Source organism: Roseibium sp. SCP14, assembly GCF_040329475.1.
GTDB lineage: Bacteria > Pseudomonadota > Alphaproteobacteria > Rhizobiales > Stappiaceae > Roseibium.
This window is the reverse complement of record NZ_JBDZYH010000003.1, coordinates 225,001-282,671: the sequence shown is the minus strand read 5'-3', so window position 1 is coordinate 282,671 and position 57,671 is coordinate 225,001. Positions and strand designations below refer to the sequence as shown.

Sequence of the window (57,671 nt, the reverse complement as noted above, 5' to 3'; positions counted from 1 at the left end):
GTTCCGTTCGCGGCGATCGATAGTTCGTCTCCGGTTAACGAGATCGTCACTTTGGGCAGCCGAACTTCTTTGAGATAGTTAATCCCACCCGAAAGAAATCCTGCCCTGAACTTCAATCCGTCACACGGGTTCTGTGAAGCAATGAACGATTCAAGTACGGTTTGGGACGACCCAGGACTTGGACATGCCGAGAGACACGAAATAAAAATTAAGATGAACTTAGCAAGTCTTGATTGCATGGCTACTCCTGCAACTAATGTCTCAAACACATTCGCCAATGCCCGACTATCGTTTGTTGAGAGGAATTCTGCAGGCGAACCTTGGACCGGTTTCGACCACCACATCGCGCTGGTAGTCCGGCTTTCCCTCTATACCGAGAAACATCTTGTGATCGACAGGTTCCTGCTGAGGATAGCTGGCCGGACGGAAATGTTCCACTTCTTCCAGGAAAAGGTATAACTCGCCCGGCTTGGCAACCTCCTGCACATCAATCTCAAATTTGCCTTTCCAACAAGCACCTTCGATCTGGCCCGCTCGTGAAGCATCTAGCAACAACCAGGACGAGTCCCGCTCTTCTCGATTTCGGCGCATTCCGGATGCACTGTCAGACGCATTGTAGTCAGGATTCTTCTTATCCCGGTGGCGCAAGTCCACCGGTGTGCGCAGGACCGTTCCGTCCTCTGATGTGCTTTCGCGCCCTACAGTGGCGAAAATTTGCGGGAAATCGGAACCGGTCGCATCCGCCATCGGTTCAATTGAAACCTTGGCGCCTCTCCCCTCAACCGTTACGTCCAGTTCGCCTGTTTTTTCGTTGAACGTCGTCGTTGTTTTGCGCCCAGGCATGACCGTTGCCCAAACCACTGCCGGCTGTGAGACGCGCATGTCAGGCCGGCTCCTGCCGGAATAGCGCACCACGCCAAATCGAATAAATGGTTCACTGAAAACCGAGTGGTTCTCAAGCTCAACGTCCACGTACCACTTTTCCTTATCTGGATCGAAACGCGGTTCGAACAGTACCAGAGCCACATGCATAAACTGTCCAACGCTCTGTTCGTCACCATCCTTAACCGGCAAGACAGGCATCAACGCGTTTTCGATAAGGCTATGCTTTCGCTTGGCCTCATACCAGCCAGTTGTTTCGCCGCTGCGGGCATTTGCCTGCGTGTCAGGCTTGAAGACCTTGTAGGAAAGGAATGCGCGAGGACTGTAGATTTCCTCCTTAACAGGATCAGCTCCCAACCTAGTTACGAATGCACCGCCTGCACCGAGGTCTTCATCGACGAAATCAAGCAGCTGAAATTGACGTTCGCCCTCGTCATCGGGTGTCGGCTTGTAAGTGATCTTGTTTATAGTGTTATCAAATCCCGATTTTGTGGCGACATTGTCCTTGTCGAGATACTTCTGATCCAATTGATTGGGCGGCCACAGGACAATGCCAAGTTTTTCGTCCTGCTCGGCAGAAATCCACGGCCTGTCAAACATCAGACGAATGATGGGCTTTCGTTCCGTATAGCTCGCCCCCTTAACCGGAGGGTGTGTAAGCCATTTGAAGCAATGGACTGGGCCGTTCACGGCCGGCTGAGCGGGCCGCGCGGCGGACGGCAATTGCAACTGAATTTTTTCCGTCGCACCCAAAACCTGCTCGAGTGGAAACGGATCAGCAACGTCGTGTGAGTCCTTTTTTGATGGGTCTGCCTGATCGAGAAAGCGGTCGGATGTGCTCAACGAACCCAATCCGCGAGGCACAGGCCGGATTTCCAATGTCAATTCCCTGCCAAGGCAATCAGTGAATTTGTGGGCCTGCACAACCCGAGTATTTTCAAACTTTTTAGTCTTGTCGAGAAGACTGTGCAAAGCTAGGCGCGTCAGCCCCTTGTCTTCGATATAGTCTGCAGCTGCGTTGCCCTTGCCGGCATCCGGTGGCAAATCGCGCACGGAAAAGAGGATAACGTCAGCCGACGGGAACGTGACTTTGCCTTCCTGGGTGAGTTCAAATCCGAAAGTCTGAGACGCGGTTTTGACGTAGGCACGCCCGTCTATGTCATAAATCAGCGGCCATTGGCCAGAGCGTAACGAAGCCAGATCACGGCGCCGATCGGGATCATCGAAGTCACCGGACCCCGGGTTGACCGATCTGACAACAATGTCGAATCCCGACACACGGTTCAGATCGACGTCAATATAGCCCTCCAGCACGAAGTCCGATTGCTCCGGGATGACAATGGCTTGCGTTAGCAATACTGGCAGGTCCGGGCCAGGCTCCCCGCCTGTTTTTACCTTGGATACGGCTGGCACATCAGACGGACGTCTGTCGAACTCATCGTAACTCGCTCGGTGCAATTGCATTAAGGGCCGTTTTTTTCGGTCACGGACAAGCTGAATGGCGCCAGTTAAATTATTGCTGGCATGAACACCAGAGACAGTGGCCGGTGCAGACAGATCGCGAAGCGGTCGCTCCAACTGTGCCCGCGCGAGGCACTCCGCTACATCCCGTATGTGTTCGGGGTTGACCGTAAACCCGCCTGTGCCAACCAAGTCAATGCTGTGACCAGTCCGATAGGCCGGCTTTTTCGAAAGCGCTTTACTGACGAGATCATCACCAAGTTGCTCTTTCAATCCAACGGTGAAGTTCTTGTTCTTCAACTGCGCGGAAATCGCTACCGACTGAACCAGCGCAGACATGCCCGACAAGGTATCTGCTCCAGTTGCGTACCACAGGTCAAATTCAAAACTCGAACCGTGAGGAAGTTCTATGATGACCTGTATCGCATTGGCTGATCCCGTCAGACTTGTTTGCACCCTACCATCACTCGTGAGCCCCACCCGTCGCTTTGTTACTTTGAGATGCTTCTTTGACAGTCCCGTCCCTTGTGACGCTAATCCGATAGAACCGCGACGAAACGTCAGTACTACTGGCAAGGCTTGCGCCAGCTTTTTCCATGGCTCTTTCTTCACCTCAAATATGTCGACGACAGTATTCTCCTCTGTCAGCCGTTTCCCGGACCCGGCAAACCTTGGCGAGATTACGAGTTTTTGGGCAAACGGGTCTGGATAGTAAGGTTGACGGTCCTCCGTGTCGCTGTCCTCGCGAGTGTAAATTGGCGTCTTGTAGATTGTCTTGGTACGGCGGCGGCCTTGAGAAGCCGCTTGTTCTTCCCGGGCTCTTTCGTTGGACAACGCGCTCGCGATGCGCGGCGCCACGATATCCCCGGCTCGCCTTGGTCTGAGCGGAAGCCAGACACCATTGAATCCTTGTATCGTCTGCGTCTTGATGACCGGGAAGCCCGAGTTTCCCCGCACCTTCTTCCAACTCACGTCGGCAAAGGCACCGACCAGATTTGGGTGACTTCCTTTTTTGTCCGACGAGGGTTTGTCGAATGACCCGTGACGCGCCACGTCTTCCATCGCAAGTTCAGGGGGAAGCACGATACGCGATGTTTCTTGCGGAAACGCCCTTTCGGTATACTGCCTGTCCGTGTCTGCCTTGTCACCGGGAAGCGACTGGACCGAGCGCACGGTGGCAACGCCGTTTTCCTGATAGCCCATCAGGTTGCCTGTCCCGTGCTGCTTCAGCGCTTCGTGCTTCGGCATCAAAACAACGGGCGGGTCAATCGGGCGCTGGCGCAAAAATCTGAAATAGGCCGGTTTGTCACCTTTGAGAAGCGGAAAAGACAGTTTTTGGTCTTCAAGCTCATTCTCGGTTGCTAAATGGGACACCGGAACTGAATTGCCGCCGGAGTATACAGCCCGAAGCTTGAAACGATACGGCCATCCGAACCGCAAATGTGGGGGCATTATTTTTGACACTGCCGTTTGCTCACTTTTTGGCAGCGAAATTTTACGCCCGAACGGCAAGGCGTCCTGAGAGACAGTGAAGCTCGAATTACCCTGTTGCCCACTTCGCGCAAAGCTTGGCGGTTTCATAGCCTCAATCCCAAGCGGTGAGCCAGTCCAGGTGACAACGCTCTCTGAGACCGTCAGATCCACTGGCGTGGTGTTATCGTTCTTTTCAGTCTCACCTTCAATCTTGGGCAACAACTGCTCGGGCATGGACAAATAGCTGGCATCGATTCGCATGCGATGCTCGCCCTTATAATTGCCTGCGACCTCCGGCATCAATTTATCCGCAATCTTGGCAATTGGCGGGACCCCCGACTTTCCATAGTCCACAACACGCAGATTCAAAGCGCGCCAATCCGTGTTTGTCGCATCGCTACTCGCCGGAATACCGACATCAAGCCGGTAGCCCAGTGTCAGGTCATCGGCATAGATCAGATCGCCCTTGTTCCAGCAGACCACGCCCTTGTCGTTCTTCTTTCCATCGCGCCGGGCAAGCGCCTTGGCCTTGTCTCGTTGGATGTCACGGTCAAGAAGCGCCAAACCGGCGGTATGAAACACTTTGCCCTTCAGCTTGCCGTCAATAAATTCCGGCTTTTCAACACTGCTCGGGATCTCCTGTTCGGAAGCGGAGCGAATATCTAGGCTGGTCAAATCCACGCGCGGCGTGCAGTTGCCGTCTTTGCAGTCCAGATGCTCGCCACTGACGAGATATCCAGATACCTGGCTAGCATAGTCCGTGATCGGGCACCCATTCTTGACCGCGTAGACCTCTTCCATCGTCACCGGCCAGAAGGCCGAACTGTTCTCGATAGACGCCGGGTTGGTCTCAATGGTGGTCATCGTGCATGGGGGTTGGAAAGGGTCGCCCTCTTTTGCCACGCAGTTGTCATGCTCAATCGTGGCACTGACATGCACATAACTGAGACTGCCAATCTTCGCCCCGTTGCTGTTATCGTCCGCAAGGTCCTGCAATTCGCTGACTGTCAGGAACACTTCAACATCGATGGCAAGACAATAGAGCCTTGCCAATGCGCCGGTTGAAAGGGCCGCTGCGTAACGTTGGCCAGCTTCGTCTTCAGGTGAATTTTTTTTGGGGAGACGCCCGTCAGCTGCCTCCATCTGAGGCGATGAATAAGCGTGAGCGGCCATTCCGGACTTGAGGCAGTCCGCACGTTTCTGGTCGTTGATTGCGAGCGTTTCAGCCGAAACCGGCAGCTTGGCTATCTTGTTTCGCTCTTCGCAGCGCCCCTTGCCCTGCGCGACTGCATTTTGATACGCTTCCCGACCGCGCCGGAAATTTGCTTTTAGTGAAAAGAAATCATCCGTTCTTTTTATATTTCTCGACTCGCGGATGTCGTTTTCAAAGTCATTCTTATTACTTTGAGCATTAAATGTGCCTTTTGACTTTTGGTCTTGTTCCGCCGCAAAAATATCACTTAACTTTTCAGCTTCCTGATCACCACGTTCTTCAACCAAAAAGTCGATCTGTACATCAATGCCACCCTTGAGTTCGTCTGCCATCCGGCGGACTCTCCCGAACTCCAAGGCGATGGCCAACTCACCTTGGGGTTGGCTGTAAATTCCATCGACTTTGCGGGGCTTCTTGGAGTCAGTGTCGACGGGAATAGAGCCATTGGTGTTTATCTTTGGCAGACGTTTCGGGTCGCGGGGGTCCTTTTCTTCGTCATTTTCTTCGATTTCCTCCGTCAATTCTTCGCCAGCGCGGAAGCTTTTACCTTCGTTGGACCGCTTGAGCACATTTTTGAATGCCTCCCAGGACTCGGCTTCATTGCCGTCGCCTTGAACAAATGTCGATTTCCAGAGCTGTTGTATATCTTCGACCTTGCCCAAACTCTTGTAGGCGCCCATCAACATCGATGCCTGGGCGTTGACCTTCTTGAGCAATGTTTTGTCTGTGCCTATAGATAGACAGATCGACCAATTCCGCTCCCGCAACGCTCCGATCAGATCAGTCGGCCAATGGCTCAGGCACATTGCCGAAGTGGTGTCGTCAATTTCAACCGGCATCGGTGTCAGCAGCACGGTCGCGCTTAGCTTTGCGCCCAGGCTTCCTTCGTCAACCACCATTCCATTTGGTACGATGCGGGTAAACGGCCGCACGGCGACATACCGTTTCTCTACAAGCTGAGGGGTATCTTCCTCCAAGGTTTGCACTGAAACATTCATAGTACAAATCCTCCAAGATCAACGTTTTCATCGAAATACAAAGAATAGTCCGCCCAGTCACAGCTTTGGCAAATTACGTCGGATTCAATCCTGGGTTGAGATTGAGTTGCAGCCATTAGTACTTCGATAGGCTCGTCCGCTGAAGCCAGCCGGATGTGGCGTGGACCAGCGCTGGCAAATCGTGTTGGACCGGATCCCAAACCGTCATCGATCAACGATGCTTCGTGTGGATCACCCTCAAATCCCTTGTTTTCCCGTTTTTCAAACCGGACAGTATGGTCGAAATCGAGCAGCCCGTAGGAAAACGATAACGTAAAGAGGGCCAGCCCATACATGTCGCCTTCGTCAGTTTGGCCAGCGCGGGTATAGAGGGAAGCCGAAAACCCGAAGATCCAGATATTCGCGGATCCACCAGCGTAAAATGTGGCACTGAGTTCAGTCCCTCTTCTGCCATCGACTTTGATCGTCTTGATATAAAAACCTGCCATGATGCGCCCGTAACCGGTGAGCGGACCAACCGCGAAGGGCGCCGCGCCACCGAACTCCAGGGACATTTCGAAGCCCAAGATACCGTTGGCGTCTGCAATCACACCAAAGAAGCCGGAGCCGCCGAATGGAATGTAGGCAATTGTGAAGGGCGAGAATTGGCTGGACAGGGAAGCGCGGAACAGAGCCTGGCTATCTTTTCCTCCATCGAACGGCAGAAGTGCCGAAGCATTTAGCCCGATATTGGAGAAGGCGACGTTGCCAATCATGATGGTTCCAATTGACAACTGGTAACCGGCTTCAATTCCAGGCTTGGACAAGAGTAGACGTATGTAGGCTCCCGATCCCTCGACTGAAAAATAACTACTAAGCTCCTGGATGAACTCCAGAACCGGGCCGATCACGAAGTCGTCGTAGTACAGTTTAAAATTAGACTTGTCCGACAGGTTCGATTCAAATCGTGCGCCGGAGAATTTCAGCGTAACCGCATCAAGCAAATCACCCACCAGTTTGATGTCAAACGGTCCCATGGTGGCGAGCGCCTGAGATCTGATTTTCGGTTTCGAGATGCGGTCCAGACCATTTGGCAACAGATCAATTTCGGTCGCCGCGCCGACTTTCAGTCCTGTGCCGTCGGCAGGTTGGAAAATCCCGAGCGTGGCGTCCTTGACCTCACTTGGAAGCGGGAAATCAAGGCCGAGATCGAAACGGTGTTTGCTCGGAATGATATTTAGGAGATACGCTTCGATTTGCTGGCGAATATTGAAGAGCTCATCCAGATCGATATCGCCTTTGAGGATATTGGCGATCTGATCTTTGATCTGTCTTACTATCTGCAGCGGAGTGGAGGTGCCGTTCACCCACTCCAGCACGAACTGCTTCAGAAAAATTTGGTGCTTTTGGATCGTGAGCGGTTTGCCCGCGGTGACCTCCGCCAGCCAGGCAACGTCGGCGGCAACGCCATCATTATCCTTCGTGAGTGGATCATCTCCCGGGTTTTTATAGCCTCCAATAGATTTTCGAATATCTCTGGGCTCCGCGGGCACAAGTAAGTATTTCGCAGGCACTTTTCCAAAAAGACTATCCCGGCTGCTTTTTAGCGTCGTGTACAACGCAAGAATACTGACATTCGTCGCCAATTTCGCATTCAACAACTTTGTAACCAGAGGATCGCCCGCAACAAGGAGGCGTTGCTCGAATTCTGTTTTCAGGGCCTTGAACGCACGCTCGCCAATTCTTGAGAAATCCAGCGTTTCGTCGAATTTTCCAATCAACGCGGTGAACGGGGTAAGGTTCAATTCTTTGAGGTTTTTTTTGACGCACTCTAAGTATTCAGAATTTACGAGTTCACGCTGACATTTTTTAAGTTCTGATATTGTAACTCTCTGGCTATCAATAGCTTTGATGGCAATACCCAAGTCTCGCTCCAGCGCCTTGGAGCGATCGTTGAAATCCAGTAGGGACAGTACATCAGGATTCACTTCTCCGAGCCAACGGTGAGCCAACTTGACCGCTGTTTCCAAATGTGCAGTCAAGCTGTCTAGCCCGAAGATCAGGTTTTTCAGCACCGTGACCAGAGCTTCCTCAACGGCCTCTTTCGCCGCGATTACTTCCTGTTTGTTGTTGTTTGCTAAGTAGGCCAGAGCAGCAATGGCTGCCAGCAACGTGAGGTTTTCCTCATCCTTGATCAATTCATCCAAGGTTTCCAGCAGCTTGGTCAGCTGTTGCTGCAGCAGCCGCAGCGCCGCACGGCGGGCCGCCACAATGCGCTTTGCTTCCGATATGAGCGCCTTAAATTCCTTCAAGCCGTCAGGATTGATCGTTCCGTCGGCACCGACAGCGGCACCAATGGCGCTGGAAAGTTCTTCAATTCGCCCGTTGAGCCCGGCCAATTCGTTCGCTGTATCGAAAAAGCCACAATAGAGGTCTTCCAAAGCCCCAATGGCAGGTGGGAAGATCGCGTCGATCAAGCCTGGTAATTTGGCGGCATTCTGCAGTTCCGCATTTGTCGGATCATCCAGATCCTCCAGCACTTCATCCACTTTGTCGTTCTTGACCGCCGTCTCCCAAGCCTCTTTGGCGTCGACGACGTTGCTGTGAATTTTCCAAAGAGCCGCTAGAAAATCTTCGAATGGCTGGCCGAAACCGGGTTCGACTAAACCTATTCCGGCTGCGGCGGGCGTCAGCTTTCCATTGCTGTCAGCCTCACATTTTACCCTGCCAGCACCTTTCACTAGACTTTTCTGCAAAGTGCCGATTGGAAACAATCCACCATCTACATTGTTGAGTACCGAAACGGCGAGATCCCTTACTTGCCTTGCTGGCTTTTCGATCTGCTTCACTTGTTCCAGGACAGAGACCCGCTGGCCAGCAACATGACTCAACAGTTTTTCGGCAGCTTCTATCGAGCCGCGCAGATTTCCTTGCTCCGCCGCATTGTCAAATTGGCCCCACAGTTCCTTCGCCTTTTCCGCCCAGGCGACATAGGCAGACACTTCTTCGTAGATGATGACGGCTCGGGTCAGTTTGTCGGCATGTTTTTCGATAAATCTGTCAATGCGTCGCTGAACAATCCATTCGATATCCTGCGTCAGGATATCTCCATACAAGACAATATCTGATTTGAACGTTTGATAGACCTGCTCGGAAATCGGCTTAATTGCTTCAATTTTTTCCTTGAACAGGGTCACCGTTTCGAAAATCACTTTAGAAGAGCTTAGTGGGTTATTCCCCTTAAAGATCTCTTCAATCGCGGGATCGATAATTTTCGTTGCATCGGCGCTCGTAACTGTCAAAGCCTGCCTGATTTTCGTCAGATCGCTCTCGCCAACACCTAAGCCGTAAATTGAGAAACCAGGCAGCGGAAACGACAGAATCGGTTCGTCAGGTTTTCCAAACTGTTGGAAAATCGCTTCACGCAATTCCTTCTTGGCATGCGCTTTCACAACCGCCAGCAACGACTTCGGTGCGTCGTCGATCGGCTTCTTGAGCTGTGCGATCGTTTCCTGGATTGATTCAATGCGTTGTTCGATGGCAATTTCGAAACGCTCAACCGGGTTGGCCGCAGTCCTGCGCAAGGCATCAAGAAAGCGCTGCCCCGTCTCAAAGACAGCGCTCAATTTGCCGATGAGACGAGCATCGTTGATCTCAGCTTCCGCAAGCGTCAGCGCCTCGTCAAAATCATCCAGAGACCGGTCAATTTCGGAGAACAGTTCTCGCAGTGTGATTGGCTGTATATCCGAGCCCGACAATCTGTCTTGCTGCCGCCTTAGAAGTTCCCGGCCAAGTTCGTCCCAGCGATCATTGGTCTCCCGCACTAGCGCAGCCAATGGCTTGAGCACCTGCTGGCGCACCGCCGAAGCGGCTTCGCCTACCGCTTTACCCACCGTTGCAACACCGTATCCGACGGTCGAGATCACTTCAGGCACATTCTTGAAGGTAAGGGTCACAATCAAATCGATGATCTTGCTGAAATCGATCAGGCCCAGCAGCTTGGCGTTGCCGAAGATCATTTTCAGCATGTCACGCGGATCGGGTGGGGGCGTCACGGTATAAGACGCACCGGCTGCTAAAGTAATCGGCGTCTCGGTAGCTTTGCCATTGACGTCCGGATTTTTAGTTCCGAGTGCCAGCGACAGCGCCGGAAGCCGACCACTACGCACCTGATTGAACGTTACTTCCCGAGTGGACGCCATCGGACCTTTTGTCCTGGAAATCAGGCGAAGGGTTCCCTTTGGTCGGTAGACACCGCCTGACTGATCGCCTTCGTTCCCCATGTCCTGATCCACGGGGTCGATCAGATTCAAGAACACTTCTTCCGGCGCTGGATCGCGTCCGGAAAACGGCTGTCTGAGGTTATTAGATCCATTCTCACCTTCTTCAGGCTTGGACTTGGTGCGTTCGGACGGAAAGCCGGCGGCAACATAGTGCCCGTCATATGCCGCCCTAACCGGCTCGGCAGGCTTGCCGGTCAACTGCGCGTTTTGCGACAACCGAATACGAGCGGTTTCAAGGGCCGGATAGAACGGTGGCTGGTCCGCCCCCTGAAGAACCGGGTCAAAAACATACCGGTTGTTGTTGAACCTGATCGACGGGGAGCTTTTCTGGCCATTGTCGTGCTCAAAACTCGGTTCGCCGTTAAGCCGGTCCGTCCGTCCCTCTACGCGAATCGTTAAGGCATCGGTCTGTAGGGAGGCAGAGCCTGTTTTAACCTCATCGGCATAGCGCAGCTTGCGCCCTGCGATAACGAGTGTGCGGCGATGTTTCGTTGGGTCGACCGCAGTGTTGACGTTTTCTTTGTCCGGGCTCTCGATGCCCGGTACCCCCGGTCGTTCGTTGTTGTAGAATTGGGCGAGCGCCTCTTGAGTATCCGGCTCGTTGGCTGCGATATTATCCACGAACAGCAGCGGCAGTGTTGAAAATACATCGTCGATCTCTAAACCAAACCGAACGTCGGCGGATTTTGAAAGCGCAGTCCTTGGCCAGAACACCAGCCCAGGAAACTGTTTGAACATGATGCGACCGGTCGCGTGCTCGCTGATGTCTGCAATGTTCTCACGGCCATACACACTGGTCGGATCGACAATATCCGGCGTGGTTTCGGTGAGCAGACGAACAACGCGGCCCGGAAACCGGCGCCCACTGAAGGGCTGACCAAGTGCAGCAGCAGGCTTCTCGCGGTCGGCGCACCGGATGAACATGCGCTGCCTTAGATAGGCCTTCATCGTTCCCTTTGCCGACTTCGCAAAGATTCTTTCAGTTACCTTGACCAGCGACGCACGGAACCCGAAAGGATAGAGGAAACCTTTGTAGACGACTTCGCAATGGATATCGCGGCCAAGCGAGGTTGTGTGCTGCCAACGTTCGATCGACAGGGCATCAAACAGATTCCGCCCGTCAAAATACTTTGCTGAAGCCGGCGGAGTGAAGCTGGTATCGTGAACAAATGTTCCGCCGAGTGAGGTCAGGGTAAGCTCGCTCGCCGATAATTCGCGGGGCCGGTATATTTCCTGCTCCCGCGAAACGTCGATCAATTCATAGTCGCCATCCGGACGGAACTGACTGGAGTGCTGGGAGGTTTCATCAATGCTTGCAGACCCCGCGCGCGGCATGACCGGAAGACCAAACGCAGATGACAGCAGCACCAATTCGTGCCGGTCGAAGGCATCGAGACTGGTCCGGAAAGTGTAAGGCGCGCCCGCTATCGTGTCATTACGGCGGCGCAGGCGTCGGCAGAGCTCGGCGAACATCGCCGGCAAACTTCTTTCCAGCCGTTCACGCTTCGCAATCTTTTCGTCTCTGTTTACGTCCCCGGGGTCAGGATCCAAGCAAACATCGTTGTCTATTACCTCTGGGTAGCCTGCGGCCTTGGCAAACTCCTTCGGAGACATATCCCCCAATCCGGTTTCAGACCGGTTGATCAACCAAGGTGCAATCGGTCCCCTTGGTGGCGAGGCATATCCGGGTAGCCGGGCCTCCTGCACTTGCGACCCACGCAGGTTGGCACCAAGCCCTTCTTCCATGATCCGCAAGATCGCATCAGGGGCAAGATCGGGTGAATGGACAGCCCGCAAACCGTGTGGCGGGACATCTGACCGGGTGAGCATACTGACCGACCAAAGCGCGGCAGACTGCTCGACAAATCCCGTCGAGTGAGGTGCTGAACCAAGCCCTTGTGCCTTGTCCTTACTGTCTTCTTTCGGCAAGGGAATTTTGCTGAATATCAGAGGATCGACCACGCTTGGTGCCTTGAAAAGCGCTTGCTGTGAAGGCGACAATGTTAATCTCGCCGGTAGTTCGATCGCCGTTTCATTCCAATTTGGTGGCTGACGCAGTGAAGAGGCGATGCGTTCCGCCCGGTAGTGCCATTTACGAGTCGCCGGGTCGTTGGTGGGCGCAAACCTGAGATGATCTAGTTTCGCCGCGCCATGCAAGTTCAGTGTCCGCTTCGACTGCTGATCGAGCCGACCGCCCGGGGGCGGAGCGAACACGCGTTCGGCCCGCGCCACGACCGACAGTTCCATAGCAGCCCAGTTGGTGAGTTCCGCAAATGTAAATGGAATCTCCGTGATGCCGTGCGCGTAGGGATCTTCCGGTTGGCGGTCGTGTTCGGCGCGTATGCTCTTCAGTGAAATGGCCGCATCCCGTGCCTTGACGAGACCATTAGCGCAATTAATACGGAAGGCCAGACGCGAGGGTTCCGAAAGGCGGGCTTCGACCGTCTCCTCATAGGCTTCATTACCGCTCAGGGGATTGCCGCTGGAGTCGGGCTTGCGCGCCAGTGCCGCAAATTCCTGCACGGTCTCGACGAACCATTTTGCGACTTCCTTCCTTGCGTTTTTTTCTCTGTTGGCTTTCTGCACTGGCGTATCCCGTTCCTTGTCTTCGACAGGTACCTTGTGAGGGACAACAAAGCCGTTCGTATTGAGGCTGTCGATGGACGCAAATACAGAGGACACGTCCTTGTCGTGCAATTCGGCCGGTGGCGCTGTGTTTCCTGCTCCGTCTTTGATGCTGAGCAAGACAAATTCCTGGTTTAGCCGCTTATTGCGATCAAAAAGGACTTCTGGCGAGAGCGCGGCAATCCTGCGGTCGCGGTAAAACCCCCGGAACACCTGATAGAGCGGGCATTGGCTCTCGAGATAGTTCTCGATAGCAAGCAAATCTGTCTTGTTTACTTCTTTCGGGTCCAACTTCCGTAGCAAGGCAGCTCTTGCCAAAGCTGCATCATCCACTTTGTTTTCCGAGCTGCGGTTTATCAGGATTTCGAGCTGTGCGTAGACCTCACGAAATGTGTCGGCAATGATCTTGCCGGCGAGGTCTTTGTCATTGTCAGCACGAAGGCCACGCTCGATCTCGGCCACATCCGGGTCCATTGCATAGGGACCGATATAGACCAATTGATCGGGGGCCAGGCTTGCCAAGTAAGGCAGTTTACTCTTCAGCCGGGTTTTGAATTTTTCGGCGTATTCTTTAAATGTTTTGGTCTGTTTGCCCAGATAACTTTCTTCGTCAGGTGCATGTGATCCTTTGTTGAGCCGAACCTTTTCGCGAAACTCCCGGCGCTTCTCTGGGGAGCTAAGCCCGCGCAAATGAGACAGGATTGCCGTAGTATCGGAAACATGGATATGAGCGCCTTCGTGAAGGACAATCCCCTCTTCCCCGAGCCGGCTTAAATCGATATCTGGCCCTGGAGCTAACATCCGGCGGAAAATGGCCTGTTCCATGAGATGTTGCGGGGGAAACTCGACTGTTAGAACTGGTCGCGAGTCAGTGATATCTGGAACCGGTAGCCGCTCGGCATCCTTACTGCTGTCCCAGGCGACCGTGCCTGTTTCAAAGAGAGGATTCAGAGGCCTGCCGGGCTTGGAGTAAATCCCGCAAAGTGGGCCTTCAGGCACGATGCGTGCGCCATCGGCATCGATCACGAGGAAAAGCCTGTCAAAACTAAATTTTATATGAGCCAGATCGCTGTGCCGACTTGCACGCAGTGTCGCCGTGCGCAGATTGATGCGCGACGTCCCGGCAAACACATCACCAATGGTGTCGTCAGAAACAGCGTCTGGTGACTTGAGAGCTAATGCCGTGTTGGAAGGAACGGCCTCTGTGGTCTTGTGATGATCATCAATGTGATGAGGAACAATCTCGGTCGTCTTGTCCTCGCCCTTGGCGCGTCCGCCAAGCCAGACGTAACTTCGCGGAAAATGCTTGGAGGACTGGCTGCGATAAAGGAAAGTAATCTCTGAGGGCGCGAAATCCAGCCGGCTGTAAGAGACATCCGGAAGTGCAACGGCGGCCCCACGCAGCAAACACGTAAGTTCAAACCAGTCGATCGTGCGACCAGTGTCGCCGCCAACCCTAAATTTGCCAGCCCCATGCGAAACCAAATGAACTGGCAACCCTCTGATCGGCTTGAACGGGTCTGCGGTTAGGTTGCCGTTGGTCACCGGAGACTGTTTGCTATCTTTCCCGTCTTCTTTGGCCTTCGTCTCTGCGAGCAAACCATGGGGCATCGGTTCGATGAGGAGCGGCCCTGTTTGACTTTCAATCCAGAAAGGCTCGGCTCGGGCGGTTGTTTCAGCATCCTTACCACCGCGACTGTTTTGTAGATTGCCCAATTCCCCCAGTATTCCGGAGAATGTCAGCTGGTCATTGGTCTTCTGCTGCAAAGGGAATCTGGCCGTTTTTTTGACCTGAACAGCTCGCTTGAGCACACCATGGATCCAGGGAAACGGCCCGGCACGCGGCGGTTCGTTTTCTTGATGATAGTCGTGTACAGATAGTTTCCAATTGCCAGCGATAACAGCTTCGGCCCGTATGAGGTCATCGGGCCGCTGGCGTTTGCTGTTACCTGCCACTCTGCTCGACAGTTCAAGAGCGCGCAATGCAATCGATGCTTGACCGGCAAGTCCAATCAGCCTGACATGCATGTCGCGGCGATGGTGGAAATGCAGATCGAGCTCCTCAATCTGCTTATTTTCTCCTGGGGAAACGCTGCAACGTCCCCTGCTGTCGCAAATGTAAACTGTACCTGCTGGCTTGCCTTTCAGAACCTCTTGAGAGGCACCTGCTTGCGCAGCATCTCTGTCGCGTTCCCAGAGTACCTTGAACGCGTCCGTTCTCAGCTCTGACGTTACGGTTTGGAACAACGGTCTATTTGCGGATTCGAACAACCACGCTGACGTGCGAGAGAACGAAACGTCTATTTTCGTGTCCGAAGAAGTGTCCGTTATCTGTACCAAATTGTTGAATACAAACGGGAGATAGGACCTGAGTTTTCGTGCCGAGACTTTACCGATAAGATCGTCGTTCCGCTTCTGATCCAGAAACAGGCGCAGCAGTCCTGGTCCCAGGCGCAGGAGATCTCCGCTCCAATAAGTGGTTTCCACGCTGACGTGCCAGGCCGGACCGAAGTTGCCCGGCAAGAGCTTTTTCTCGAAAACCAAGTCAACCACGTGCCTGCCCGTAGCGTCGTCTTCGTGCTGCAGGCCACCGAATCTGACCTGACGTAATCGTAAACGCGCACGCTTACCGGAGATTTCTTGCTGCTTCGGGCCAAGCCCACCTGGAAACAACCTAAATTTAGTCTCGGGCCCGAATGCAAGCGCGTTCAAAGTCCATGAAAATGTTTTGATTGCACTGAACGACGCATTGTTTGAACCGGTGTCCCGTTCATAGCAAACGAGAGAAACTATAACTGTCTTACCGTCTTTCGAACGTTCAAAAAACAGACCTTCATCTGTCTCCATTTCCTGCGAAGAGGCGATATTGCTGAGTAAAAGAGGCGATGTGACACTGGCTGCCGCTCCGACTAAGAAAGTTCTTCTTTTTATCGTGTGATGAAAGATTTGATGAACGCAGCACAACGGTTCACCATCAGTCTTCTGATGTTCCTTTTGCTCCGCCATAACCACCCCCCAATGGTTGTCTACAGACAGTGACGCTACCCAACGACAGGTTGAAACAACAACTCGGCGAAATCAACACTGAAAACTGAACTCTCTTGGTGATTGTCTTCTTGTAGGCCTGAAGAAGTTGATTGGGTGGTCCTCTCCAGACAACCTTCGGCAGATTGCAAGACCATCCCCTAAAAGAACTGGCTCGCAGCTACTACTCGACTCCTTTCGCACTGGGACTCCTCGTTAAATCGAAGCGCTAATTGTGTGCCTGACTATTGCAATCCAAAGTATTTTCGCTCAATCTGTGGGCATTGTGGGTATCTAAGACGACTTCTAGATGAAAGTGTCGGAGGACTGTTTTTGCCGTTCAGAACGGTCCTTGGAATTTGAAATTGGTGTTTTAATGACTCCAAACTCTTGAATTCGTGCCAAAAACAAACGAGTTGAGTTGCCGAATTTGGTTTGGCTAGGACGACGTGAGTTCGTCCTTCGAGGTGTGGTGAAGGTTCAAGGCGCAGGGAAGCGTGAATTCAGGCAATTTTCATTGGGCGACCGTGCTGGTCTTGATTTCACTTTCGTTTAGCCGATGTCACATCGAGGCGTTGTTGAGCGAAATGGGCTGTGAAGTCGGCTCTATCAGGCGCGAACTACGGCCACGAAGAAGTGGCTAACACACTGAATACATTGCCTAAGCAAATCAAACATCTGGAGGTGAAAAAGATCCGAATTCGTCGTTCGCCGATCGCTGCACAAGGCAAACAAGTGGGGCACAAAATGTTAGCACGCAAGCTTTTGGTTTTTTGTTCGATCTGGATTGCGTCATTGGCGCTCAACGACAAGAGTTCTGCACAGTGTGCCTGTGGTTCCGATTTCTGTCAAAACGCCCCTTGGGTGGATGCAACACTTGCCCAAAAGAAGAAAACTTATCGAAGGAATACCCTGATCGGCTCGTGAAACTGATCGAATTCGGCAAACAATGCGTCGCACGCATTGAGCGCGCGCCAGATGCTTTCAAGATATGGCCGATTCAAAATGATGTCTCAAAACAAACACTTGCCTGGTCGCAATACAACGAGGACAGGGCCAACAATGACTCAAACATCAAACGTTCCTAGATCTACAATGCGCGGCACGCCTTTTCATGCTGTGGACAGTCGTCCTACGATAAGCAGCAGGGCTATGACGCAGCCGACGATGTCAATACGTCTACCGCAATTCTTTGCAGCAACGGCACCTGCGCAAAATAGTTGAGTAGACACAAAGCACAACTTACTCGAGGTTACGCGGCTTGACAGCTACTTCCCTAATTCAAAAGGCACGAAGTACTTATTTCAACAAAATTAATACGAGTGCCGTCGAATAATAATCTGATCATTGACAAATGGAGGACTTCCGAAATGCAAACGAGCGTTGTTTTATTGTCGGTGAGACAAGTAGTAATCTTGATTTCAGCCATGATTCTGCTTTCAACGGAATCCAACATCGTAAACGCTACTGACGATTTCAGGATCAAGATTGAACGCAAGCACAGCAATGAAGAGTGCACATCGGGCTATTTGGCGGTTAACGGTGAGGTCATCGCCTATACGCTTGAACTTCCATGGCAAAATAATGAACCGCTTATAAGCTCTATACCGCCTGGCACTTATTCCGCCCATCTCAGATATGATAAGAGTGACAAATGGCGATTGCAGCTCGACAATGTTCCCGGACGCGACGGCATCCAATTACACATTGGGAATTACACAGGTGAGATCGAGGGCTGCATACTCGTTGGCAACGGCATCTCTGACGATCTCTGCACATTAAATGGAAGCGCTGATGCATATGCGAAACTGAAAAACGCGTTCTATGGAACGCCAGATCCCAATTCTACTCCGAACAAGAACATCAGTATCGAAATAGTTCGCTAGTCATCAAGCCAAATTGATTGCGGATGTGCCGCGCTCCTATTGCTTTATCGATTTAACCTTTCTCGTAGTACTCAAGCGGACTCTATGTTGCTCGTATTACTAATTAATCCTTCCAAACGAGACGTGGGGCGACGTTCAATCACCTTATCTCCGCTGAAAACGCTAAACCCTTCATCTTCATCGGCGTCCTGGTCTAGCTGAATGAGCCAACATTTTAGTTCTGCAGCTGCCAGTACAAGCTCACAAAACTCTGGCGAAAACCCCTCATCCAAACGCTCAAGAATACAATCTTTTTGCTGCACCTTTGGACGCGCGCCCCAAGGCCAAGCCCATACAACGTAGATAACGATTGTAACCTCAGTTGCATGAACCCTGAATTCAGGATGTTCACCTGCTTCCACTTCTCGGGCCATCGCTTGCAGGAGGTGGTAGTCATTCATTGAAATGTGACTAAGGGAGGTGTCAAGCATCTGAACAATGGGCATTTGCACTAATCTTTTCTATCTATAAGCTACGGAGACAAATCACGACTGAGCTCAGTTCGTAGCTTCAGTCTTCTGTCACCCAAAGGGTTCTTCTCGTTTCAATTGTTTTGCTCCCTGACCACCGGCGCAATCCTCTAAATGGCAGAACGCTTATGGCCCGTTGCTCAGCGTCCTAGGTCAGGTCACTTTTTTTGAGCTCGTTTGCGAGAAAAGTTTAGACGCTCGATTGGCGCTGGCGAACGTACGGCTACCAACCGGCTTGCTACGGAGCATGGACCGAGTGGGCCTTATACGTTAAGCCTTTTGTGAAGAGTCAGAAGAATGATGTAGCCGATGCTGAGGCAATTGCTCAGGCAGCGTTCCGTCCGACGATGCGGTTTGTCGCAGTGAAGAGCGAAGATCATCAGGCGCGTGCGATGCTCTTCCGGACACGCCAAATGCTGATTGGCCAGCGCACGCAGGTGATCAATGCCTTGTGCGGGCACCTGGCCGAATTCGGTGTAATCACACCAAAGGGGCGTGTGCATCTCAAGGCACTGGCTGAGGCGTTGGCCTGCGATGACGCCGGCACGCCAGAGCTGGTACGTGAATTGGGACAGCAATATCTCGAACAGGTGGTCACTCTGGACACCCATATTGCCAGGCTCGAGGAAAAAACGCGGGCAGCCTCGAAGTCATCAAAGACATTGAGGCGTCTGCAGACCGCACCAGGTGTTGGACCGGTAACCGCACTGGCGATTGAGGCCTTCGCTCCAGACATGTCAGGCTTTAAATGCGGGCGCGATTTCTCCGCGTGGGTTGGCCTCGTGCCGCGGCAGCATTCCTCTGGCGGCAAATCACGGCTGGGGCGAACATCGAAGATGGGCCAGCGTGACATTCGAAAGCTATTGATTATCGGGGCAATGGCGGTGGTTCGTGCGACCTTGCGGCACGGCGCGGCAAAAGATGCTTGGCTCGCCAGAATGCTGGAGCGCAAACCTCGAATGCTGGTCGCTATCGCTTTGGCCAACAAGATGGCCCGGTCAATTTGGGCAATGATGACGAAAAACGAAGACTATCGGAATTCGGTGGCGGCGGTAGAGATTGCGTAAACAGCTAACTTACGCTGAAGCTACCGGAATGTGAGGAGTTCAGAGAACTGTAAGGGCAATGGATCGACCAGATCTAGACCGGGGAAACCATCCGCATGCACAGAGCACGAAGCTCGCGTTAGTGAAATGGACCTGATCTGCGCATCGCCATACCGGCCCGCGGCCAAGTAAACGGTTGCGGCACAAGGAGGCCTGATACATGACCGCAACCGATCACATACCTGAGCCGTTCAAAATCTTCTTGCACACCAGGCGCATCCATACATGCATGGCCGACCTTTTGTCCATGCGGAATCTAGCGTTGAAGCTTTCGCAGTTTCCATTCCCCCAAGGTGAACCTGGCTCAATGTAGACCGTCCTGGCACCAACGGCCGCGATCCAGTTTCGCACGGCATGGGCAACGAACTCTGAGCCAAAGCACGTCGGGAATACGTGCTGCAGATGGGTTATGGCCGCCAGGCAACCCTCACATATGGTTGCAGTACTCGTCCAATTGAACATGCCTGAGGAGACACAAAAAAATCTCCAATTCTTGGCGACTAGCAATTACCCTGAAGCGGCAGATGAAGCACTTGTTTCACGGTGCGAACCGGTTAGCTCACAAGGTTGATTGACCATTTACCGAATAATAGTAGGCATAAAAAAGCAATTCGGGTCGCTAACAAATTCCTGTTAGACCTCGTCATGTATGCAACTTCCAGCTGCTATTACTCTTTCTTTTTATTGAATAAAGACCCAAACAACAATCCAATCACCATTGAGACCAAAACTGCGGTAAAAAGCGCAAAACCGCGCGCAAAATCAAGCGAGGATGCAGTCCAAACCAACGCTTCATCATCGCCAGCAAGATCAAGCAACTGGCGATCGCGCTCTGCTCTCGGCAACTGGTCCCACTTTTCACGCTCAATCAACAATTTTGCAGGTTCTGCATAATGCCAACCTGCGATATGAAATTGAGGTTGCCCCCCGGGCCCGGCAGACGTCGCAGTGAACAGAAAACCAAAAATAAATGAAGATACCAACGCACAGACCAAGATAAGCGGCGTCAACTTTGGCATTACTTTTGGCATGAAGAGCCCGAACGTAAATGCCACTAAAACGAGAATTACGCCCATCGGCCCTGCAAGGGCCACACACATCTCCAAAGCAAAGGAAGAAAGTTCTTGAATTAAGTCCCTCACCAACGACTCCTCTTATTCATCCACCCAAGTAATGTCGAATGTTTCAGGGTGCTCAAAACCAAAAACCGAGGTGAGATCCAGATCCATTGGTGCGGACCGTCGACCGGTCTTCCTATCAACCGCCCATATCACCCAATTTGCGCTCGATAACATGTGGTGAGCTACATGACTTGGCTTCTGAAATCGACGTGAAAACTCGGGGGGACAACCCAACGTGTCGAGCATCTTGTTGCGATACCGAATCTCCAGTTGATCAACAGCAACTCCATCTAGAAAGGTCCTTACCGTGACGCTTATAAGTTGCTTTCTCGTTGAAGGGACATAGTCGTTCAAGCCTTGCGCGTAAGTCCGACTAAAGTCATCGGCAGGTGGTGTACCAAGCATATCCAATCCAGCTGGTTGGACGGCTGCCTTAGACCATCCGCGGTCGAAATCAAAAATGCCGAGATTAACGGCCGCCATTCGATCTATCGTGTCTTGAGTACCAAAGTAACCGACTTGGGAAGCGTCTTTACTGGCTGAAAGCAATTGCCCGCTCACAGAAGAAGTGAGTGCAACCCCCGAACTGAGCGTCGCTGTGATATCCGCAATTGCATCGTGTTGGACGATACCGACGTATCTTGATGCAGCTCGAAACCCGTCAACAGGATTGATTTTCGCATCAACTGCGTTGTTGTCTTCCGCGAGAGCCTCAAAACGCGGCAACACAACCGTCGCCCCAGTCTCCAGATCGTTCAAATCGAGAATTTCCGGGTTCAACTCTGCAACAAGACCAAGATTAATTTTGTCGGCTGAAAATCCAAATGCCAAAAGTTTGTCAGAGACGGTCTCGCCCGCACCTATGCTGACCTCATAAGGGACAATGGCAATGCCCTCATCCAGAACATTGGGCACAGGAACATTGAGCAAAGCGGCAGTCATATACGGAGTGACAAATCCAGCCGTCTGCACTTCAGCGCGTTTGCACCAGTCGTACTCAGAAGAACCAAATACTTGTGCAGATGCCGACGAAGTGAGCAGCAATGTTACCGCTACGATAGAAAATGAAGCTTTTCGCACAACTTACTCCCGACCAAAGTGCAGTCATGCAGGCTGATTAAACCAATCCGCGCGTGCGCCACTGCACATCAAACTCCCCCAAGTTTGAACCACCTCATTGGAGTAACAAAAATTATATTCAACTATCGATAAACCATTCTCTAAGCTCCAATATTTAAAGGCGTCTACTGAGATTGTAAAGTTGAATCGCTATTCCTCTAGTAGCAGGAATCTGATTTTCAAATTGGAATCAATAGCACGCTGAGCGCCATTATACTGTCTCGACTTGAATTAGAGTTGTCTGCGATGTGAAGTGCTACGCTACGTCCCCAAGGGAAGGGATAGAGTTTTACGACCAAAACCAGGAACGACGGAAGATTATAGAACTGCTGGTAGAAACAGTAGAGTATAAATAAACGGCAAGAACCAACTTGTGAGAGTCCCCGATTAATAAAAACAGCGGAATGTAATTTTTGTTCAAGCCATGATTGAATCAGGCATGTTTTAATCTCGTCGCCTCAACAACCTCATCCCAACCGGGTAGTGATCGCTCACCCCCCTGCCCGTTTCCGGATCAAATCGGCGCGGCTCTATGAACCCTTTGTTTTCGGGATCGGTCATGATCTGTTCCGAGCTAACGATCAGCGTGCTGAAACTTCCAAGGTCAGCGAACCAGTCCTTGGTTGATGGTCGCGAAGGGCTCAGTTCCTCGGATACCAAAATCATGTCGAGGAACGACCACGTATTCCAATTGTCGAGAATGCGATCTACAAATCTGCTGGATCCGGGTGCACGGCAACCACTTTTGATAACGGGTGAAGCATACCAACCATTTCGAACCATCAGCCGCGTGAATGCATCGCTGGGCGCTTCAACACAATTGATGTTGAAGTCACCAGCAGCAACCACAAGGCTGTTCTCGGGCAAATCTTTGACAAGCTTGTTCAGCTCTTGAAATGCAATGATCCTGCAGTTGAATGGACTACGACCAGATGGAAAATGCACCCCAAAAACATGTAGCGTTTCGCCATCCGGAAGCTGAAAACCAGCTTGCACAATGTCACGGGTTTTGCCGCATTCGTTTTCGTATCTGCCAAATTCGATGACGTGAGCACTTGGCGTACCAACGATCGGAAGTTTGCTCAGGATTCCCACATCGATCCCACGGCTGTCGGGCTCGTCGCTTGAATCCAACTGAACAATGTTGAGGCCCTCTGTTGCTAACTCGCGAGAAACGAGATCCTCAAGCACCTGTTTGTTTTCTGTTTCTGCGATAACAATAATATCCGGCGTGGCAGGTAATGCTTTCAATACATCAGCATACCGTTTCAGCTTTGTATGATATGTCCCCTCGTTCCAATCGAGGGTTTTGCACTGTTCTACATAGAACCCAGCGGTTCCATTGAACTCCTCGCACTTCTGATCATGACCAGGTTGCATGGAGTTTTTGACGCTCAGCGGCAGGTAGGTGTCGTCGCGTGGATTCCCCGGATCGTCCGAAGTATCGAAAAGGTTTTCCGCATTAAAGGCAACAATGTTGATTGTTTCTTCCGCCGCGACACTCGAACAAAAATTGACACCAATTAACAATGCAAGAGAGATAAAACGAAACCGCATTGCACCCTCCGAGATCTAAAACATGCTCTCAAATGAAGCTCAAAAATAAGTTGCTTATCTCAAGCACACAACTTTAAACACGATTTTCACGGTAACCAAGGCAATTAGAGCCCCTTCGGTTTCGGCAGAAGTATTTCAAGGAAACCGTTATTGCCGCGAGGGTGCCTGGTGAATGATTTCGATGACTGGAGCAGGCAGTACAACGATCAAGTATCGCCCTATAGCTGAATTGGATCTCGTCAGACGAACTCACTGCAACACACCAACATGCGTTAGTCATTGCGAGACCAAAAAAAGTCCTTTCTATAAAAGCCAACTCGCTCTTGGTCTTAGGCTTGGGAACGAGGACCTATGGGAACAGACTTGCATGACACTGTAGACCTTACAGGACCTCAGGAGATTTGGATTTTATTATAGATCAAACTGTGCCCAGATGGGACGATGGTCTGAAATGTGGTAACGAACGAAGGCATCAAATTCCTTGGGTGTTTCTTGCTGCCAAAGATCGCGGAAAACTGCGCCGTCGAAGTCAAATACGCCTTGCCGGATAAAAGCGTCACCCGTCTCAGCAGGAAAGAAGGCGAGTTGATCGTAGTACTTACCACCTGTGATGACAGTGCCAATGACCGACTGATGTTCAGGAATCCGAAGCCCTCGCTTGACCAGTGCATCATAGATTTTGTCGCCGGGTTTCACTGCCGGCAAATTGAGATCGCCTATGACAACCGTGTTGCCAGAATAAGCGTCGCCGCGCTTCATACGTAAATCCGCCCACCGTCCAAGCGCGTAAGTTTCAAGTGCGCGGCGGTTCTCTGATTTTTTGCTACTCGAACCGAAATATAGATGTGCATTTACAACAGTAAATACGCCGCCCGACACCTCGAAAGCTACGGCAAAGGGGTTCCGATCGAAGCCTCTGAATTTTTGTTCGATACCAGGAAGCTTGATATGGCGATGAGAACCTGGTGGTACAGCGATTTCTCCAGCCAACTCCAAGCGATCTACGCGCGTTTTGTCATAAACAAAGACCATACGCTCATTGTTGCCCGCCATATCAGAAAATACCGCATCGTAGCTTTCTGGTAGTGAATTCATGACCCAGCGAAAGTCTATGAGATTTTCTTTTATCTCTTGAACAGCGATAACATCAAACCAGCTGAGTATTTCCGAAATTATCTCGATATCCCCTGTATCGCGCCTTTGCTTTTCATCTCCCAAATTTGCGATATTCCAGCTTCCAAGCAGAAACTTTCCATCTTGTTTTGGCGGAATGGCGCGACCTTCTTTGGTATCCCGCCAGATCCTTAGAGCGTTAACCTCTGTTTCAGAGTTGAATTGATACTGAAAATTTGGTTTTGGAAATGGTGGCATTTTTGTCCTCAGGGAATGGCAAATAGTTGCGGCCAACAACGTGCGATCATTTGCGTCAACCGACATTCTGATAAAAGCTTGATGTCCTTTTCTGGTCACAGGCCCTTCGATACGGAGGGTCCTGTTTACCTACAAACATCCGATCCATACCATTTTAGATTGAAAAATGAGCAAGTCTCATCAACTATGAGTGTGATAAACTGGCATTGCTACTAATGGGACGCATTCCAGACGTGGTGTTATGAATAGGCACCTCTCTCTATGTCCGCGACGATTAGACGGAGATTGATATGTTTATTGCTTTTGAACTGCTCGACGGATCACAGAAAACTATTCCACACTACAGCGTACTGCGCATTCGTCCGACTGTATTTAACTATGAGCCGGACAATGCGGTGATGATCCAATTTGATAACCGGCAAAACTTTAGTCGCGAACCTCTTGACGACCTGGTGGAGAGATTTCATCGACAAGCGCCAATGGCCAGATTGACAATGTTAAACGGTGCTCCCGTTTGGGTATCGGTACATCGCGTTTTAGATGTGAATCCCCCCAATACTGTTATCCATAACCCTAGAGCCAAAGCCATTGTGAATTTCAGAACCGATATTAACGGAAGTATTCCGCTGGATGGAGTGTTTTCATCTGTGTTGGAAACAGTCGGTGAAACCGAGGCAATCCTAAATAGTGCTTTGTAATTGAGAAGCAGTACTTAACCTTCGCGATGCTGTTTGGTGTGTTTATGGCCATCGGGAACGCCGCCTTGCTGATTGTGCGAATGGCTTTTTTCATAACCTCTTCAATGCAGACATTTTGTATGATAGTTCGGTATCAATCCCTAAATGTTGCAGGTCGCAGCAGGCTAACTTTATCACGCTACACGGCAAAGCAAATCCAAAGCGCGTAAATTAGGTCAGGATAGCATTCGCCCCGATTGCATTGAGTAGTCTCGTCGCCTCCGCGCGTAAATATAGTCGATCAACCATAGCCAAAGGCCGACTATGGCTAAGTGCTTTTCGAATAGGATGGAGGCGTTCCATCGATACTTCAAAGTGCTTCTTCGACGAAAAGTGTTGCTGGAAGACCGTATTCCAGTTGGCTTTTATGATCACTATGTGGGCAAGGTCCATGAAGTCCGAATAGTAGATTAAGTCAAACGGATCTCTACGATCGTCACAATCCTTCTCCCGCCGTTCTCGCCATCTTTTTCGCATATCACCCGGCACACATTCATCTATCCAGTTCTCTCCGAAAAACCGTCGCAGATTTCGTTCAATAAACTGTCGCAACGTGTTTTCAACATAGGTCAAAACAAGATTGTAAACTGGGTCCAACTGGACAGTAGAGTCTCCACTTTCCGGTGTAATTGGCTCCAGGACTGTAAGCTCGAAATCGAATCCAGCGGACGCCAATACGGCAGAGTAGGCTTCGTTTGGGAATGCAATTAATTCAGGATTCAAGCCGGCCTCGACCGAGGCATCATCGCGATCGCTACAGACCTCAAATGGCACTGGGGTTCCCAGATCCTCATCAATGATCTCACCCGCCTCTTCCGAAAAGGGGGTGGCGCCTGCGGCAACGTGATGCAACCTTGCAATTCGCGTAAAGCCAACAACAGATAGCGCTAGCTTATCGCTGATCGCCCACGGTTCTCGCATCGCGGACATTCTCGCGTTCAAGGAAGCGTGCCAATTTTCGATTCTTTCAATATGGCCTTTGAACGGACTGATATTCAGAGCGGCGCGTTCGGTGAACTCAGCTAAGAGTTTTGCGTCTGGCAAAATTGCGTTTCTGGGGAACTGCGTTAGCAGTCTAACTTCTTTGTTCCAGCGGCGGGTAGCGTTAAGAATTGCAGGATCTACGCCAGCCCGTGAATAAGCACTGAGTTTTTCGGAGACATCCGCCCATTGCTGCGAGTTCGCAAGGAGATTTATCGATTTCGCAGCTTTATTGATTTGAGACAAGAAATTTCTCATTTCATTCGCGCGGGTAATCATAGCGAATTGCGATTTCTGTAGTTCTCCTATTTGTTTAATTGCGGGGCTTTCATGCAACGCTACCAAATCGCGGAACAACACAGAGTCTGGAGTTTTTTTCACCATTCTTCTTTTCTCCAATTCGCCGTTGTTTTTTTGGCAACGAGCTGTTTCCAACCGAAGTAACCAGTAGAATTGCTACACATTCGCAATTCAAGACTGTAATTCTCAACATTGCACGTCCTTAGCAGGCCGGTCACAGACATACAATGCAGAAGGGTTTCGATGGCAAATGAGTAGCGGGCATGGCGTTGACTTCCCGCCAAACAACACTACCCCTGGTCTAGTGCAAAGTTCAGCATTCAGTAAAATCTCCAAAGAAATGGCGGCCGTGCTCGCGCGCCGACGATTTGACATCGCGGGTGAACGGCCGTTTCTTTTTGATAAACTAAACCTTGAAGACACGTGTATGATCGCCCATCAAAACGCTTTCGAGTATTTAAAAGACCACGTAGACGCCCTTGCCGCTGGCGAACAGGTGTTTGGACCTAACCAAGCACTGCAAAAATTCGGCTCTCAATTCCACCCCAAAATAGATGCTTCCTCTCGGCTACCTCGCGGGCGCGCTAAGTCATGTTACGCCAACGCGACTGCCTATGCTCTCACTCACAACGATCTATTCTATTCAGAGGGATATGCCCTTGACCCCGCGCTCCCACTACCTTTTCAACATGCCTGGCTAGTGGATGAAATGGGCGACGTAGTTGACCCAACTTGGAAAGATGCAGAGCAGCATGTCTATTTCGGCATTGCGTTCAAACCAGACTTCCTGATCGAAATGCTGAAGCACAGTGAGAACGAGTGCGGATTACTCGTGAACCGGAGGCTTATGCGAGAGCATTTTGGTTCCCCTGATCTTCTGAGCGCCGGTGTGCTGTCAAAGTCTGAATTGCCTATCGCCGGTTCTTCGTGCCTCTTGAGTTGAGATCTCAGGTCTCCTCCAATTTAGTATTGAAACCATCATTCCGTTCCAGTGGACTTGAAGCACCGAAAGCTGGAGTTTCCCGACTTCAAACACGGTGATGTGCGGGTTCCGCACAACGTGCCGTTTGGAAAGTCAACTTCAGGGAGAGGTGGACGGTAGGCTTTCGTTGCAATTTAAGGGAAAGATCGGATCTGGGACCGCTTTCAGACCCTCCGGTTCTGAAGGTGGAATAAAATGGTTGCCATGAATTCGGGCGTTCTCCTTGACCGCATCCGTCCTATGGCGGATCGCCTATTACACACGCTGGAAAGTTCCGACTAAATTTCCAGCCTATGCACCTATGAGAAGTGCTCCGAGTTGACACACAAAGAACGCAGTTGAAGGCGATTGCTCACATCAATCAGATAGTCGACGCTGACTTTAGGATCCAATCTTCTTCTGTTTGAGCCAAATCTCACAGCCAATAATGTTCCGTATTTTTGACAATATCGGATTTTGTTAACTTTTTATCCGGAAAGATCCGGAAAAACGGGCTCAGCCAAATAAAGGAGCCTGAAATGACCTAAGCTGACTCACCTAAGCCACTGATATTTCAAAAGTAAGTAGTTCTCAAAGGACTCACTCAAGTCTCCTGGCACCTTGCTCTAGTCATGAATCGCAATCGCTGAGACTTTCTCTCTCCCCTTGCTGGTGATGAGATTGATTTTCTGCGTTTCATTGTGCCTTCAGGGCTGATGAATCCTTCGTAGCCTTTGGCGATCCGATCGTTTCGCCGATAAGCAAAAGCACCCCTGTCTCCCCGAGCCAAGAAAGATCGAAGATCCATGCTGCTGTGCCGCAGCTGGCTCGACATGGGGTTCGCTCGACTGAATCAACTGGAAAAACATAACATGACCACTCAAACGCCAGTGGCGTTTTCATATGGGCCTGAGACCTTTCGGTCCCTTGCTCAAAATCTCCAAATGTATCGTTCTATCGGACACCCTGGCCGTAAGAAACTGCCGGCGGCACCCGTCGTTGTGGACTGGAGTAAGACCCTCCTCCCCTTCCCAGGTCTCATCGGCACTTGCGAAACCGCCACAGTACTTGAGCCCGTCTTTGCTTTTTCCGAAGACAACTCTTGGGCCCTTTTAGCTCAAGGATGGGTTCGCCTCGAAAGCCATATCGACGATCGTCCCGATATCACTCGCTCTACATAACTCACAACACCCGGAAGGAGTTGAACCGCACACCTTCCACAAACGCTAGCCGGTTCTGACTTCACCTTTTTCAAACTCCGCTCAGTACACGACGACAACGTTCCCAAAGCGTAGGGAGCGAATGCGATCACATGCCTTAGAGGACACACATGAAACGTTCAAACCTATCAGCAAAAGCCCGTGGAAACGTCGGGACGTTAGTCGCCCGAATGGCTGTCAGAAAAGCGCTTCGGCGAACTCCCGAATATTGGCACCGCTCAGCATACATTATCGGAGCCAATCTTCCCAACGACACCGATACAGACATCTACGAAGAAGCACTGGCAAAAGAACTCGGTTGGCAGATCCCAAAAAGATGGAAAAGAGAGGACTTACCGAACTTTCACTACTTCACGGATGACAGCGGCGATTCCAGATTCAGAAGAAAGGAGCCTTTTGAGGCCCTTTCTCTTGCAAAGGACGTTGCTGAACATCAGCGGTTAGTGGGTGTTTGCACACCAAAACACCCGATGAGTACGCCTTTCGAGGATATCGCAGAAGCCGTCGTCGAAATTCGACCAACGCCCGAACACATCGTTGCTGCTCTACTACTGGCTCGGAGGTTTCTTGTCACCAAACAGCAAGCCAACGAACTGTTGTCTGACACGCTCACCAACTTGAACGTTGCTTTCCGAGGAGACCGGCCGCTTACCCGCGCATTTCAGATGCTTCGAGCACTGAGAAAAGCGGATGCCTCGGAGCCACTAGGAAATTCGAACAATACTGCGCCCTCACTATTGGAAGATATGGTTGGATATGGCGAAGCCAAGAGCTGGGGGGTGAACCTTGCCCGAGACCTCAAAGACTGGCGAAACGGCAGAATTGCCTGGGATGATGTAGACCGCGGCATTCTCCTTGTTGGCAGACCCGGAACAGGAAAGACTGTCTACGCGCGGTCCCTCGCCGAGACCTGCGGAGCACATTTTGTCGAGTGCTCGCTCTCCAAAATGCAAGGTCTTGGGCATCTCGGAGATATGTTGAAAGGTATTGATCGAGCCTTCCGGGATGCGCGTAAGAATGCGCCGGCGATCTTGTTCATCGACGAGTTCGATGCAGTTGGAAATCGGTCAACTCTTTCATCACACGCACCTGAATATGCAACCCAGGTAATTACCGGACTTTTGCAACTTATGGACGGTACGGAAAAGCGTGACGGTGTAGTCATCGTCGCTGCCTGCAATCGCGTGGACACCATCGATCCTGCTTTCCTGAGACCCGGGCGACTTGAACGCATGGTTGAAATCCCTCTCCCCGACTTTGAAGCCCGAAAGGCTATCTTTCGTCAGCATCTTAAGGTCGAAGTTCAGGACACCGTTTTATCACAAGTGAGCCGGCATACCGACGGTATGTCTGGCGCGGATCTGGAGCAGCTCGCTCGAGATTGCCGACGGGTCGCAAGGCGCTCAGGTGAAACCATTGAAAAATGGCATCTAAGCGATACGCTTTCAGCAAAGTTCGCAGCTATACCTAACAACGTGCTTGAAAGATCTTCGGTTCACGAAGCTGGACATGTAGTGGCGGCGTTTTTTATCAAAGGGGTCATGGCAACCGAAGTCGTTATCCGAGAATACGCCAGATTGACCAATGGCACTCGATTTGAAAGCGGCGGGCACACTGCCCTGCCCTCTGACAACCCAGGTTTCCGGGTTCGCAGTGACTATCTCGACAACATTGCAGTGCTCCTGGCCGGACGTTCAGCCGAAGCACTTCTCTGCAAGGAGCCATCTGACAGCGCCGGATTGGTTGCCGGATCAGATCTTGAGCGTGCGACCTTGACGGCAGCTCGGCTGTTGGCATCGTCAGGTCTATCTGAAGAGCTCGTTTTCCGGGCAGATGTCTCAGAGCCTGCTCTTAAGCAGATGGTCAAAGAAAACTCTTCATTCGCAGAAGCCTGTAATCAAATTCTGGAGGCACAACAAAAACGCGTGACAGCACTTTTGGTCAAAAAGATGCCTCTAGTGAAGACATTGGCAGATGAGCTCCTCAAATCAAAAGCCCTGTATTCACCAAAAATATCTTCCGTGTTGAATTTTACTAAAAAGAATAACAATTCCAATCAATTAAACAAGAAGTAATCATATGAAAAATCTCGTCAAAAACAGATCAATTAGAGCTTTACTTCCGAAATTCATGCCGGTAGTTGTCTCCATCCCAATCAAAGGTTGTCGCACCCTGTGTCAGCATTGGTTGGACTACGGCTTAACCCCCCAGCTCTGGCTGGCAGGATAAAGGAGATAGCCGACCATGACTTTCATGCAGAACAATTCGGCTCTCCGCAAAGCCGCACAAGATCTCTCGATACACAACGCTTGAGTTGGGTAACCGACTGTATGCGCGATGTCTGATTTACGATATCCGCTGCGGTAGATTGCCTGTCTTTGTTTCGACGTGACCGTACCGGTCATTTCGATCAGTACCCGTTGCTGATGTCGGGAAACGATCTTCGTTCATTATCGTTTTAGCCGTCACAGCCACTCCCCCTTCAAGCGATTGAATTTCGAACCCGCCGCCGCGCGGGAACAGGAGACCTGTGCCATGTGGAATGAACAGAACCATCACTGCCCGTTTGCCTTTCTGAGCATCTCGGAAGCCGTTGGTTCCGTCTGCCGAATAACTGCCGTGAACAGTCACGTCACAGCTAAGCAGAAAGGAACCCAACCATGTGCAACGACAATTCAAACTTCTTCAAGCCCGCAGATGCATCTCGCGCTTCACGCAGGATCACCCTGAAGTCTTCTGTCTCTTCCCGAGGCTTTATCCCAAACCACACTGGCAACTGCTGGGCCAGTTACGAAAGCACTCTTGAGCGAGACTTTTTGACGATTGTGCGCGCTCTTCCGGATGTGAAACGCGTGGAAGAACAGCCTGAACCAGTGACTTATGTCGACGGTGATGGAAAGCGACGCAAGCATACTTTTGACTTCGTGATCTATCTCACCACCGGAGAAAAATTTGCCTGCGATATCAAGCCCGAAAACCGGTTGGCGCGCAGTGGGATCAAAGAAGTTCATCATTGTATCAGAAAGCAGCGCCCAAACTATGCGGACCGGTTCTTAGTCCGCACAGATCGCAAAATCTCTCGAGTTCTGGTCCGAAACTCCGAACTGATCCTCAGAGCTCGAAATCTCAAAAATGAGGAAGCAATCGGGGAGCTGAGGCAACACCTTGCCACGATGCACGGGGTATTCCGGCTCGCCGCATTGGTCGCCCACTTCAGCGAGGAGGCGATTGGTTTCAACGCAGTGCTCAACCTGATCGACTTGCAGGAGCTGAAGCCGGTCACTCGTGGCCCCATCAACGACGACACCGAACTCCAAATCTGCTTGGCAGCCTAACAGAACAGAAAGGAATTTGAAATTGACCGAACTTAATAGCGGCAGCAAAACCGCCCAAACAGCACCAAAGTCTGAAACCCGGTTTCGGTTCGCTCGCGATTCGAAAATCATGATCAAGAACATCCCGTATGTCGAGGTATTCTCTGATCATGAAGTATGCGTAGTGCGCAGCGTCGACAATCCCGAGGTGCACAAGAGGTTTACGTACGAGGAGCTTCTTGACCTTGTTAAACAAGGTCAGCTGACTGAAGAAACGGGAGCGTATTCTCCGTTTCAGATTCATCTGAAATCAGGTCCGAACATCAAACTTTCGGATCTGAAACCGGAGATCGCAGAACTCGTCAAATTCCGCAAATTCATCTGCGATGAGTTTCTCAAGATGGAAGCGCAAGGGCAGATTTCTCGCAGTGATACCAGTTTGGCAGAAGCTATTCCGTGTTTCCATGCCAAATGGGTCAGCCAACTTGCTCAGCGTGAACCGGGCAGTCGATTTAGCAGCCAGCAGTTGTCAGGAACTTTCGGGGTCCCAAAACCCAGCACTGTCAGGGCTTGGCTTCGTAAATTTGAAGCTGCCGACTTCAACATTATGGCGCTCTGTCCACAAAAACATAAGTGCGGAAACCGGAACGATCGGCTTCACCCAGACGTTCGGGATCTGCTCAATGAATGCGCATCAAGCTTTGCCAGCCTGGTGAAACCGACGATGAAGAAGGTGTACGAGGAGTTTGAAGAGCGTTTCGACAACCTGAACGAACACAGATCGCAAAATGGTCTGCCGATCTTGCCTAAACCCAGTGTGGCAGCGATGCGCCGGCAAATCCGAAAGCTCAGTCCCTATCACGTTGATGCCGGTCGTAAAGGCATCGCATACGCTCAAAAGAAGTACGCGTATGTCCAGGGAAAACACAATCCGGAATGGCCACTACAGGTCGTGGAGATCGACGAGTGGAAGGTCTCGCTTCACACAATTCTCAAAGGGACAGGTGTTTGGGAAACTCTTGGAATTTCAGCACGCGAGAAATTGGACAAAGAAGTCGGTCGTTTGCAGCTCTCAGCGGCGATTGATGTTCGGACCAAGTGTATTCTGGCAATGCAACTCGCACCGACTGCGACAGCCGAGCTTGCCATCTCCACCCTGAAAATGGCGATGTCCGACAAGAGTGACTTCGCCGCAGCGGCCGGATGCGACACGCCCTGGGACATGAAGGGTCGCATCAGCATGGTTCGGGTCGACAACGGGTCCGCTTATGTCGCCAGGAACTTCAGTACCGCGGCGATCGATGCCGGCGTCGCAGTGGACTATGCCGTCGCCGGTGCCCCCTATCTGCGCGGTTCAATCGAGCGCGTGTTCGGCACGTACCACACTGGCGTGATCCCCCACTTCGATGGTCGCACCTTCACAAATGTTGTCGAGAAAGGCGACTACGATGCGGAAAACCTCGCGTCGCTTACCATTGAACAACTCGGTCTGGCGCTCGTTCGTTGGGTTGTTGATGTTTACCACAACACGGCTCACGAAGGTCTTGGCGGTCAGACACCCCGGAATTGCTGGCTTGAGCTTCAAAAGAAAATTGGTGTCCCGCTCCCACCCTTGGAAGACGAAATGCGTGCCTGCTTCGGTACTACGGTCGAACGCCACCTCCGCAGCGAAGGTATCCAGCTCTATTGCAACAAGTACCAGTCCACCGAGCTTCAAAAGATCCGGCGCAAATTCAGAACCGGTTTGCTGAGCGTACGCTTCAACCCGGATGATCTTGGACACATTTCGGTTCAAACGCCGCTCGGCTGGTTGAAGGTTCCATGCACCAACCAGGGAATGCATGGAACACCTCTCGAAGCACATGTCGCAAATCGTCAAAGAATGCTGGCGAGGTATGGCGAAGAGGCTGCTCAGTCGAAAGAGGTCGTCAAGAAAGCACTCGCGGATCTTCGCCATCTTTCTGATGAATCCCGCAAGAGAAGAAACATCGTTTCACCGGTCCTCACAGCAGAGAACCTGGAGAAGCTTGACGCGCACTTTTCCGACGATCGCCTGAGGATCGATGAGGACTTTGAAGGCGATGTTCTGGGACGTGATGAGATCGATGACGATGATCCGGACGTTGATGCGAACTGCTCTCAACCGAGTCTCGAGGACGCATTGCCTTTCCTGGGCGACGACGATGATCACGATGACGATGATTACATTTTGGAGGATTGAGATGAAAGCTGACACTTTTAATGAAGAAGCGCTAATTGAAACGCAGCCGGTGCCGGGCGAAAAACGCAAGAGTCGCAGAGCAAGGGACGAAAAAACCGCGGAAACCGAAACGGCGTTGCTGCACGCATACTTCCCCAATGTGCACGATGAGAGCCTGCTCGAAAAGCTGAACGATCTTCTCGACAGTTATGAAAACCACTCCGAAGTCGTCGAGAAGCTCGGGTTGAGCCGCGTGGGTAGACTGAATGAGGGTCGAGCGGTTGCAGTTGTGGGCTCATCCGGGCTCGGAAAGTCTCGATCTCTCGAGCGGGCATTCCAAGGTCTTGGGATGAGTGAGCTCGAAAGCAATGTTCGTATCATTTCTTTGAAAGCACCATCTCCCTGCAATCTCAAACAACTGGGGATCGCCATTTTAAAAGCGCTGAAATTTGAAATTCAGGGCGACATTCGTGAGAACGTTATCTGGCAGTTGGTTCGCGAGCAGCTAAAACTTCGTGGTATTCGCTTCCTGCACATCGACGAGCTGCAACATCTCACGCAGCTAGACAGCCCGTATGAGGCCACCAAGGTCTGCGACACTTTCAAAGGGCTCATGCAAGACAACGAGTGGCCCGTATGGCTTGTACTTTCGGGGATGCCGAATCTTGCGAGTGTCATCGAGCGAGATGTTCAACTGCGTCGCCGATGCACGTTTGTGCGTCTTGAAAGGATGAGTTCTAACGCAGACGATCTCAAAACCGTCCAGAGGATTGTCAAAAACTACTGCAAGAAGGCCGGTCTCTCTGACGAAAATTTGCCAATGCTGGATCTTTGCAGCAGGCTTCTTCACGGTTCCGATGGACGATTTGGGTGCTTGATCGAGATCGTCCAGGAGGCGCTGTTCAAGGCGATGAGAGCACGCCGAAAACACTCCCTCATCGGAGATTTCGAACTCGCCTACGAAGATCGAACTGGCTGTCGTCCCGAACACAATGTCTTCGCAGAAGAAGTTGAATGGCAAAACGTCGATGTTCGAAACACGCTTTACCCTGATGAAGCTGAATTCGCGGGCACCCGAAAGCCGACGAAGCGGCGCCGAAAAACGAGTAGGAGGGCTTGAGAATGACATTAGACGCATTCTTTGTACCCACCTGCTATTCCGATGAGACTGTCCTTAGTTTCTGCTCCAGGATTGCGGCCATGCACACATGCTCACTACAGGAGCTTTGCAAATACAAGCGTGAGCTGGACTATGTCGGCATCCGCGACGGAGACCCGAAAGCAATTGGCAAGCTCACAAAATATGTGGGTCTCAAAGGCGAACGTTTTCCAGGAGTGATCACCAATCATATTGTCGATCATATGTTTGAGATCAATGGTCAAAGGTTCACAAGAGCATCGCTTCGTCGAGCTCAAGTTCGGGTCTGCCCGCATTGTCTTCAAGAGGATCTCAAGAACGAGAATGATCACATCGCTGCAAGGCCCTACGGGAGAGTTTCATGGACAATTGGCAGCATTAGAACTTGTTCAAAGCACGAGACTGCACTGGTTACGGCAGCAAAAGACGACCATCCTCAGAGGGTTCATGACTTTACGCTTCTTGTGCGACCTTTCCTAAAGGACATCGACCAGCATGTTGCCTCAGCATTGCACCGTACTCCCTCCGATCTGGAGACTTATCTAGATAAGAGGATCAAGGGTGAAAGTCCGAATATTTGGTTGTGCAACCTACCTGTCTATGCGGCTGCTCGAGCATGCGAGATTATCGGAGCAACCAAGATCCATGGCGCTAGTGTCAAGACGGAGAGCCTCTCCGAAGACCAGTGGTATGAAGCTGGACACATTGGTTTCGAATTTGCCGCGAAAGGCGCTGTCGGTATCCAGACATATTTGGATCAAATGCAGCTGATCTTCACCCAATCACGCATCAATTGGGGCGCGAGACAGATTTACGGCCGGCTCTACGAGTGGTTGGCACACGAGACTGATGACTCAGCCTATGACGAGTTGCGAGACATCATTATCGAACATGCACTCAAAACATTGCCGTTGGGACCGGAGGACGAGATCTTTGGGAAGCGACCGCCAAATCGAATCCTCCATTCCATTCATTCCGCCTACCTTGAAACAGGTGCCCATCCGAAACGGCTTAAGAAGGTTTTGCATGCCGTCGGTCTGATCAATGTCGATCAGCTGCGCCAATCAGACGACCGAATTGTTTTTAGAGCTGACGAGGCAAAGTTTTATCTCGACAGGATCGAGGAAAGCATGTCCCTGAACCAAGTCAGGGCATACATCAACGCTCCCCGCCCTGTTGAACGGGGATTACTTGAAGCAGGCATCTTGAAACCCTGGTTGCAAGGTGGCACCGAGGTATTCAAAGATCATGCCTTCGCAAAACGTGACGTGGATGATTTCCTCGCAACCTTGACCGCCGAAGCAGAACCAATCGCAAGCGAAGAGACAAACTTGGTGCCTATCCTTCGCGCAGCGAAGCTCGCAAACTGCACCACTCCGGAGGTCGTCAAACTAATCCTGAAGGGGAACCTTAGAACTATCCGGCTTGATCCAGAGGAGACCGGTTTCCTCTCGCTACTCGTCGATCCAAGTGAAGTGAAGCCTCTTGTTCGTCGTGAAGATCACGGCGGATATTCATTGCGAGAGGTCGAGCGGAAACTCAAAACGTCAACACGAGTGGTTAAGGCACTAATTGAACATGGCTATCTACAGGCTGAAACGGCGGTCAACCCGATTAACCGTTGTCCGCAAACGATCGTCAAACGAGACGTGTTGCATTCGTTCATGGTCAAGTTCGAGACTGCGAACTCCCTGTCTCGACGCACTGGCAACCACCTTCAAACACTGATGAGGCGACTAAAAGGATTGGGGATCAATCCCGCTTTCCCGACAGACCAGGTGCCGGCAACAATCTTCGCCCTTGATCAGGTCGCATCTGCCGATCCGGAACTTGTTCCCGAACCCTAAATCCCCCTGCTTGCCTGGCAAGCAACCAGAATGAAACTTACTGCGAAGACTGACGTATATCGTGAGGGATCTTTGCCGGTGCGTTTCTTTCAGTTGCTGCGATTAATTCCTTTGCAGAATACATGTGCTTTCAGGACTTGGAATAAATGGAGAAATGTGATGGCAGCCTCAAACCAGGGAAGCTTCTTTCACCGTTTGCCGGATGGAAGTGAGATCAGAGAAGCTGAAAAACTGCGCAAACTAATCGCTTCGCAAATAAAGGATGGGGAATCCATTTCTCTGACTATTACTCTTGAAGGCGGTGCACAGACAGTGACAGTGACATTGACGCCGGCGCTGGCATCGTCATTGCTAAGTCTGCTTCGCATGGTCTCTAGTGGGCGTAGGTTCAGGATTACTCCTGTGGAGACCGAACTTACGACACAACAAGCAGCAGATCTGCTGAATGTCTCCAGGCCGTATATGATCAAGCTGCTTGATGAAGAAAAAATACCATTTGCACGAACAGGACGGCATCGTCGAATTAAGGCAAAAGATCTGTTCGCATATAAAGAAGAACGAGATGCAACTCGTTCAGAAGCATTGAGAAATCTGGCAGAAATTGATGTAGCAAAAAATCTAATCTAAGCGTCAAAGCAGATCGAATTACGCCTCCCTATCGGGAGGCTTTTTTTGTGCCCAAGCTGTTATTGAGCAGAAATTTGATTTTGATTGAGTACCGCTATGCTTTCATTTGATTGAGGCTTTGACCGCATTCCTGGATAGGCTGAGCAGAAATCAAAAATAAAAGTGTTTACTTTCAATATCTTAGATAATTTGTGAGCAATACTATGCGGTGACGCACATTAGCCGGGAGTTCGCCCAGGCAGGAGCAATCCTGCCAAGTGCGGCTCCCGGCGCCCAAATCAGAAACCCGTCGAACAGCAATGTTCGGCGGGTTCTTTTTTGTTCGACTACATAGAAAACGCATCACTTGACATAGTCGCTCAGGGCTCTCTCAATCGGGCATGGACACTTGCTTCACTGCCCATGACCCCAAGCAGGCAGACTTCGCTTCCAATCCCGTCATTTCAGCGAACAGATGAGCGCAATCGACGCCGGGGTGCTGCGATCACGAAAGAGCATCATCCTCCGACCCCGTGCATGGTCTTCAGTCCGGCGTTGACGAATTTTGGCACATAGCGCTACCATTCCGAGCATTGAAGTATTTGTCGCCTCAATGAATGCTCCTGGGAGATTGGTTTTCATTCGGCCATTCTCTCAGCTCCATAGGTTCGCCGAGGTAATCGTTATAGATCCGCGAATGATCACATATTCGGATCCCACGAAACCAACGGCAACCAATGGCTCCGCGCCTCGGCTTTTCCGAGGCGGCTTGTTTCTTAGGTGCCGCAACCAAACTGACGGTGCCGTGCCAAAAACGTCCTTGCGCACGCAGGAAATGTTCAATCGGTTGCAACACGGTGAACGAATGCTCGATTTGGAACGTGAATATGTAGTCAAGAGCTATAGGCAGGGCACGCATCGGAGCGAGCCTCCCAGCCGCACATTGGCCAAGATAAGACCACTGTTGGGAAACATGGGCATCACCAGGCTGGCCAATCTCACCGGCCTGGATCGAATTGGTATTCCCGTGGTGTCGGCCACCCGCCCAAACTCGAGATCCGTATCAATTTCGCAAGGTAAGGGCACCTCCCTCGAAGCAGCCATGGCCTCAGCTGCCATGGAAGCCATTGAAAACTATCATGCAGAGCGGATCACTCTTCCGCTGAAATTCGGCAGTCATCGCGAGCTTTCCGCTCATCACAACCTCATCAACGTGGATGACCTGCCCAAGCTGAAATCGGGAGCCTGGCATCCCGATCGCCAGATAGTTTGGATCGAGGGCCGAAACCTCATGGCAGACAACGCCTTGTGGCTACCCTATGAAGTTGTGCACTCCAACTATACTGTTCCGGCGGTCTCAGGTAGCGGGTGTTTTGTTGCCAGTACAAACGGGCTTGCTTCGGGCAATCATCTTCTCGAAGCCATATCCCACGGCATTTGTGAGGTTGTGGAGCGCGACGCCAACAGCCTCTGGAACCGGCTCCCCGATCCCGTGCGTGCTTCCACCCGAATTGACATTTCAACGATCAGGGACCGGGACTGCCAGGTTTCGCTCAGTGCCTTGCACCAGGCCGAATTTGCGGTCGGAATTTGGGGTATGACCAGCAACGCAGGCATTCCGGCATTCTATTGCCTGATTGTCGATGAACAGGATCCCTTGGGACATTCCGGCGGCGGTGCCGGTTGTCATCTGGATCCGGCGATTGCGGTTTCAAGAGCCATTACCGAAGCGATACAGGTCAGGACCAATTATATTGCAGGTGCCCGCGACGATCTTGGTCAGTCCGAATACCAGGCAGACGAAGTGGCATCAAAGATCGAACATGCCAGATGGCTGATGGCTTTGCCTTGCGGAAAACCTGTCAATTTCGAAGACTTTGAAGATCAATCCTCCGACAGTTTTTCAAGCGATATTGAAATCCTGCTGGACAAGCTCAGAAAGGTTGGCATTGAACAGGTGCTATGCGTGGATCTCACGCGAGAGACCTACGGGATCCCAGTCGTCAGGATCGTCATTCCGGGACTTGAGGGCCCTGACGATCATGCCGATTACCAGCCGGGCCGGCGTGCGGGCAGTGTTTGAGCAATGAGCATTATCCTGTTCGCCGGGCCGACAATCAGCAAGGCCGAAATCAACAAACGACTGGATGCAGACGTTCGACCGCCTGCACAAATGGGCGACATTTATCTTGCGGCTCAATCAGGTCCTTCGGTTATCGGCCTGATCGATGGATATTTTCAGGGCGTACCGTCTGTCTGGCACAAGGAAATTCTTTGGGCCATGGACCAGGGAATTTCCGTTTTCGGCGCCGCCAGCATGGGGGCCCTACGTGCTGCCGAGCTCTTTCAGTTCGGCATGACCGGAGTTGGTTCCATCTTCGAAGCATACCGGGACGGCTCGCTTCACGATGATGATGAAGTGGCAGTTATTCACGGTCCGGCAGAACTCGGGTATCCTCCGCTGTGCGAACCGATGGTGAATATTCGCGCAACTCTCGACAAGGCTGTTGCTCAACACATCCTTGATGACAGCATCGCCGCCCGCTTTATCGAAATTGCCAAATCAACCTACTATCCGAACCGAAACTGGGAATGTCTGTTTAAAAAAGCTACGCAACTGGATGGGATGGATGCAGCAGTCCAGGCTTTCCGGAATTGGCATTCAAATAATCGCATCGACCAGAAGCAGGAAGACGCTCTTTCTCTGCTGGATGCTATTTCCAAATGGATCGAGAAAGAGAACGAACCAGCCAGGCCGCAATTTACGTTCGAATGGACGGTGATGTGGGATCGCCTGGTCAAGGCAAGCCCGGCTGATCATCCGGACACCGTTACGGCGCTTGCCGTTCTGGACGAACTTAGGCTGCAACCCCATTATTACAGCCAAATCAAACGCAGGGCCGCAGGCCGTTTTTTGGTCAGCAAGTCTGGTGAAGGCAGAAGGCAGGTCGATCTGGTGCCAATTTCCGAGACGCTGCGTAACTTCCGGGAAAAACACGGATTATACTCAACCCAACAGCTCAAATCATGGTGTGAAAAGAACGGGCTCGATGAATCCGGTTTACGCACATTACTTGAAGAAGAAGCCCGCATAGAGGAACTTGGTCGGCACGTAGCACTCAAGGCTCCCCAATTCATGCTTTCAGAGCTGAAGATTGACGGGGCCTATCAGACCCTGAACCGCAGGGTGAAATTGAAGTCCGATCTTGATCGTCAGCCTGACAACCGTGTTGAGAATGGGCAGGACAGCCTCCCTGCTTCTGCCGGTCTCCGGCTCTGGTATTTCGAAACGTGCCTCGGGGATCGGCTGCCTGAAAGCATAGATGAGCACCTCGGAAAAATTGACATTGAAGAGCAAAGCAAATTTGATTCGATGCTGGCTCGGGAATACTCTTTTCGACAAAGTTCGATCTGGGACGATTTGAAGGCCGATTAGGTAACGCGTCACGGATAGGTGCGCTAACCCGGCTATTGTCCCACGATTGCGGAACAAGAGGACGACGGGATACGCACATGGACCCAAGATCAATCTCCCATCCAGGTACCCGGTTTCTGTTGTTTCCGCAGTTGCCGAGCCTGAAGGAACAGGGAACCCCTGAAGTGGTTTGGGTGTCGAAGCCCGCCGGCAGCGTCGATCAGGGCCCGTCCGATGACCGAATGTATGTGATTGATCCAATAGGCAAGGAGATGCCCTACGGGTTTTACCAGCGCGCGGGAAACACCTTTCACTACAAGCCACCTTGGGACGGACCGATCCGCCCCCCGGCTATGCCCGGCACGGATGGGCATTTCGATCATCTTCATTTCGGCACACCGCAGTTTGAACAAGCCCATGCTTACGGCTCGATCCGATTCACGCTGGATATCTGGGAGGACTATTTCGGCCATCCGCTCGACTGGCATTTCGCTCAGCACTACGACCGGCTGGAGATCCTGTTCCTGCGCGGACTAGATAACGCCTATGCGGGATATGGTTCGGTGGAAATTGGTTCTTATGACCACGAAGGTGGCACCCATGTGAATTTCGGTCTCAGCTTCGACGTGCTCTCTCACGAAGTCGGTCATCTAATTATCTACAAAGAAGTCGGAATGCCTGACACCAACGATATTCACGGTGAATATTTTGGTTTTCATGAATCAGCTGCCGACATGGTGTCTTTGATCTCCCTGATGCATTTCCAGTCACCCATGACGGATCTGCTGAAGGAAAGTCGTGGCAACCTTTACACTTTCAACCACTTCAATCGGTTTGGGGAAGTTTCGGAAATGGAGCAATTACGCGTTGCGTCCAACAACTTGACCCTATTCGATTTCAAGGATGGCTGGGCATACGAGCACGACCTGGCACAGCCCCTCACCGGCGCAATGTTCGACATTTGGGTCGATGTGTTCCATGAAAATCTGGTTGAGGCCGGACTTATCTCGATGGAACTGGAAGAACTATCGGACAGGGTTGAAAACGATCCGGATTACAACAAGATCATCCAACCTCTCTTTGATGAAGCCTTCTCTCAGGCCCCCGACGGGTTTGCCACCGCGCTGGCCGACTCGCGCGATTTCATGGGGCTCGCATTGGCAGGAACCTGGACACGACTTTCCTCAACTGGTCTGGATTACGCGGACGTTGCACAGGCGATGCTTGAGACCGACCGGGACATAACCGGAGGACGATTTGGACGCATCATATCCACCAATATGAAACTTCGAGGCATTGGAGAAGTATCCGCAGGTCCCCGTCTTAAGCCTCCTGATGAAAAGAGCCATGCCTTTTCCTCGCGCGCAGTGGTTGTTGAAAATCAGGAGCATGGTTCACATGGCCAACAGTGTACCCATCTGCCGTTTTCAACACGCATGGCACTCAATCGCTTAGGCGGATAGGTTGAGAAGTAGAAGGAAAGTAATTTCCGGTAGATTTCCGTAAGGTTCATGCTACTATATCGGCAGTTTATCGATTTAATGTGTCTGATTGCCGGAGGATTGACATGCCGGAAACGATTTTCAGTACTTCAGAGATATTGTTATTTGGCCGCGTCATGAAAGATATGGCCTACATCACCAAGCTTCGTCCAGAACCTAACAATCCTCCACCCGACGAAGTAAATCCCGGTGCCCCCCCCAGATATGGCGGCAACAATGAACTGATCAAACAGTTGTTGGCAGATCGCACGATTGGTCACAAGAACGTACAGTTTGCGCGAATTTACGGGTTTGCGTTTGAAGGCCAATATTACGATTTTGCGCGACCACAAATTTTCCTGGTCCACGGAGACGGCACGCCTGCGGAAGGTCCGGTTCCTGACCAAAACAACCCGATGAGACGCGTGGCCAGGCACCCAGGCAGCACGGATCGCCTTGGAACGGCGGTAAGTGGCGCATCCTTTTCCGACGATATTATGGTTTGGTCCTACGACAAGGGAGATTACCTCGTCAGGATGGATCCTGAAGCAGGACCGCTTGAAAAGATCTTGCTGGAGGCGGAAGCCGGTACAACATCACCAGCCTATAGCGGTGGCAAAGCTTATAGCGGCGGCAAAGCCTACAGCGGTGGCAAAGCCTACAGTGGCGGCAAGGCCTACAGCGGTGGCAAGGCCTACAGTGGTGGCAAGGCCTATGGCGGAAATAGCGATTAGCGCTGCCTCGAGCAAGATCAAAGTGAACGTGTATCGCACATCCTAAGTTGAATCAAAGGGAAGTTGAGATGACACAGGCGAAAGACAAGTTATTTTGCAATCCATCTGAGTTCGAATTAGCCAAATCCACAGAAGAAAATACACCTCCCCCCGATTTCACGATCGAACTTACTAAGTACGCAGAAAAATTGACTGCCGGTGAACAAGTAACCGTAACTTTCACAAAAGCTACAGGCGAAACCAATGAAAACAAAGTGGTAGCATCGGAAGGCTATGCGGACCTTGATAGACTTGTGTCGTGTAAGTTGAAAATCAGTAAGAAAGCCGAGGGCTGGTACAACGTCAAAATCAAAGGAAATACTTCGACCAAGGAGAACGAACAAAAAAAAGCTTTACTAATTAACCGGGTTGCTTGAAAGCTGTAATAGTTAACCTACAATCGAAAATAAATTGCGATCACTCCCACTGCATATGAAACTTGATTTCATCCTCACCGCAAAAAGCGAACCCGAGACGCTGATATAGAGTGATTGCCGGGTTTCCTTTTATCATTGACAGATGCAGCGGTTTCCCTTTGGAAGCCGCTTTTTTCATGACATCTCTTATCAACAATGTACCGAGACCACGATTGCGATGGGACGAAAGCAGGTAAACCTGGTCAAGATTGATTTGGGCGGCTTCTTCCGAAACCTGGATCCAGCCAACCACGTCATCATCAATGATCACCAGGCTGACTTCGTTACACTTGAAATATCTCTTGAAAGCCGCTTCCGCCCGCTGACGGTCCAGCCGGTCCAATGCTTCCAGAAGCGGAAAAATGGTCTCGATATAAAGCTTTCGGCAAAACGAATAATCTGAAGGAACAGCAGTTCGAAGATAATACGGTCGTTGTTCTGTTGTCGCTTGATCCATCGCGTTCTTCAGTATCTGGTGCTTTTGATCATTTAAAGCCAGCTTTCTTCAGCCCTTCGATCAACCGCTCACGAGACTCCGGGTTGCGGTCGGGAGGAACATTTTCCCAGTGTTTGAGGGTGAATTCGGGATGTGTCACCAACAACTGCTCCGCATACTGATTTGCCGTTGAAACATCTCCGATCAACGCATGGCTGGCAGTCAGCATGCGATATCCCTCAGTCTTGTCATGCATCTGCGTCAACGTTCCTATGGCTGACTTGTAATCCTGCATATCAAAATAAGCTTCACCCAAATGCCAGAGATACCAATCCGGATAGCAAGGGTTCAACCTCATGGCACGCTTGATCAGACCAACGGCTCGCTCCGCGTCGCCATAGCAGCAAACCGAATGCCCCATCTCCGCAAGAACATCGGCATCGTTGGGATTAAACTCGATTGCTCGCTCGTATGCCGCAAGGGATTCTTCGTGCTGGCGCTTATAAAGACACGCACTCCCGAACGCCGCATAACCCCAGGCATCACTTGGTGCCAGACCAATTGCTGTCTCAGCCTGGCTCAAGGCCTTATCCAGGGCCTGTTCGGGAGGGTCCGCCCAATCGAAACGCCAGGCGTCATTCAACATTCGTGACATGCCGACATAGGAGCGTGCGTAGTTTGGATCTACGGATGATGCCAATTCAAACAAGCTATGAGCGTGATAGTTGGTTTCACGATCAGGTCGACGATAAACTTCCTTGCCCCGCAATATCAGTCCATACGCCTGCAAATCGGAAGGAGCGCTGTCCCGCTGACGCAACAATTCCGCTGCATTGACTTCCAGAGAGAGGCGTGAGGCGATGACTGCGGTCACTTCGTCCTGGAAATCGAAGATGTCGTCGAGGTCGCCATCAAAGTGCTCGGACCACATCGTCAATTCAGATTGCGCTTCAATGAGCTCCACCAGAATTCGGACACGGCTTCCAGAACGCTGCAACCCGCCATCGACCAGATAACGCACCCCCAACTTGCGGGCAATTTCACCAAGTTCCTGAAATTTCTCGGCAAAGGCAGACGAAGACCTTTGCGCTATGACGTGAAGATCGTGAAACCGGGTCAGGTTGCCGATGATGTCACCTGTCAGACCATTGCAAAGGTGGGCAAGCTGAGGCTCGCCCGTGATGTTGCGCAAGGGAAGCACCGCGATCGAACTCTCGATCTTCTTGCGGTCAGCCAGCGGCTTGCGATGGACCACAGGTGCGTGCATTGCGTGCCCTTCCAGGACAGGGTCGACTGCAAACACCTCTACAGGTTCTTCAATATTTTTCAGGGTCGGCTCTCCGAGCGTGCGGAAATTTACGTTCTCCAGGCCCCGTGCCGTCTGTTTCACAGCTGCCGAAACACAGATTTCCCCCGGCGCGGCCACTTCCTGAATTCTTGCAGCCAGATTGACGCTGTGTCCCAGGATACCAATCTTGCCCTTACGCACTTCTCCAAGATTTATACCTACACGGAATTGGATCGGGTCCTTGTCGGAATTCCAGATTGCGTCCTTCTTGCATTCCTGCTGCATCTGTATGGCAAATTTTATCGATTGGGACCCATTGGCAAAGAGTGCCAGAACCCCGTCGCCAGCAACATTTTTTACCGATCCGCCATAGTCTTTGACCAGTGACTTGACGAGATTAATGGCGTGCTCAACTCGTTTGGCGGTGCGCTCTTCATCATTCGCCATCAACCGGCTGAAGCCGCAGATATCCGCAAACAGGACTGCGGAAAGTTCGCTACTGAGTTGTTTTTGAGCAATCATCCAATATTCCGCGAAGTCCGTGCCGGGGTTCAGTCAAAAAGAAAATACCAATGAATAAAATAACCGGTTGGACATTATAGCTGCAACTGAGGCACTCGAAAATGCTGAATCTTTCGTCTCAGGTGAATTGCCAGCAGTGACCTGTCTCGACGTTTAATAGGAGATGAACTTATTCTTTCAAGAAACATGAGGCGTCACGTCGACAACGGCAATCACATTTACTGGAAGCCTCGGAAATTTTGACAATTGTCAACCTTTGCTCACCGACATCTACGTCAAATGGAGCAAACACGCATTCTCCGCCGGTGTGGTTCACTGGAGCACTGATCGAGGCTTCGTGACCCAAAGAGCCCAATCCAATCAGAAAACCGGCACAAACACTCGAGCTTGGAACGGTAAGAGAAACCGGTTATCCGTTGCGGTAAGTGCGTTCACCAAATGGCACATCGGCAATCATTCCTTCGATTTGCTGAATGAAGAGGCTTTCCGCCGGATTCAAGCTGCGTGACGGGTTCAAGACGAAGAACACGTCAACGGCCGGAAGGTCCTCGTAAGGCGGCAAGGGCCACAAGTTGCCCAGTTCCACATCTCTCTTGGCAATATGTACAGGCAACGCACCAAGGCCCAGTCCCGCCATGATCATCCGGCGGATCTCCGGGAGGTTCGCAGAGATCCCTTTTGGAGCAATCTTCAAGAGTGCCCGTTCGCGCAACTGGCTGACGGAATGGAGCGGACCGCTTTCACTTTCGGTCTGAAACGAAATCGAGGATTCACCGCGTAGTTCCTTCAGGTCTATCTGGTTTCTGCCGAAAAGGGGGTGATTGGGTCCGCAATACAGTCCAAAAAATTCGCGAAAGAGCGGTTCGGCCCGAAGCACTGGGTCCGGCTCTCGCATAAGACACAATCCGAAAGACGCCCTGTTCTGACGCAGCCGGTTCATCACTTCGCTGCTCTCTGCCACGGAGATCGAGAAGGTCACATCCTGATGGCTGTCATTGAACGCACTCAGCAACTTGTCGAAATGGGGAGACACAACATGACTGGTCATGACAATGGAAATATGTCCCGTGACCCGACCTTCCGTTTCACTCACAAGACTGGGAATTTGTGACACCGAACCGTAAATGGCACTGCATTCGCGGTAAAGCGTCTGGCCGGCCTGTGTCACTTCAAAAAAGTTCGGTCGCCGGACAACCAGCAGCTGACCGACGGAATCTTCCAGTCTTTTCAGTGCACTGCTGATTGTCGGTTGCGTGACACCGAGAAACTCCGCTGCGCGGGTGATCCCTCCCTGATCAACAACAACCATGAAGGTGCGCAGCAGATTCCAATCCAGTTGCCATGGAAACCTTTGTTCGTAGGGCTTCATCATAAATTCTGTCTATTATTGCGATTTGAATTATTTTTTTGCCCTATGATTGGGGCTCATGCAAGTGTTTTGCCATGATCGAGGACCCTGCCGCTTCGCCCTGAACGGTGCTCTCGTGACATGCAAGGGAGGACAACTTCATGAAGACCATTTCGAACCTGTTCAAGTCCGCACTCGCAGCCGGGGTTATGGCTGTGGCAACATTGGGCGCATCGCAGTCGGTTCAGGCTGACGAACTCGCCACGATCAAGGAAAACGGCGTCATGCGCATCGCCATGAGCGGCGCCTACCCTCCGTTCAACTTCGTCAACGAACAGAATGAAGTCGTCGGTTTTGATCCGGCCATCGGTGCTGAAATCGCCAAGCGTCTGGGCGTTGAAGTCGAAATCGTGACCACCGCCTGGGACGGCATCATCGGCGGCCTTCTGGCAAACAAATACGACGCCATCGTCGGCTCCATGTCGATCACCGACGAACGAAAGAAGGTCGTGGATTTTGTGGGGCCTTACTACCGCATGAGCCGGGGCATCTTCGTCAAACAAGGATCGGATGTCGCCGACCTTGCCGGACTTGAAGGCCGCAAGATCGGGGTAACGCTCGGAGAGACTCACGAACAGTGGGCGCAGGAGCAGGAAGGCTGGGACGTGCGTACCTACAAGGGTCTTCCCGAATTGCTGCTGGAACTTGATAACGGCCGTATCGACGCAATCGTCACCGATGACATCCCCGTTCTCCTTGCGATCCGTGAAAACGGAAACGCAATCTCTCAGCTCGACACCTCCGGTCTTGCTGGTGTCGCAGATCAGGCCGGCATCGCCATCCGCAAGGGCAATCCTGAACTGCACAAGGCAATGCAGGAAGCACTTGATGCAATGCAGGAAGACGGCACGTACCTGACGATCGCCGAGGAATGGGTTGGCGGCGACATTCGCTAACGCCTCCATCGGGCCCGGTGCTAGTTTTCCCTTTTTACCGGGCTCGTCCTTTCGGTTCTAACTGCACCGAGGATCTGCAATGGATTTCGACCTGATCCTGCGCGTCTTCCCCTACTTCCTGCAGGCCGCTGTAGTGACGATCAAGCTGTCGGTCTATTCGACTGCACTCGGTCTCGTATGCGGAGCTCTCGGAACGTCCGCACGCCTGTCCAGGCACAAACTGCTGCGTGCCGTCGGCACCGCATATGTATCAGTCATCAGGGGCACTCCCGCTCTGATCCAGCTCTTCATCCTGTATTTCGGCGGTCCACAAATCGGCATTCAGCTGGATGCGTTTGAAGCTGGCGTCATCGGTCTCGGGGTCAATATCGGCGCCTATATGACCGAGACGATGAGAGGCGCAATAATCGCCGTGGACAAGGGCCAGACCGAAGCCGCCCGCACGCTGGGACTGAGCAGGTCGCAAGCAATGCGCAAGGTCGTCCTGCCGCAAGCTGCCAGGCTGATGATCCGCCCTCTTGGCGTGAACATAAACGCCCAGATCAAAGGCACGGCGCTGGTCGCCGCAATATCGGTTGTCGAGCTGACCTACACTGCACAGCGCTATATCGGGTCGACCTACAAGCCGTTCGAGATGTTTCTGCTCGCCGGGGCGCTCTACATGGTGATCATTTACGTCGTGGGCATGGGCGTCACCTACCTGGACCGAAAGGCGGCGTTGAAATGACCGGAGCACATTTCTGGACCGGAGGCTGCAATGGGTCTTGATTTCGCAGTTGTTCCCGAATACCTGGACCGGCTTCTGCTGGGGTCTGTCTGGACCATCGGCATCACCCTTGCCGCCGCCGCTCTCAGCTTTTTCGGTGGCATCCTGTTTGCTGTCATCGCGCTCTACGCGCCCGCTGTTATCCGTTGGCCGTTCAAGGTATTTGCCTGGCTTTTCATGGGAACACCACTGCTGTTGCAGTTGTTCCTGATCTACTTCGGCCTGATCCAGATCGGCATCGATTTGCCCGCCGTCGTCGCCGGTATCATCGGTCTCGGGCTGCACTTTGCAGTCTACAATTCCGACATCATCCAGGCGGGCATCAGGGCTGTCGATCAGGGGCAATACGAAGCTGGTCGAACTTTGGGCCTCAGCCAGATCCAGACCATTCGCAAAATCGTTGTACCGCAGGCTGTCCGCGCGGTCGTACCGCCAATCGGCAACAACATGATTGCCTTGCTGAAGGACAGCGCGCTTGTTTCGGTGATTGGTGTCACGGAACTGACGCTGAGCTCGCAACTGGCGATTTCCAAGACCTTTCGTCCGTTTGAATTCTATCTGGCAGCGGCAGCCTGCTACTACGTCATCAATCTGGCTCTGGAAGCAGGGTTGCACCGCATAGAGCGCCGCATTCAGGTCGCGCGTTAGGCCGCGCAGGGAGTGAGTTTCATGACAGACAAACCCTTTGTCGACATTCGGCACGCCGCCAAGAGCTACGGTTCTCTCGAGGTGTTGCACGACATCAGCCTGCAAGTGAACAAGGGCGAGATCGTTGCCATCATCGGCCCTTCCGGATCAGGCAAATCGACCTTGCTCCGCGCAATCAACGATCTCGATCCGTTGACCTCGGGTGAAGTGTGGCTGGAAGACACACACGTCAACGAAACTCTGCCACATCGCCAATACGAGAAACATATCAACAAGGTGCGCCAGGACATCGGAATGGTGTTCCAGCACTTCAACCTCTTCCCGCATCTGACGGTGCGCGGAAATATTACGCTTGCACCGAAAATGTTGAAAGGCATCTCGGACACAGAGGCAAACACGCTCGCCGAAGAGCAGCTGGATCGGGTCGGTTTGCTGGAACGGATCGACTATTACCCCAGTCAGTTGTCCGGTGGGCAGAAACAGCGCGTCGCTATTGCACGGGCCCTGGCCATGAAACCCAAGGTGATGCTTTTCGATGAAGCGACATCAGCGCTGGATCCTGAGCTGGTTGAGGAGGTCAATCTGGTGATGAAACAGCTCGCTGAAGAGCACATGACCATGATTATCGTCACCCATGAAATGAAGTTTGCCGAGAGTGTCTGCGATCGGGTTGTCTTCATGGATGGGGGATACGTCGTCGAGGAAGGATCTCCTGACGTTGTATTCCGCAACCCTTCACATGAGCGCACGCGCAATTTCCTGCGCAAGCACCTCCAAGGCTAGAGTTGCCGTGAAAGAAATCTTTCTTACAGAATTCAACTCCACATTTATTCGACATTGGAACATCAGGAAACAACGTGTGATTTCATGACGGCCTATTCCTTTCGACCTGCCGGTCCCGATGATGCTCAGACCATTTTCGATCTGATTCAAAAACTCAGCGAATATCTGGGTCAGATCGAAAAATTGACGGCGTGTCCGGACGATTTCAAGGAAGTCGGCAAGGGCCCTCACCCGCTTTTCCAGGCCCTTCTGGCTGAAGACCAGGGCGAGGCAGTCGGCCTTTGTCTCTACTTCAACAGTTTTTCGAGCTTGCGAGGCAAGAAGGGCGTTTACGTGCAGGATCTCTTCGTCACGGAAGCCGCACGTGGCTCGGGGCTCGGACGCTCCCTGCTGGCACATGTGGCGAAGGAAGCAGCGAGCGAGGGAGCAACTTATCTGCGCCTGTCCGTCGATGTTGAGAATATTACTGCCCAGAAAGCCTATGAAAGGATCGGTCTGTCCGCAGCCACAGATGAGCAGATCCGGAAAATCGACGGCCTCGCCTTTGAGCAACTGGCCGCCCTTGCAGATGAAATTTGACACCAGATCAAACCACGAGAAAGACACCGAAATGGCGCAGTCAAACCTGTTCTACCAATCCCGGTTGGGGCGTCCGATGCTGGATCGGGCTGAAGGTATCTACATGTGGGATACGTCGGGCAAGCGCTACATTGACGGATCATCCGGTGCAATGGTCAGCAACATCGGCCATTCCAATCCGAATGTAATCGCCGCGATGAAGGCACAGATGGACAAGTCCACTTTCGGATACCGGCTGCATTTTCAAAATGAACCTGCCGAAACGCTGGCACGCAAAACGGCCGAATTGATGCCAGACGGACTGGACCGTGTATTCTTTGTTTCGGGCGGCTCGGAAGCGGTCGAAAGTGCCGTCAAACTTGCGCGGCAATACACCCTGACACAGGGCCAGGACAGCCGTTGGAAGGTGATTTCCAGGTTCCCCTCCTACCACGGCGGCACCTTGGGCGCAGTCGCCCTGACCGGATACGACCCGCTTTCAAAGCCTTTCGCGCCCCTGTTCCAGGACATGCCGAAAATCGCGGCACCCCTTTGTTATCTGGACAGGGACAACTTGAGCGAAGATGAGCGCGGATTGAAATATGCAGAGTTGCTGCGCGACAAGATCCTGGAAGAAGGACCTGACAGCGTTCTGGCCTTCATCATGGAGCCTGTCGGCGGGGCTTCAACCGGTGCTCTCGTTGCACCTGACAGCTATTACAGCCGCATCCGCGAGATCTGCGACGAGTTCGGCATTCTTCTGATCTACGACGAGGTGATGACCGGTGCTGGGCGCACGGGCAAGTTTGTGGCTTCCGAACACTGGGGCGTAACGCCCGACATTGTGGCCCTGTCCAAAGGTTTTGCCGCTGGCTACGCCCCACTGGGTGCAATGGTGGCAAAAACGCCGATTGTGGATGCTGTTCTCGATGCCGGCGGCTTCATGCATGGCTTCACCTATGCGGGCAACCCGCTGGCCTGTGCAGCCGGCGTTGCCGTGTTGGATGAGTTGAAGCGGCAGGATTTGATCAACAATGCGGCAAATATCGGCGGCGTTCTCAAGCAGGAACTGACCGGCCTCATGGATCGTTACCCCTTCATCGGCGATGTGCGCGGAAAGGGTCTGCTTCTTGCCTTCGAACTCGTTTCAGATCGCACAACGATGTCGCCTTTACCAAAAGACTTCAATGCCTTCAATCGACTTGTTGATCTGGCATATGAGCGAGGGTTGATCATCTATTCACGTCGTACCCGCGGTGGTTATGAAGGCGATCATTTCCTTGTGTGCCCACCCTTGATCGTCACCCGCGAGCAGGTGAACGAGATCATGGCAATTCTGACAGAAAGCCTCGACGCAATGGCGGACGAGATGAACTTGCAGGTCGTACGCTGATGCCAATGCCGGATAAATCCTGCTCGATTGAAGAGGCAATTGCCCAAATCCCTGATGGCTCAAGCATCATGCTTGGCGGCTTCGGGGTTCCGGGCACTCCGTTCTGCCTGATCCGCGAACTGGTGCGACAGGGACAAAGGGACCTGACCATCATCAAGAACGACGCCAACGAAACCGGCATGGGCGTAGACTGGCTGCTCGACAACGGACAGGTCGCCAAACTGATAACCAGTCATATCGGCCTGAATTCAAACGCCGTCGCCATGATGAACGCGGGCGAAATCGACGTGGAATTCGCTCCTCAGGGCATTCTCGCCGAACGCATCCGCGTTGCCGGTGCTGGAGTTATGGGGTTCGTAACCGATATCGGCATCGGAACTCCGATGGCGGAAGGCAAGCAAAAGGTCATGATCGACGGCAAAGAAGGCATCGTGGAGACAGCTTTGCGGGCTGATTTTGCCTTGTTGCATGCTGACCGGTCCGACCCCTTCGGTAATCTCTGCTTCACGGCAACCGCCCGCAATTTCAATCCGCTGATGGGCATGGCAGCCACCAGAACCATAGCGGAGGCGGAAGCCATCCTCCCCCTGGGCGGCATCACTCCGGACGACGTCAACCTGCCCGGCCCTTTCGTCGATGACGTTGTTGCCCTTCCCGAACTGATGGAGGCTTATGGTGTCGTTGAGCGCTAAGGACAGAATGCTGAAACGGGCTGCTGCCGACATCAAGGCCGGCATGACGGTCAACCTGGGTATCGGCCTGCCGACACAGGTGTTGAAACACGTTCCGGAAAACCTGCCCGTCTGCCTGCATTCGGAAAATGGCATAGCCGGCGTTGGACCCGTTCTCGCCAATGATCAGGCAGACCGCAATCTGATCGACGCAGGTGGAGCTTACGTGTCGCCCCTGCCGGGCACTTCCTATTTCGATAGTGCGCTCAGCTTCGCCATTGTGCGCTCCGGACGCCTTGATCTGACGCTTCTGGGGGCTTTTGAGGTTGCCGGCAATGGCGACCTTGCCAACTGGATGATCCCCGGAAGGTTCACGCCTGGTGCCGGCGGGGCGATCGAACTGGCCCAGAAAGCACGCCGGGTGGGCGTAGTCACCACCCATACGGACAAGAAGGGCAATCCCAAGATCCTGTCTGCATGCACCTTGCCGCTGACGGCCCCCTGCTGTGTCGATCGGATTTATACGGACATGGCGGTCTGTGATGTAACTCCGGAGGGTCTGCAACTGAGTGAAATAGCCGAAGGTGTCTCCCTTGACGATGTGATCGCCGCAACCGGCGCCAGATTGATCGTGCCGGACCAGCCTCTTCCCACTTTCTGATCGGAACCTCCATGAACACGCAGGCTAAAACAGCCATCCTGAACGCAGTCGATAACCTCTTCGATGCGGAAGTCGACTTTCTGAGTGAGTTGAGCAGCCACCCGTCGACGCGGGGCAACGAACAGTCCGCACAGGCCTTCATGGCTGAAGAATTGGCGAACCGAGGCCTGAAGGTGGATCGTTGGCAGATTGATGTTGACGAAATTGCTCACCTCCCCGGTTTTTCTCCCGTTCTTGGCAATTACGAGGATGCCGTAAATGTTGTCGGCACGCACCGTTCCGCAACGCGCAAGGGACGCAGCCTGATCCTGAACGGTCATATCGACGTCGTTCCGGAAGGACCGCTCGACATGTGGGAGACACCTCCCTATGCGCCGCGTTTGGAAGATGGCTGGATGTATGGGCGCGGCACGGGCGACATGAAGGCAGGACTGGCAGCCAATCTATTTGCCCTGGATGCTCTGCGCTCGCTGGGCTTTGCCCCCGCTGCCGACGTGTTCTTCCAATCGGTTGTCGAAGAAGAATGCACCGGAAACGGCGCCCTCGCCTGCCTGCAACGAGGATACAAGGCGGATGCTGCCCTTATCCCGGAGCCCTTTGCCGAAGATCTCGTGACCGCACAGCTCGGCGTCCTCTGGTTCCAGGTGCATTTGCGCGGACTGCCGACCCATGTCGCCTACGCAGGAAGTGGCTCCAATGCGATTGAAGCCGCAATCCCTTTGATCGCCGCACTTCATGAGATGGAGCATCGCTGGAACCTGCCTCAGAACCGCCATGAGGACTATTGCAATCACAATCACGCGCTTAACCTGAACGTTGGCAAAATCCAGGGAGGTGACTGGACAAGCTCGGTACCGGCCTGGTGCGTCTTTGACGTCCGAATGGGTCTGTTTCCCGGCCAAGATCTCAACGAAGCCAAGCGCGAAATCGAAGACGTTCTGATGACCGCGGCGCAAACCCACCCGTTCCTGAGCAAAAATGCACCTGAAATCGTCTATCACGGTTTTCACGCGGAGGGTTATGCCCTTTCCGAAGACAAACGCACCACGGCCAAGACTGCTATCGGCACACTGGAACAGGCGCATCATGCCGTCACTGGACGGGATTTGAACAAGGTTGCAATCACCGCAACCACGGATGCCCGGTTCTTCGGTCTCTACGCGGATACTCCGGCACTCGTCTACGGACCAACGGCGGAAGCCATTCATGGGTTTAACGAGCGAGTGGATCTTGAGTCGGTCCGGCGCATCACCCAGGCAACAGCCCTCTTCATCGCCGATTGGTGTGGACTGGAAAAGATCTGAAGGATACCCCATGCGCGACGCCGTAATCGTCTCGACTGCCCGCACGCCCATTGGAAAAGCCTATCGCGGGGCTTTCAACGCCACGCAAGGACCAGTTCTGGCCGCCCATGCCGTGCAGGCGGCGGTCGCCCGAGCCGGACTGGAAGGCGGTGAAATCACAGACTTCACCATGGGCTGCGCATTGACCCAGGGCTCGACCGGGATAAACACGGCCAGACATACAGTTTTTGCTGCCGGCCTGCCGGACAGTATCGCCGCAGCAACCATCGACCGGCAGTGTGCTTCCGGCTTATCCGCAATCACCATTGCCGCACACCAGGTCATGACCGGTGAAAGCGAGGTTGCGCTTGCAGGCGGAGTGGACAGTATTTCGCTGGTGCAAAATTCGGATTGGAATGGAAGCCACTATCGCATTCCATCAGTTCGTGACGGCTACTACATGTCCATGCTGGAAACCGCTGAACGCGTCGCCGAGCGTTATGGCGTGAGCCGCGCAGAACAGGATGAGTACGCACTGCTGAGCCAGCAGCGCACGGCAGCGGCTCAGGAGAAAGAGCTGTTTGCGAACGAAATCGTGCCTGTCGAAACAATCAAGCGAACAAAGGACAAGGCAACCAATCAGGTCAACAATGAAACTGTGACGCTGAATACCGATGAATGCAATCGTCCACAGACCACGTTGGAAGCCTTGTCTGAATTGGCTCCCGTGCTTGAGGGCGGCTCTGCAGTAACCGCAGGCAACGCCAGCCAGATGTCCGACGGTGCAGCTGCTTGCGTGATTATGTCGACTGCCGAAGCCAGTCGACGCAATCTCGAACCACTCGGCCTCTTCCGGGGCATGACTGTCATCGGCTGTGCACCTGAGGAAATGGGGATCGGACCGGCTCTTGCCATCCCGAAACTACTGCAACGGCACGGATTAGGTGTTGATGATATCGATCTCTGGGAAATCAACGAAGCCTTCGCTTCGCAGCTTGTCTACTGCCGGAACAGGCTCGGCATCGATCCTTCGAAACTCAATGTGAACGGTGGAGCAATTTCCATCGGTCACCCTTATGGCATGAGTGGCGCAAGAATGGCCGGACACGCCCTGCTTGAAGGTAAGCGCCGCGACGCAAAATTTGCAGTTGTCAGCATGTGCGTTGGCTGGGGCATGGGAGCGGCCGCATTGTTCGAACTGACCTGACGCACGAAGGTAACTCTCAAACGATAGGAAATGGCAGATACTGCGAGAGCGAAAAACCTGCCTTTTCTTATTGCTAGCAGGTCCTATGCAGTCCGATTTCCGTCGCTTACCTGTTGCGCAAGTCAGCGACGGATTCCCGTTCGACAATCTCGGCTTCTAACCGAAGCGTCTCAATCTCCTTTGCGGCATCTAGTCTGCCCATCAGTGCCTTTGCGACGTTGGTGCCCATGCGCGCGGTCGGAAGGCGAATCGTGGTCAGTGGCGGCACGCTGTGAGCGGCCCAGTCCAGATCATCGAAGCCCATTAGAGACAGATCCTCTGGCACTGCAATGCCGTGACGACCTGCCTCGAAAAGCACGCCGAGCGCCAGGACATCCGACAAGCAGAGGATTGCGCTTGCAGGTTGCGGTTGGCTGGCGAAGATGTGTGCAGCGGAACTCGCACCTCCTGCAACATCAAGTGATGTTTCATACAGGCGAATCTCAGCCCCCGCTCCACGAGCTCCTGCCAGAACCCCAGCAATTCTCAATTGTGTGCGATCATTGTTTTCTGCCGGTCCATGAATGACGCAGACATTTTCATGACCTCGCGTAACCAGGAAACGCAACGCCTTTTCGCCCAGTGCGGCATTGTCATAGCCAATGGCTGGCAAGCCGTTCTGTCCTTCGCAGACGCTGGTGCAAATCGCAGGAATATTTCCCGCTGCAAGAAATTCAAGCAGCGCCGCGTTGTGTTCCGCTCCTGACAGGATCAGTCCTTCCGCCCCCAGATCGATCAACTCGCGGGCGCGCCGCTCTTCCGCGTCAGCATCACCTCCTGAAGTGGCGATCACAAGCGCATAGCCTTGACCGGCCAGTTCCTGCTCTATCGCATTCAGAAACCGGGCAAAGATCGAGTGGGCCAGCGTCGGCACGACAGCACCGATCGTTTTCGTGCGCTGCGTTGCCAGGGCACGGGCGGCTGGATTGCGCGTATATCCCGCTTTTTCAATAGCTTCCAGAACTTGGCGGCGTGTTTCCTTGTTCACCAGCGCGGAATTGTTCAGCACTCGAGAGATCGTCCCTGTCGAGTAACCGGTCATCTTGGCCAGGGCCCGTACGCCCAGCTTTTTTGTACCGGATGGTTCTTCCATCCATTCGTCTCCATCTTGTCCGG

At 52.3% G+C, this 57,671-nt stretch carries 38 protein-coding genes and 2 pseudogenes (1 of these 40 running past the window's edge); 26 read left to right on the top strand and 14 right to left on the bottom strand.

The window, feature by feature from the left end; genetic code table 11:
• The 3 genes in view from ABLQ08_RS14015 to ABLQ08_RS14005 are tightly spaced (at most 46 nt apart) and all read right to left on the bottom strand, a layout consistent with a single transcriptional unit that may run on beyond the window.
• Positions 1-239, bottom strand: the start of a protein-coding gene (locus ABLQ08_RS14015) for a hypothetical protein (protein ID WP_352943297.1). 259 nt of this gene lie to the left of the window's left edge; only the first 239 of its 498 coding nucleotides appear in the window; the start codon lies at positions 237-239; the stop codon falls past the left edge of the window.
• A 46-nt stretch (positions 240-285) separates the two neighbouring features.
• On the bottom strand, positions 286-6,027 hold the full coding sequence (locus ABLQ08_RS14010) for a hypothetical protein (protein ID WP_352943295.1): 5,742 nt from the start codon (positions 6,025-6,027) through the stop codon (positions 286-288).
• Positions 6,024-15,920, bottom strand: coding sequence for a hypothetical protein (locus ABLQ08_RS14005; protein ID WP_352943292.1), 9,897 nt, complete (start codon positions 15,918-15,920; stop codon positions 6,024-6,026). Before ABLQ08_RS14005 ends, ABLQ08_RS14010 begins: the two co-directional genes overlap by 4 nt.
• A 612-nt stretch (positions 15,921-16,532) precedes the next feature.
• On the opposite strand from ABLQ08_RS14005, the gene ABLQ08_RS14000 reads away from it, so the two are divergent.
• Positions 16,533-16,865: a hypothetical protein gene (locus tag ABLQ08_RS14000; protein WP_352943290.1), complete on the top strand. Its 333-nt coding sequence runs from the start codon at positions 16,533-16,535 to the stop codon at positions 16,863-16,865.
• 443 nt (positions 16,866-17,308) lie between these two features.
• On the top strand, positions 17,309-17,824 hold the full coding sequence (locus ABLQ08_RS13995) for a DUF5675 family protein (protein ID WP_352943287.1): 516 nt from the start codon (positions 17,309-17,311) through the stop codon (positions 17,822-17,824).
• 71 nt (positions 17,825-17,895) lie between these two features.
• Here the strand turns inward: ABLQ08_RS13995 and ABLQ08_RS13990 are convergent, their stop codons facing one another.
• Positions 17,896-18,309, bottom strand: coding sequence for a hypothetical protein (locus ABLQ08_RS13990; protein ID WP_352943284.1), 414 nt, complete (start codon positions 18,307-18,309; stop codon positions 17,896-17,898).
• Positions 18,310-18,596: 287 nt separating this feature from the next.
• Between ABLQ08_RS13990 and ABLQ08_RS13985 the strand changes: the two are divergent.
• Positions 18,597-19,400: pseudogene (locus ABLQ08_RS13985) on the top strand (IS110 family transposase); the annotation flags it as partial.
• 288 nt (positions 19,401-19,688) lie between these two features.
• Here ABLQ08_RS13985 and ABLQ08_RS13980 read toward each other — a convergent pair.
• The 5 genes and pseudogenes from ABLQ08_RS13980 to ABLQ08_RS13960 form a co-directional block, all read right to left on the bottom strand.
• Positions 19,689-19,814: pseudogene (locus tag ABLQ08_RS13980) on the bottom strand (integrase core domain-containing protein); the annotation flags it as partial.
• Positions 19,815-20,107: 293 nt separating this feature from the next.
• A complete protein-coding gene (locus tag ABLQ08_RS13975) occupies positions 20,108-20,581 on the bottom strand; it encodes a hypothetical protein (RefSeq protein ID WP_352943282.1) in 474 nt (157 codons plus the stop codon).
• Positions 20,582-20,593: 12 nt separating this feature from the next.
• The gene (locus ABLQ08_RS13970; protein WP_352943279.1) at positions 20,594-21,640 is read right to left on the bottom strand and encodes a hypothetical protein; all 1,047 of its coding nucleotides are present in this window, start codon (positions 21,638-21,640) and stop codon (positions 20,594-20,596) included.
• Positions 21,641-22,123: 483 nt separating this feature from the next.
• Positions 22,124-23,236 (bottom strand): endonuclease/exonuclease/phosphatase family protein, encoded by a 1,113-nt coding sequence (locus tag ABLQ08_RS13965; RefSeq protein ID WP_352943277.1) that lies wholly within the window; start codon positions 23,234-23,236, stop codon positions 22,124-22,126.
• A gap of 411 nt (positions 23,237-23,647) precedes the next feature.
• Positions 23,648-24,706, bottom strand: a complete 1,059-nt coding sequence (locus ABLQ08_RS13960) for an endonuclease/exonuclease/phosphatase family protein (protein ID WP_352943274.1) — start codon at positions 24,704-24,706, stop codon at positions 23,648-23,650.
• Positions 24,707-24,897: 191 nt separating this feature from the next.
• Between ABLQ08_RS13960 and ABLQ08_RS13955 the strand changes: the two genes are divergently transcribed.
• A complete protein-coding gene (locus ABLQ08_RS13955) occupies positions 24,898-25,305 on the top strand; it encodes a hypothetical protein (RefSeq protein WP_352943271.1) in 408 nt (135 codons plus the stop codon).
• 210 nt (positions 25,306-25,515) lie between these two features.
• Here ABLQ08_RS13955 and ABLQ08_RS13950 read toward each other — a convergent pair whose 3' ends face one another.
• Positions 25,516-26,709: a Swt1 family HEPN domain-containing protein gene (locus tag ABLQ08_RS13950; protein WP_352943268.1), complete on the bottom strand. Its 1,194-nt coding sequence runs from the start codon at positions 26,707-26,709 to the stop codon at positions 25,516-25,518.
• A 166-nt stretch (positions 26,710-26,875) separates the two neighbouring features.
• Here ABLQ08_RS13950 and ABLQ08_RS13945 point away from each other — a divergent pair, with 166 nt between their 5' ends.
• The 12 genes from ABLQ08_RS13945 (at position 26,876) to ABLQ08_RS13890 (ending at position 43,957) form a co-directional block, all read left to right on the top strand.
• Complete coding sequence (locus tag ABLQ08_RS13945; RefSeq protein WP_352943265.1) at positions 26,876-27,568, top strand: hypothetical protein; 693 nt, start codon at positions 26,876-26,878, stop codon at positions 27,566-27,568.
• 1,348 nt (positions 27,569-28,916) lie between these two features.
• Positions 28,917-30,881: an AAA family ATPase gene (locus tag ABLQ08_RS13940; RefSeq protein ID WP_352943262.1), complete on the top strand. Its 1,965-nt coding sequence runs from the start codon at positions 28,917-28,919 to the stop codon at positions 30,879-30,881.
• A gap of 585 nt (positions 30,882-31,466) precedes the next feature.
• On the top strand, positions 31,467-32,141 hold the full coding sequence (locus ABLQ08_RS13935; RefSeq protein ID WP_352943259.1) for a TnsA endonuclease N-terminal domain-containing protein: 675 nt from the start codon (positions 31,467-31,469) through the stop codon (positions 32,139-32,141).
• A gap of 703 nt (positions 32,142-32,844) precedes the next feature.
• Complete coding sequence (locus tag ABLQ08_RS13930) at positions 32,845-34,341, top strand: transposase family protein (protein ID WP_352943256.1); 1,497 nt, start codon at positions 32,845-32,847, stop codon at positions 34,339-34,341.
• A gap of 1 nt (position 34,342) precedes the next feature.
• On the top strand, positions 34,343-35,440 hold the full coding sequence (locus tag ABLQ08_RS13925) for an ATP-binding protein (protein ID WP_352943253.1): 1,098 nt from the start codon (positions 34,343-34,345) through the stop codon (positions 35,438-35,440).
• Between the two features lie 2 nt (positions 35,441-35,442).
• Positions 35,443-37,305, top strand: a complete 1,863-nt coding sequence (locus ABLQ08_RS13920) for a TniQ family protein (protein WP_352943250.1) — start codon at positions 35,443-35,445, stop codon at positions 37,303-37,305.
• A gap of 159 nt (positions 37,306-37,464) precedes the next feature.
• The gene (locus ABLQ08_RS13915) at positions 37,465-37,932 is read left to right on the top strand and encodes a helix-turn-helix domain-containing protein (RefSeq protein WP_352943247.1); all 468 of its coding nucleotides are present in this window, start codon (positions 37,465-37,467) and stop codon (positions 37,930-37,932) included.
• An 844-nt stretch (positions 37,933-38,776) separates the two neighbouring features.
• Positions 38,777-39,994: a YcaO-like family protein gene (locus ABLQ08_RS13910; RefSeq protein ID WP_352943245.1), complete on the top strand. Its 1,218-nt coding sequence runs from the start codon at positions 38,777-38,779 to the stop codon at positions 39,992-39,994.
• A 3-nt stretch (positions 39,995-39,997) separates the two neighbouring features.
• Positions 39,998-41,347 (top strand): TfuA-like protein, encoded by a 1,350-nt coding sequence (locus ABLQ08_RS13905; RefSeq protein ID WP_352943242.1) that lies wholly within the window; start codon positions 39,998-40,000, stop codon positions 41,345-41,347.
• 77 nt (positions 41,348-41,424) lie between these two features.
• On the top strand, positions 41,425-42,789 hold the full coding sequence (locus tag ABLQ08_RS13900) for a hypothetical protein (protein ID WP_352943240.1): 1,365 nt from the start codon (positions 41,425-41,427) through the stop codon (positions 42,787-42,789).
• 104 nt (positions 42,790-42,893) lie between these two features.
• Positions 42,894-43,541 carry a hypothetical protein gene (locus tag ABLQ08_RS13895; protein WP_352943237.1) on the top strand — a complete coding sequence of 216 codons (648 nt, stop codon included), beginning with the start codon at positions 42,894-42,896 and terminating at the stop codon, positions 43,539-43,541.
• Positions 43,542-43,609: 68 nt separating this feature from the next.
• Complete coding sequence (locus ABLQ08_RS13890) at positions 43,610-43,957, top strand: hypothetical protein (RefSeq protein ID WP_352943234.1); 348 nt, start codon at positions 43,610-43,612, stop codon at positions 43,955-43,957.
• Between the two features lie 40 nt (positions 43,958-43,997).
• Here ABLQ08_RS13890 and ABLQ08_RS13885 read toward each other — a convergent pair whose 3' ends face one another.
• The 3 genes from ABLQ08_RS13885 to ABLQ08_RS13875 form a co-directional block, all read right to left on the bottom strand.
• Positions 43,998-44,453 carry a GNAT family N-acetyltransferase gene (locus ABLQ08_RS13885; RefSeq protein WP_352943231.1) on the bottom strand — a complete coding sequence of 152 codons (456 nt, stop codon included), beginning with the start codon at positions 44,451-44,453 and terminating at the stop codon, positions 43,998-44,000.
• A gap of 28 nt (positions 44,454-44,481) precedes the next feature.
• On the bottom strand, positions 44,482-46,242 hold the full coding sequence (locus ABLQ08_RS13880; protein WP_352943229.1) for an adenylate/guanylate cyclase domain-containing protein: 1,761 nt from the start codon (positions 46,240-46,242) through the stop codon (positions 44,482-44,484).
• A gap of 409 nt (positions 46,243-46,651) precedes the next feature.
• The gene (locus ABLQ08_RS13875; RefSeq protein WP_352943226.1) at positions 46,652-47,614 is read right to left on the bottom strand and encodes a LysR family transcriptional regulator; all 963 of its coding nucleotides are present in this window, start codon (positions 47,612-47,614) and stop codon (positions 46,652-46,654) included.
• A 146-nt stretch (positions 47,615-47,760) separates the two neighbouring features.
• On the opposite strand from ABLQ08_RS13875, the gene ABLQ08_RS13870 reads away from it, so the two are divergent.
• The 10 genes from ABLQ08_RS13870 (at position 47,761) to ABLQ08_RS13825 (ending at position 56,516) form a co-directional block, all read left to right on the top strand.
• Entirely contained in the window at positions 47,761-48,546 is a 786-nt protein-coding gene (locus ABLQ08_RS13870; RefSeq protein ID WP_417714923.1) for a transporter substrate-binding domain-containing protein, read from the top strand.
• 79 nt (positions 48,547-48,625) lie between these two features.
• Entirely contained in the window at positions 48,626-49,273 is a 648-nt protein-coding gene (locus tag ABLQ08_RS13865; RefSeq protein WP_352943220.1) for an amino acid ABC transporter permease, read from the top strand.
• Between the two features lie 30 nt (positions 49,274-49,303).
• Positions 49,304-49,960: an amino acid ABC transporter permease gene (locus ABLQ08_RS13860; protein WP_352943217.1), complete on the top strand. Its 657-nt coding sequence runs from the start codon at positions 49,304-49,306 to the stop codon at positions 49,958-49,960.
• Positions 49,961-49,981: 21 nt separating this feature from the next.
• Positions 49,982-50,743, top strand: a complete 762-nt coding sequence (locus ABLQ08_RS13855) for an amino acid ABC transporter ATP-binding protein (RefSeq protein WP_352943215.1) — start codon at positions 49,982-49,984, stop codon at positions 50,741-50,743.
• A gap of 84 nt (positions 50,744-50,827) precedes the next feature.
• Complete coding sequence (locus tag ABLQ08_RS13850; protein WP_352943212.1) at positions 50,828-51,322, top strand: GNAT family N-acetyltransferase; 495 nt, start codon at positions 50,828-50,830, stop codon at positions 51,320-51,322.
• 31 nt (positions 51,323-51,353) lie between these two features.
• Complete coding sequence (locus ABLQ08_RS13845; RefSeq protein ID WP_352943209.1) at positions 51,354-52,694, top strand: aspartate aminotransferase family protein; 1,341 nt, start codon at positions 51,354-51,356, stop codon at positions 52,692-52,694.
• Positions 52,695-52,699: 5 nt separating this feature from the next.
• Complete coding sequence (locus tag ABLQ08_RS13840; protein WP_352943207.1) at positions 52,700-53,386, top strand: CoA transferase subunit A; 687 nt, start codon at positions 52,700-52,702, stop codon at positions 53,384-53,386.
• A 7-nt stretch (positions 53,387-53,393) separates the two neighbouring features.
• The gene (locus ABLQ08_RS13835) at positions 53,394-54,026 is read left to right on the top strand and encodes a 3-oxoacid CoA-transferase subunit B (protein WP_352943204.1); all 633 of its coding nucleotides are present in this window, start codon (positions 53,394-53,396) and stop codon (positions 54,024-54,026) included.
• An 11-nt stretch (positions 54,027-54,037) separates the two neighbouring features.
• Positions 54,038-55,330 (top strand): ArgE/DapE family deacylase, encoded by a 1,293-nt coding sequence (locus ABLQ08_RS13830; protein ID WP_352943201.1) that lies wholly within the window; start codon positions 54,038-54,040, stop codon positions 55,328-55,330.
• Positions 55,331-55,340: 10 nt separating this feature from the next.
• Positions 55,341-56,516, top strand: a complete 1,176-nt coding sequence (locus ABLQ08_RS13825) for an acetyl-CoA C-acyltransferase (RefSeq protein ID WP_352943199.1) — start codon at positions 55,341-55,343, stop codon at positions 56,514-56,516.
• 106 nt (positions 56,517-56,622) lie between these two features.
• On the opposite strand, the gene ABLQ08_RS13820 is transcribed toward ABLQ08_RS13825, so the two are convergent.
• On the bottom strand, positions 56,623-57,648 hold the full coding sequence (locus ABLQ08_RS13820; protein ID WP_352943197.1) for a LacI family DNA-binding transcriptional regulator: 1,026 nt from the start codon (positions 57,646-57,648) through the stop codon (positions 56,623-56,625).
• Positions 57,649-57,671 lie beyond the last annotated feature (23 nt).

What these genes read in the sequence shown, in the direction of transcription:
- ABLQ08_RS14010 (WP_352943295.1), bottom strand. Translation starts at nt 6,027, where the DNA reads ATGAATGTTTCAGTGCAAACCTTGGAGGAAGATACCCCTCAGCTTGTA.
- ABLQ08_RS14005 (WP_352943292.1), bottom strand. Translation starts at nt 15,920, where the DNA reads ATGGCGGAGCAAAAGGAACATCAGAAGACTGATGGTGAACCGTTGTGC.
- ABLQ08_RS13995 (WP_352943287.1), top strand. Translation starts at nt 17,309, where the DNA reads ATGCAAACGAGCGTTGTTTTATTGTCGGTGAGACAAGTAGTAATCTTG.
- ABLQ08_RS13990 (WP_352943284.1), bottom strand. Translation starts at nt 18,309, where the DNA reads ATGCCCATTGTTCAGATGCTTGACACCTCCCTTAGTCACATTTCAATG.
- ABLQ08_RS13965 (WP_352943277.1), bottom strand. Translation starts at nt 23,236, where the DNA reads ATGCGGTTTCGTTTTATCTCTCTTGCATTGTTAATTGGTGTCAATTTT.
- ABLQ08_RS13955 (WP_352943271.1), top strand. Translation starts at nt 24,898, where the DNA reads ATGTTTATTGCTTTTGAACTGCTCGACGGATCACAGAAAACTATTCCA.
- ABLQ08_RS13950 (WP_352943268.1), bottom strand. Translation starts at nt 26,709, where the DNA reads ATGGTGAAAAAAACTCCAGACTCTGTGTTGTTCCGCGATTTGGTAGCG.
- ABLQ08_RS13945 (WP_352943265.1), top strand. Translation starts at nt 26,876, where the DNA reads ATGAGTAGCGGGCATGGCGTTGACTTCCCGCCAAACAACACTACCCCT.
- ABLQ08_RS13940 (WP_352943262.1), top strand. Translation starts at nt 28,917, where the DNA reads ATGAAACGTTCAAACCTATCAGCAAAAGCCCGTGGAAACGTCGGGACG.
- ABLQ08_RS13935 (WP_352943259.1), top strand. Translation starts at nt 31,467, where the DNA reads ATGTGCAACGACAATTCAAACTTCTTCAAGCCCGCAGATGCATCTCGC.
- ABLQ08_RS13930 (WP_352943256.1), top strand. Translation starts at nt 32,845, where the DNA reads ATGAAGAAGGTGTACGAGGAGTTTGAAGAGCGTTTCGACAACCTGAAC.
- ABLQ08_RS13925 (WP_352943253.1), top strand. Translation starts at nt 34,343, where the DNA reads ATGAAAGCTGACACTTTTAATGAAGAAGCGCTAATTGAAACGCAGCCG.
- ABLQ08_RS13920 (WP_352943250.1), top strand. Translation starts at nt 35,443, where the DNA reads ATGACATTAGACGCATTCTTTGTACCCACCTGCTATTCCGATGAGACT.
- ABLQ08_RS13915 (WP_352943247.1), top strand. Translation starts at nt 37,465, where the DNA reads ATGGCAGCCTCAAACCAGGGAAGCTTCTTTCACCGTTTGCCGGATGGA.
- ABLQ08_RS13910 (WP_352943245.1), top strand. Translation starts at nt 38,777, where the DNA reads ATGCTCGATTTGGAACGTGAATATGTAGTCAAGAGCTATAGGCAGGGC.
- ABLQ08_RS13905 (WP_352943242.1), top strand. Translation starts at nt 39,998, where the DNA reads ATGAGCATTATCCTGTTCGCCGGGCCGACAATCAGCAAGGCCGAAATC.
- ABLQ08_RS13900 (WP_352943240.1), top strand. Translation starts at nt 41,425, where the DNA reads ATGGACCCAAGATCAATCTCCCATCCAGGTACCCGGTTTCTGTTGTTT.
- ABLQ08_RS13895 (WP_352943237.1), top strand. Translation starts at nt 42,894, where the DNA reads ATGCCGGAAACGATTTTCAGTACTTCAGAGATATTGTTATTTGGCCGC.
- ABLQ08_RS13890 (WP_352943234.1), top strand. Translation starts at nt 43,610, where the DNA reads ATGACACAGGCGAAAGACAAGTTATTTTGCAATCCATCTGAGTTCGAA.
- ABLQ08_RS13885 (WP_352943231.1), bottom strand. Translation starts at nt 44,453, where the DNA reads ATGGATCAAGCGACAACAGAACAACGACCGTATTATCTTCGAACTGCT.
- ABLQ08_RS13880 (WP_352943229.1), bottom strand. Translation starts at nt 46,242, where the DNA reads ATGATTGCTCAAAAACAACTCAGTAGCGAACTTTCCGCAGTCCTGTTT.
- ABLQ08_RS13875 (WP_352943226.1), bottom strand. Translation starts at nt 47,614, where the DNA reads ATGATGAAGCCCTACGAACAAAGGTTTCCATGGCAACTGGATTGGAAT.
- ABLQ08_RS13865 (WP_352943220.1), top strand. Translation starts at nt 48,626, where the DNA reads ATGGATTTCGACCTGATCCTGCGCGTCTTCCCCTACTTCCTGCAGGCC.
- ABLQ08_RS13860 (WP_352943217.1), top strand. Translation starts at nt 49,304, where the DNA reads ATGGGTCTTGATTTCGCAGTTGTTCCCGAATACCTGGACCGGCTTCTG.
- ABLQ08_RS13855 (WP_352943215.1), top strand. Translation starts at nt 49,982, where the DNA reads ATGACAGACAAACCCTTTGTCGACATTCGGCACGCCGCCAAGAGCTAC.
- ABLQ08_RS13850 (WP_352943212.1), top strand. Translation starts at nt 50,828, where the DNA reads ATGACGGCCTATTCCTTTCGACCTGCCGGTCCCGATGATGCTCAGACC.
- ABLQ08_RS13845 (WP_352943209.1), top strand. Translation starts at nt 51,354, where the DNA reads ATGGCGCAGTCAAACCTGTTCTACCAATCCCGGTTGGGGCGTCCGATG.
- ABLQ08_RS13840 (WP_352943207.1), top strand. Translation starts at nt 52,700, where the DNA reads ATGCCGGATAAATCCTGCTCGATTGAAGAGGCAATTGCCCAAATCCCT.
- ABLQ08_RS13835 (WP_352943204.1), top strand. Translation starts at nt 53,394, where the DNA reads ATGCTGAAACGGGCTGCTGCCGACATCAAGGCCGGCATGACGGTCAAC.
- ABLQ08_RS13830 (WP_352943201.1), top strand. Translation starts at nt 54,038, where the DNA reads ATGAACACGCAGGCTAAAACAGCCATCCTGAACGCAGTCGATAACCTC.
- ABLQ08_RS13825 (WP_352943199.1), top strand. Translation starts at nt 55,341, where the DNA reads ATGCGCGACGCCGTAATCGTCTCGACTGCCCGCACGCCCATTGGAAAA.
- ABLQ08_RS13820 (WP_352943197.1), bottom strand. Translation starts at nt 57,648, where the DNA reads ATGGAAGAACCATCCGGTACAAAAAAGCTGGGCGTACGGGCCCTGGCC.